Annotated in this window: 38 protein-coding genes and 3 pseudogenes (1 of these 41 running past the window's edge); 30 read left to right on the top strand and 11 right to left on the bottom strand. The window is 46.7% G+C overall.

The genetic code is table 11. The features are described from left to right. The first annotated feature begins 89 nt into the window (after positions 1 to 89). The gene (locus tag ABWH99_RS14960) at positions 90 to 1,049 is read left to right on the top strand and encodes a ketopantoate reductase family protein (protein WP_375582653.1); all 960 of its coding nucleotides are present in this window, start codon (positions 90 to 92) and stop codon (positions 1,047 to 1,049) included. A gap of 130 nt (positions 1,050 to 1,179) precedes the next feature. Further along, the gene (locus ABWH99_RS14955) at positions 1,180 to 2,730 is read left to right on the top strand and encodes an amidohydrolase family protein (protein WP_375582652.1); all 1,551 of its coding nucleotides are present in this window, start codon (positions 1,180 to 1,182) and stop codon (positions 2,728 to 2,730) included. A gap of 57 nt (positions 2,731 to 2,787) precedes the next feature. Here ABWH99_RS14955 and ABWH99_RS14950 read toward each other — a convergent pair. The 11 genes and pseudogenes from ABWH99_RS14950 to ABWH99_RS14900 form a co-directional block, all read right to left on the bottom strand. Continuing rightward, positions 2,788 to 4,488, bottom strand: a pseudogene (locus ABWH99_RS14950) (DEAD/DEAH box helicase). A 261-nt stretch (positions 4,489 to 4,749) separates the two neighbouring features. Continuing rightward, positions 4,750 to 6,037: pseudogene (locus ABWH99_RS14945) on the bottom strand (citrate synthase). A gap of 295 nt (positions 6,038 to 6,332) precedes the next feature. Continuing rightward, on the bottom strand, positions 6,333 to 6,749 hold the full coding sequence (locus ABWH99_RS14940) for a BrxA/BrxB family bacilliredoxin (RefSeq protein WP_375582651.1): 417 nt from the start codon (positions 6,747 to 6,749) through the stop codon (positions 6,333 to 6,335). A gap of 27 nt (positions 6,750 to 6,776) precedes the next feature. After that, entirely contained in the window at positions 6,777 to 7,112 is a 336-nt protein-coding gene (locus ABWH99_RS14935) for a DUF59 domain-containing protein (RefSeq protein ID WP_375582650.1), read from the bottom strand. A 7-nt stretch (positions 7,113 to 7,119) separates the two neighbouring features. Continuing rightward, the gene (locus ABWH99_RS14930) at positions 7,120 to 7,551 is read right to left on the bottom strand and encodes a SufE family protein (protein ID WP_375582649.1); all 432 of its coding nucleotides are present in this window, start codon (positions 7,549 to 7,551) and stop codon (positions 7,120 to 7,122) included. Next, on the bottom strand, positions 7,551 to 8,807 hold the full coding sequence (locus ABWH99_RS14925) for a SufS family cysteine desulfurase (protein WP_375582648.1): 1,257 nt from the start codon (positions 8,805 to 8,807) through the stop codon (positions 7,551 to 7,553). The genes ABWH99_RS14930 and ABWH99_RS14925 overlap by 1 nt, the downstream gene beginning before the upstream one ends. Further along, positions 8,782 to 10,092, bottom strand: coding sequence for a Fe-S cluster assembly protein SufD (sufD, locus tag ABWH99_RS14920; protein ID WP_375582647.1), 1,311 nt, complete (start codon positions 10,090 to 10,092; stop codon positions 8,782 to 8,784). The genes ABWH99_RS14925 and sufD overlap by 26 nt, the downstream gene beginning before the upstream one ends. Positions 10,093 to 10,114: 22 nt before the next feature. Further along, a pseudogene (gene sufC, locus ABWH99_RS14915) lies at positions 10,115 to 10,877 on the bottom strand (Fe-S cluster assembly ATPase SufC). A gap of 14 nt (positions 10,878 to 10,891) precedes the next feature. Beyond that, complete coding sequence (gene sufB, locus ABWH99_RS14910) at positions 10,892 to 12,337, bottom strand: Fe-S cluster assembly protein SufB (RefSeq protein WP_375582646.1); 1,446 nt, start codon at positions 12,335 to 12,337, stop codon at positions 10,892 to 10,894. Positions 12,338 to 12,589: 252 nt separating this feature from the next. Continuing rightward, complete coding sequence (locus ABWH99_RS14905; RefSeq protein WP_375582645.1) at positions 12,590 to 13,063, bottom strand: Lrp/AsnC ligand binding domain-containing protein; 474 nt, start codon at positions 13,061 to 13,063, stop codon at positions 12,590 to 12,592. 314 nt (positions 13,064 to 13,377) lie between these two features. Then, a complete protein-coding gene (locus ABWH99_RS14900) occupies positions 13,378 to 14,415 on the bottom strand; it encodes a LacI family DNA-binding transcriptional regulator (protein ID WP_375582644.1) in 1,038 nt (345 codons plus the stop codon). A gap of 357 nt (positions 14,416 to 14,772) precedes the next feature. Here ABWH99_RS14900 and ABWH99_RS14895 point away from each other — a divergent pair, with 357 nt between their 5' ends. The 28 genes from ABWH99_RS14895 to ABWH99_RS14760 form a co-directional block, all read left to right on the top strand. Further along, the gene (locus ABWH99_RS14895) at positions 14,773 to 16,023 is read left to right on the top strand and encodes a PmoA family protein (protein ID WP_375582643.1); all 1,251 of its coding nucleotides are present in this window, start codon (positions 14,773 to 14,775) and stop codon (positions 16,021 to 16,023) included. A 103-nt stretch (positions 16,024 to 16,126) separates the two neighbouring features. Continuing rightward, complete coding sequence (locus tag ABWH99_RS14890) at positions 16,127 to 17,548, top strand: Gfo/Idh/MocA family protein (RefSeq protein ID WP_375582642.1); 1,422 nt, start codon at positions 16,127 to 16,129, stop codon at positions 17,546 to 17,548. 34 nt (positions 17,549 to 17,582) lie between these two features. Next, complete coding sequence (gene uxuA / locus ABWH99_RS14885) at positions 17,583 to 18,803, top strand: mannonate dehydratase (protein WP_375582641.1); 1,221 nt, start codon at positions 17,583 to 17,585, stop codon at positions 18,801 to 18,803. A 22-nt stretch (positions 18,804 to 18,825) separates the two neighbouring features. Next, complete coding sequence (locus ABWH99_RS14880) at positions 18,826 to 19,653, top strand: glycerophosphodiester phosphodiesterase (protein ID WP_375582640.1); 828 nt, start codon at positions 18,826 to 18,828, stop codon at positions 19,651 to 19,653. Positions 19,654 to 19,854: 201 nt separating this feature from the next. Next, complete coding sequence (locus ABWH99_RS14875) at positions 19,855 to 20,583, top strand: porin (protein WP_375582639.1); 729 nt, start codon at positions 19,855 to 19,857, stop codon at positions 20,581 to 20,583. Continuing rightward, the gene (locus ABWH99_RS14870) at positions 20,580 to 21,053 is read left to right on the top strand and encodes a hypothetical protein (protein WP_375582638.1); all 474 of its coding nucleotides are present in this window, start codon (positions 20,580 to 20,582) and stop codon (positions 21,051 to 21,053) included. The genes ABWH99_RS14875 and ABWH99_RS14870 overlap by 4 nt, the downstream gene beginning before the upstream one ends. A gap of 219 nt (positions 21,054 to 21,272) precedes the next feature. Continuing rightward, complete coding sequence (locus tag ABWH99_RS14865) at positions 21,273 to 21,860, top strand: RNA polymerase sigma-70 factor (RefSeq protein ID WP_375582637.1); 588 nt, start codon at positions 21,273 to 21,275, stop codon at positions 21,858 to 21,860. Between the two features lie 149 nt (positions 21,861 to 22,009). Next, a complete protein-coding gene (locus ABWH99_RS14860; protein ID WP_375582636.1) occupies positions 22,010 to 22,975 on the top strand; it encodes a FecR family protein in 966 nt (321 codons plus the stop codon). Positions 22,976 to 23,107: 132 nt separating this feature from the next. Next, a complete protein-coding gene (locus ABWH99_RS14855) occupies positions 23,108 to 26,395 on the top strand; it encodes a SusC/RagA family TonB-linked outer membrane protein (RefSeq protein ID WP_375582635.1) in 3,288 nt (1,095 codons plus the stop codon). A 22-nt stretch (positions 26,396 to 26,417) separates the two neighbouring features. Beyond that, entirely contained in the window at positions 26,418 to 28,109 is a 1,692-nt protein-coding gene (locus tag ABWH99_RS14850; RefSeq protein WP_375582634.1) for a RagB/SusD family nutrient uptake outer membrane protein, read from the top strand. Between the two features lie 1,157 nt (positions 28,110 to 29,266). Then, complete coding sequence (locus ABWH99_RS14845; RefSeq protein WP_375582633.1) at positions 29,267 to 30,796, top strand: alkaline phosphatase D family protein; 1,530 nt, start codon at positions 29,267 to 29,269, stop codon at positions 30,794 to 30,796. 92 nt (positions 30,797 to 30,888) lie between these two features. After that, on the top strand, positions 30,889 to 31,503 hold the full coding sequence (locus tag ABWH99_RS14840) for an RNA polymerase sigma factor (protein ID WP_375582632.1): 615 nt from the start codon (positions 30,889 to 30,891) through the stop codon (positions 31,501 to 31,503). Positions 31,504 to 31,700: 197 nt separating this feature from the next. Next, complete coding sequence (locus ABWH99_RS14835) at positions 31,701 to 32,807, top strand: FecR family protein (protein WP_375582631.1); 1,107 nt, start codon at positions 31,701 to 31,703, stop codon at positions 32,805 to 32,807. A gap of 157 nt (positions 32,808 to 32,964) precedes the next feature. Continuing rightward, positions 32,965 to 33,912, top strand: a complete 948-nt coding sequence (locus ABWH99_RS14830; RefSeq protein WP_375582630.1) for a carboxypeptidase-like regulatory domain-containing protein — start codon at positions 32,965 to 32,967, stop codon at positions 33,910 to 33,912. Continuing rightward, positions 33,906 to 36,299 (top strand): SusC/RagA family TonB-linked outer membrane protein, encoded by a 2,394-nt coding sequence (locus ABWH99_RS14825; protein ID WP_375582629.1) that lies wholly within the window; start codon positions 33,906 to 33,908, stop codon positions 36,297 to 36,299. The genes ABWH99_RS14830 and ABWH99_RS14825 overlap by 7 nt, the downstream gene beginning before the upstream one ends. Positions 36,300 to 36,311: 12 nt before the next feature. Then, a complete protein-coding gene (locus ABWH99_RS14820) occupies positions 36,312 to 37,805 on the top strand; it encodes a RagB/SusD family nutrient uptake outer membrane protein (RefSeq protein WP_375582628.1) in 1,494 nt (497 codons plus the stop codon). A gap of 174 nt (positions 37,806 to 37,979) precedes the next feature. Then, on the top strand, positions 37,980 to 39,422 hold the full coding sequence (locus ABWH99_RS14815; RefSeq protein ID WP_375582627.1) for a sulfatase: 1,443 nt from the start codon (positions 37,980 to 37,982) through the stop codon (positions 39,420 to 39,422). A 259-nt stretch (positions 39,423 to 39,681) separates the two neighbouring features. Continuing rightward, complete coding sequence (locus ABWH99_RS14810; protein WP_375582626.1) at positions 39,682 to 41,058, top strand: arylsulfatase; 1,377 nt, start codon at positions 39,682 to 39,684, stop codon at positions 41,056 to 41,058. Between the two features lie 84 nt (positions 41,059 to 41,142). Continuing rightward, on the top strand, positions 41,143 to 42,585 hold the full coding sequence (locus tag ABWH99_RS14805; RefSeq protein ID WP_375582625.1) for a sulfatase: 1,443 nt from the start codon (positions 41,143 to 41,145) through the stop codon (positions 42,583 to 42,585). Beyond that, the gene (locus ABWH99_RS14800) at positions 42,575 to 44,620 is read left to right on the top strand and encodes a sulfatase-like hydrolase/transferase (protein WP_375582624.1); all 2,046 of its coding nucleotides are present in this window, start codon (positions 42,575 to 42,577) and stop codon (positions 44,618 to 44,620) included. The genes ABWH99_RS14805 and ABWH99_RS14800 overlap by 11 nt, the downstream gene beginning before the upstream one ends. A gap of 297 nt (positions 44,621 to 44,917) precedes the next feature. Beyond that, entirely contained in the window at positions 44,918 to 46,267 is a 1,350-nt protein-coding gene (locus tag ABWH99_RS14795) for a sulfatase (RefSeq protein WP_375582623.1), read from the top strand. Positions 46,268 to 46,831: 564 nt separating this feature from the next. Next, the gene (locus ABWH99_RS14790; protein ID WP_375582227.1) at positions 46,832 to 47,902 is read left to right on the top strand and encodes an IS110 family transposase; all 1,071 of its coding nucleotides are present in this window, start codon (positions 46,832 to 46,834) and stop codon (positions 47,900 to 47,902) included. 695 nt (positions 47,903 to 48,597) lie between these two features. Beyond that, complete coding sequence (locus tag ABWH99_RS14785; protein WP_375582622.1) at positions 48,598 to 51,672, top strand: SusC/RagA family TonB-linked outer membrane protein; 3,075 nt, start codon at positions 48,598 to 48,600, stop codon at positions 51,670 to 51,672. A 12-nt stretch (positions 51,673 to 51,684) separates the two neighbouring features. After that, positions 51,685 to 53,322 (top strand): RagB/SusD family nutrient uptake outer membrane protein, encoded by a 1,638-nt coding sequence (locus ABWH99_RS14780; protein ID WP_375582621.1) that lies wholly within the window; start codon positions 51,685 to 51,687, stop codon positions 53,320 to 53,322. A gap of 2 nt (positions 53,323 to 53,324) precedes the next feature. After that, complete coding sequence (locus tag ABWH99_RS14775) at positions 53,325 to 55,037, top strand: arylsulfatase (RefSeq protein WP_375582620.1); 1,713 nt, start codon at positions 53,325 to 53,327, stop codon at positions 55,035 to 55,037. Positions 55,038 to 55,305: 268 nt separating this feature from the next. Continuing rightward, a complete protein-coding gene (locus ABWH99_RS14770; RefSeq protein WP_375582619.1) occupies positions 55,306 to 56,778 on the top strand; it encodes an alkaline phosphatase D family protein in 1,473 nt (490 codons plus the stop codon). Between the two features lie 111 nt (positions 56,779 to 56,889). Continuing rightward, positions 56,890 to 57,492 carry an RNA polymerase sigma-70 factor gene (locus ABWH99_RS14765; protein WP_375582618.1) on the top strand — a complete coding sequence of 201 codons (603 nt, stop codon included), beginning with the start codon at positions 56,890 to 56,892 and terminating at the stop codon, positions 57,490 to 57,492. Positions 57,493 to 57,577: 85 nt separating this feature from the next. Further along, on the top strand, positions 57,578 to 57,671 hold the start of the coding sequence (locus ABWH99_RS14760; protein ID WP_375582617.1) for a FecR family protein. Its footprint extends 914 nt past the window's final position; the window shows 94 of its 1,008 coding nt (coding positions 1-94); it begins with the start codon at positions 57,578 to 57,580; its stop codon lies off the right edge, out of view.

Below are 57,671 nucleotides of genomic sequence, written 5' to 3'. Positions count from 1 at the left end.
AAGTTGAAAATACTGAATGCTTTTGTCGGAATTAATCGGGTAAAGTTCCCCGGGGAACGGTATTTTTGACGAGCAAAAAACTAACGAGTATGGCAGGAGAAACAAACGCGAAACGAGTAGCGATTTTAGGCATGGGAGGCGTGGGAGGCTTTTTGGGTGCACGGCTGCTTTCCGGGGACCGAAGTCCCGGCACAGAAATCATTTTCGTTGCCCGTGGCGAGACCTACAAAGCGCTGTCGGAGGGGGGATTGGTTTTCGAATCAGGAGGTACGAGAACAGTTGTACGTCCCGATCAGCTGATAGAAAGCGGTGCGGTCACGGAAGCGGCAGACCTGGTACTGCTAGCGACGAAGTCCACGGGATTACGTTCGGCAGTTTCCGAAAATCAGACCCTTTTTTCAGAAAAAACGCTGGTCCTTCCGCTGCAGAACATGGTGGATGCCGCGAGTCGGATACGTCCTATCGTCAATGGGGCCCAGGTAATCGATACCTGTATTTATTTGATTTCCAATGTAAAAAGGCCAGGCCAGGTGCGCCACCTCGGCGGACCAGGTAAAATCGTCGCTGGCTTTCCGGAAAAAGAGCGGCATACCTGGTTTTTTTCTCTACTGGAGAAAACGGGTTTGGAAATACGTCTACGCGAGGATATCGAAGTACAGCTTTGGACCAAGTTCTTGTTTATCTCCAGTTTGGGAGCGTTGACGGCAGCCTATGGACTGGACTTTGGATCCCTTCTGCGATCGCAGCTTCACTGGGCCCGATGGCAGCGTTTGATGGAAGAATTGCTCCAATTGGCACAAGCATCGGGTGTGCCGCTCCGCTCATCGGCAATCCTGGAGGCCCGGGAAGTGGTTCGGAATTTTCCTGCCAATTCTCGCTCTTCGTTTCAACTCGACGTAGCAGAGGGTCGTGAGGGTGAAAAAGAGGTGTTAATCGATGAGGTCATTGCAAAATCCCGTTTGCTGGGTCTGTCCCCGGTTACTTATGATTTGATGGAAGAACTGATCCGAGCGAATATTCGAACGAGTAGAAAAGAGACCGATGGGTGAAGTACCCAGACGTAAAAAAATAAGTATCTGCGTGAAATATCGAATGATTTTCAATCAAAAAAGATGGAATTGACATAAAATCCTGCTTTATAGGTTATATTTCGAACCCAATTTAAATATATCACGGACGATGATTTTTCAAACGTATTTACGACCTGTAGGTTTACTACTCTGCCTGGGGCTTAGTTTTGCTTGTGGAGAAGAAACAGACGATACCTTGTATGATTTGGTCATTCGAAACGGCTGGGTTCACGACGGCACGGGTGCGCCTCCCTACTACGGGCAGCTGCTCATAAATGGGGAGAAAATTGCAAAAATAGATCGAGATACCGCCAGAATGTATAGGGCCACGAAAGTGATTGATGCGAACGGAAAGGTAGTTTCTCCGGGATTTATTGATAGCCATGCGCATGGAGATCCGCTAAAGACACCGGAATTTAAAAATTTTCTGGCCATGGGGGTTACTACGATCTTTCTGGGCCAGGATGGATCCAGCCCGAATACCCCAGCAATTCGTCCCTGGATGGATACGGTGGACCGGCTTCACCCCGGTGTCAATATCGGAATGTCGGTGGGCCACGGCACCTTACGGATGATTTCCGGTGTCGCCTACGATCGGCAGCCAACTGAAGAGGGCTTGTCCCGAATGGAAAGCTTGCTCGCGGATGCGTTGGAGGAGGGCTGTTTTGGGCTCTCCACGGGTTTGGAATACAACCCCGGCTACCTGGCCGGCGAGGTAGAATTGCGGCGACTTGCGCAGGTAGTCGGAAAAAAGGGAGGCATGATCATGAGTCACGTGAGGAACGAAGATGACGATCAGATCGAATCCTCCCTGCAAGAGCTGTTGGCACAAGGAGAATATTGCCCCGTGCATGTCAGCCATATTAAAATCGTGTATGCCAAGGGCTCCGATCGTGCCCGGGATATTCTTTCGATTTTGAATCGTGCAAGGGCAGCTGGAATGAAGGTCAGCGCTGACTTGTATCCCTACGAGGCAAGCTATACGGGGATCGGACTTCTTTTCCCGGAATGGGCAAAGCCTCCTGCTACTTATGAGACCGTCGTTCGGGAAAGAAAATCCGAGCTGGAAGAGCACCTTAGAAATCGGGTAAATGCCCGAAATGGACCCGAGGCAACTTTGCTTGGGTCCGGACCTTATAAGGGAAAAACCCTGGCCGAAGTGGCTGAGGAACTAAGAAAGCCCTTCGAAAGGGTGCTTGTTGAGGATATTGGACCTTCCGGCGCAAGTGCTGCTTATTTTGTAATGGATGAAACCGTGATGAAGGAGTTTTTGAAAGACGATTACGTAAATGTCTGTTCGGACGGGAGCCCCACCTCCAACCACCCCAGGGGTCATGGTACCTTTGCCAAGATCATAGAAGCGTATGTGGTGAAGGATACGCTGTTGAGTTTACCCCAGGCCATTCACAAAATGACTGCTCTTGCCGCGTCCAATCTTGGAATTAGGGATAGGGGTCAGATCAAAGTCGGTTATTTTGCGGATCTTTTGGTATTTGATCCAACGAAAGTCAAAGCCAATGCTAGCTATGAGGAAGCGGCGCAGCTTGCCTCTGGGTTTGATTGGGTCGTAATAAATGGCAGGGTTGCGAAAGAGGCCGAGGAATTTACCAGTCCGGGACAGGGTCGGATCCTCCGAAAATCTGTGCCCACCGAAAAATAATAGAGCCATCCCCGGGAAGGGGATGGCTCCGTTTGATGGTTCCGTGTTCGGGAACGATCAGGGTTTTGAAATTTCAAAATTGACTTGCTTTCCCTTAATGGTATTTGTATTCATCACTTTGATCACGTGCGTAACGTCTTTTTTCGGGATATCGACAAAGGAGAAGCTATCGTAAATATCGATTTCTCCAATGCTTCCGCCAGATAAGCCGGTTTCTCCGGCAATGGCTCCCACAATGTCGTTGGGACGAATGCGGTCTTTTTTGCCCAGGTTAAGGAAGAGTCGGGCCATGTTGGGCTCTCTTTCTTTTTTTCCTTTTCTGCCGCCTCTTTCGCTTCCACGATGTGCTTTGCCTGGCCGGTCGCGTTCCGATCGATCCCTTCTGGGTCGTTTATCGTCTCTTCCAAAACTCCTGTCTTTCTCTGGCGTAAAATTCATTTCCTTGAACTTATCCACCGCGTCTCCCAGGTGAAGTTTTACCAATCCCATGGCAACTTGCTCCAGTGACAATCCTTCGGCCATCAGGTTTCCGATGACTTCTTCGTATACCTGATCATCGCCGGTTTTGGCCAATTGTCGGTGAAGGTCTTTGATCAACTGTTCTTTTTTCATGTGGATCAATTGATCCACGGAAGGTGGGGCTGCTTTATCGATGGAGGTTTTGATAAACCTTTCCAAATCCCTTATTTTTCCTGCATCCCTGCGCCCGGAAACGAAGCTGATCGCCGTTCCAAATTTGCCGGCCCGGCCAGTCCGCCCGATTCGGTGGACGTAATTTTCCTCGTCCAGGGGAAGATCAAAATTAAATACCGCTTCCACATTTTCTACATCGATACCCCTGGCGGCCACATCGGTCGCTACCAGTACCGCACAATGACCCTTTTCCGAAACTTATTCATCACTTTGGTACGCTGTGCCTGAGAAAGGTCTCCATGCAAGGCCTCTGCGGGAACCCCTTTTGCGGTGAGTTCTTCTGTAACCTCGTCGGTCACCCGTTTGGTATTGCAGAAAATCACGCTGAGTTTGTATTGGTGCAAATTTATGAGCCTACTGATCAGGTCGGTTTTCAGTCCGGAGCGAACCTCGTAATATACTTGCGTAATGTTTTCTACGGTAAGCTCTTTTCCGAAGTACCTTGATGATTTCCGGATCGGTCTGGTATTTTCTGGTAAGCTCCAAAATGGGTTTTGGCATGGTAGCCGAGAAGAAAACCGTTTGCCGTTCGGCCGGCATGCTGCTCAGGATTTTCTCGATGTCCTCCCGAAATCCCATATCGAGCATCTCGTCTGCTTCGTCGAGAACGATCACGTCGACTTCGCTTAAATCCAGCGTCCTTCGATCCATGTGATCCATTATTCGGCCGGGAGTACCAACCACGATTTGCACTCCTTTTTTCAGACTTCTGATTTGTCTATCGATGGATTCCCCACCGTAAATGCAGGTGGAGGAAATTCGCTTTTTGTATTTGGTAAGTTTTACAATCTCACCCTCTACCTGCACCGCTAATTCCCGAGTAGGGCAGAGTATCAGCGCTTGAGGCTTGTTTTTGCTGCTGTCAATCCGGTCAATGATCGGAATGCCAAAGGCTGCAGTCTTGCCGGTGCCTGTTTGGGCTTGCCCAATGACATCCGAGCCTTGCAGCAATAACGGAATGGTTTGAGATTGGATGGGGGAAGGTTGGGTATAGCCCATGTCTTCCACTGCCCTCAGGATTTCTTCCGAAACCCCAAGGTCTGAAAATGCTATTTCTTTTTCCATGAAATGTTCCTTACTTCTCGAAGCCACGGTATTCCAAAATATCCCAGTGTCGATCAACAATAAGGAACCCCACGGCGTAGGAGAAAAATAGTAAATGTTAATAAGTTGCAAAGGTAGGTAAATTTTTTTCATTTACCAACGTTTGTAACGAGGATTAAAAAATAAACGATTATAAAGTGTAAATTTTACTAAATTATATTTTGAACTAAACAAAAAAAAGGGCTGAATTGCCCTTTTTTCTTTGGTTGTGCTGTGAAATGGTTACCGGTTTTCCATGGAAACGTAGGCCCGCTCAGTAGAGCCCACGTACACCTGACGTGGCCTGCCAATGGGTTCGTTATTTTCCCGCATCTCTTTCCATTGGGCAATCCAGCCGGGAAGGCGACCAAGTGCAAACATGACCGTAAACATGTCGGTAGGTATGCCTAATGCGCGGTAAATAATACCGGAATAAAAGTCCACGTTTGGATACAACTTCCTTTCCACAAAATAGGGGTCATTCAGAGCTGCAGTCTCCAATTCTTTGGCGATATCCAGAACGGGATCATCAATTCCAAGTTTTCCCAATACGTCGTCTGCTGCTTTTTTGATGATTTTGGCACGTGGATCAAAGTTCTTGTAAACTCGGTGCCCGAATCCCATGAGTCGGAACGGATCGTTTTTGTCTTTGGCTTTTTCCAGGTACTTTTTGGAATCGCCTCCGTCTTTTTTGATAGCCTCAAGCATTTCGATCACGGATTGGTTGGCTCCTCCATGCAGCGGACCCCATAGGGCATTGATCCCGGCTGAAATAGAAGCATAGATGCTTGCCTGAGAGGAGCCCACAATGCGGACCGTGGAAGTAGAGCAATTTTGCTCGTGGTCTGCATGTAGAATGAGCAATTTATCCAGCGCTTTGGAAATCACCGGATCGACCTCGTATGTTTCGGAAGGTAAAGCAAACATCATCTTCATAAAATTACCGCAGTAATCCAGGTTATTATCGGGGTAATTGACCGGATGCCCCATTTTATTCTTGTATGCCCAGGCCGCAAACGTTGGCATTTTAGCCAGAAGTCGTACGATGCTCAGTTGAATTTCCTCGTCCGTATTGTTTGGATCAAGCGAATTTGGATAAAATGCGGTAAGTGAGCATATTAGGGATGACAACACACCCATCGGATGCGCCACGGAAGGAAAGCCATCCAGAATCTTTTTTATGTCTTCGTGAACCAGCGTATGTTTGGTAATTCGATTGGAAAAATTCTCGTACTGACTCGCCGTAGGCAATTCCCCGTTGATAAGTAGGTAGGAAACCTCTAAAAAATTTGAATTCGATGCTAAATCCTCAATATTGTATCCCCTGTAGCGAAGAATTCCTTCCTCTCCATCCAAAAAGGTAATGGCACTTTTTGTAGACCCGGTATTTTTGTAACCGGGATCTATGGTGATCAAACCGGATTGTCCACGGAGTTTGGCAATGTCGATGGCCTGTTCGTTTTCTGTACCTTCTGATGACTGGCAGGTCATATTCATTTCCTTTATAGGATAGTTTAGCAATATCGGACATATTTATCTAATTAAGTGTATTATAAATTCCAAACTGAAACAAATCGAAATAAAATTTGGTGCTAATGTACTAAAATTTGGGCAAATTCCTTTCATTAAATTTTTTGAATGCCTTTCAAATCAGTCGTCAAATGTAGAATCTTATTCTGTAAAATGGTAAGTCTACTTTTTTACAGGAATAAAATAATCTGGACTTGATTTTTAAAAGACAGAAAAAACTATTTTCTGCCAAATTTTAGATAAACCCGGCTAAGCGCTGGTCATGGGATGAAAAAAAAGCCCCTGAAGGGCTTTTTTCAGCAAAAGTGTTCGAACACCTCGACTAAATGATCTCCGATCATCTGGGCGTTGCGCCCTTCAATATGGTGCCGTTCAATAAAATGAACCAATTCTCCATCTTTAAACAATGCCATGGCTGGAGAAGAAGGGGGATAGGGGAGTACCTTTTCCCGAAATTTAGCGACGGCATCGGTATCGTTGCCGGCAAAAACAGTCGCCAATACAGTGGGTTGCTTTCCTGCTTTCTCCAAAGCATACCGTACCCCTGGCCGGGCGGCTCCTGCCGCACAACCACATACGGAATTGACTACCACAAAAGTGGTTCCTTTATGGTCCTTCAAGTGCGATTCCACGTCTTCTGAAGACCGGAATTCAGTAAAGCCTGCGTCGGTTAGCTCCGCTCTCATTGGAGCAATTAGTTCCTCTGGATACATATTTTCTACGTTAGTTAATTGTATTATTTATAAAAACCCCAATTCTAATTTCGCTACTTCAGACATCATGTCTTGTGAGTAAGGCGGATCGAAAGTTAATTCCACCTCTACGTTATTGATTCCCTCAATCTCGCCTACCCGGGTTTTTACCTCCGAAGGGATCGACTCGGCCGCCGGACAGTTGGGGGAAGTTAAGGTCATAAGGATGTATACGTTATTAACTGGATAAACGGTAATCTCATAGATCAATCCCAATTCATACACGTCCACCGGAATCTCCGGATCGTACACATCCTTGATCGCGTTGACCACTTTACGTTTGATATCTTCCTGCGCTTCAATGTGTTGATCTTGCTTTTCCATACGTTATTTAGGCATCTATTTTTGATTGGTAGGCAAGGGCAAAAAGCTTCATTTGTTTGATCATGGCAGCCAGACCGTTCGAGCGCTGGGAACCAATAATATTGCCCATTCCGATTTTATCGATAAAATAAAGCTCGGTAGCCAATATTTCGCTCGGTTTTTTGCCCGATAGTACCCGTATCAGCAAGCTTATAAGCCCTTTCGTGATATCCGTGTTGGAGTCGGCCAGGTAGTGTACCCGCTCGTCTCGGTAGTCAGTCGTCAACCAAACTTTCGATTGACAGCCTTTGATGATGTTTTCCTCCGTCCGTTCTTTTTCGGGAAATTCCGGCAATTGGTCTCCAAGTTCCATGATGTAATAAATCGTAGACTCTTTGTCTTCCCCCAAAATCTCAAATTCACTAATAATTTCCTCTTGTACAGCGTCGGTGCTTGGCATTAGTTTTTTCTTTTTGCGATGCGTACCAGACTTTCATAAAGCCTGTCGATTTCTTCTACGGTATTGTAAACAGCGAAGGAAGCCCGGACGGTTCCCTCTAATCCCAAACGGTCCATCAGAGGCTGAGTACAATGGTGCCCGGTGCGTACGGCAATACCGGAGGCATCCAGCATCATGCCCACATCGAATGGATGCATGTTTCGAATGGTGAAACTCATTACGCTGACCTTATCTTTAGCGGTCCCTACCGGTACAAAACCCTTGATTTCGGAACAGCGTTCCATTGCGTGGGCCAATAATTGGCTTTCCAGTCGCTGAATCCATTTTTTACCGATCGATTGGATAAAGGACAAAGCAGCATCGAAAGCAACCACATCCGCAATATTGGGTGTACCGGCTTCGAATTTATACGGAAGATCGTTGTACGTAGTTTTTGCAAAGGTAACCTCCCGGATCATTTCTCCCCCTCCCTGGTAAGGAGGCATGGCTTCCAATAATTCCCGCTTGCCGTACAGGACTCCTACACCGGTAGGACCATATAGCTTATGAGCCGAGAAGGCCAGGAAATCGCAATCCAACTCTTGTACATCCACCTCCAGGTGTGCCAGACTTTGCGCCCCATCTACCAAAAATCGAGCACCATGCTGATGCGCCAATTGGATCATTTTTTTGATGGGGTTAATGGTTCCCAACGCATTTGAGGCATGTACGACTGCTACCAACCTGGTCTTTTCCGACAGCAATTCCTCGTAGGCCTGTAGATCCAACTCCCCGTTTTCCGTTACAGGGATGATTTTCAATACGGCATTGGTCGCCTCACAGAGCATTTGCCAGGGAACAATATTCGAGTGATGCTCCATGGTGGAGATGATCACCTCATCCCCTTGCTGGATGAAGGCTTTACCAAAAGTGGCGGCCACTAAATTGATGCTGTCGGTCGTACCCTTGGTGAAAATTACTTCTTCCACATCGCGGGCGTTGATAAATGCCCGTACCGAACTCCTTGTCCTTTCAAATAAGTCGGTGGCGCGCGCCGCCAACGTATGGGCACCGCGGTGAATGTTGGAATGGTGGTGCTCGTAGTATTCCTTAAGTGCAGAAATTACCTCCACAGGCTTTTGCGTGCTGGCTGCATTGTCGAAATAAGCAAGCGGTTTCCCATTGACCTCTTGGTCTAGCACAGGAAATCTGCTCCGTATTTTCGCTACGTCGGGTTCCTTACTATTTCGATCAATAATTTCCGCCAAGTCGTGCATGTACCAGGGTTTCACAATATTCTTTAAATGATTCTTCTTTTATCTGATCCAGCACCTCTCCGGCAAAGGCATGCAGCAGCAAGGCTTTGGCAGCGTCTTTGGCGATCCCTCTCGCTCGTAAATAAAACAACGCCTCTTCGTCCAACTGCCCGGTCGTACAACCGTGGGAGCACTTGACATCATCAGCCCAGATTTCTAATTGTGGTTTGGTGTTTACCGTAGCTTCCTCGGATAGGAGAATGTTATTGTTCTGCTGAAAAGCATTCGTTTTCTGCGCATCCTGCCGTACAAAAATCTTACCGTTGAATACGCCTCTAGACTGATCGGTAAGAATGCCTTTGTACAATTCATTCGATTCGGCATGCGCCTGCATGTGGTCAACGTTCGTATGATTATCTACATGTGTTTTTCCATTCAGTAGGTACAAACCATACATGTTCCCCTCGCAGTTACTGGCCCTCAAATCCAGGCTCAGATTGTTACGAATCATTTCCCCTTCCAGGCTCATTACAATGGATGTGAAGGTAGCGTCCTTCTGAACATCTGCGCGGTTATTGGTGACGGCCAGGTCGTTTTTTCTACCATCCTGGAGCGTATAATGTCGCGCGTGTGCATTCTGCCCTATTGCCCATTCGCAAACCGAGTTGACAAAGACAGGCTCTTCGCCCAGGGAAATGGTCCGTTCAATCAACGTAACCTCCGCGTTTTTTCCGACTTCAATGAAGGTCCGAGGATGCACGCAGGACCCATTTTCCGTCGATTTCACAAAATTTAGCAACAAAATCGGTTTCGATACGATTTTGCCATCCGGAACGCGAATGTGAATTCCATTCTTAAAAAAGAGGGAATTCAGAGCCGTGAAGGAGTCGAACTCGCTTTTTTCAATTTGACCGATTCGGGCGGCCGCTTTTGATTCAAGGTCTTCCAGCGCAGTTAGCTCAAACAGGTCTCGATCCATTGAGGATAGCTGGGGTTCGAATCTACCATTGTTGCATACGATCGTGTATCCAGCGGCAGCGCCGACAAGCACATCTTGGGTGCGTAGCTCTTTTTCGATATCGGGTATCGATTCGGCAGTACCGAAGCCATTCAACTTGTCCAAAAGACGTTTACTGATGGCCGTATATTTGTATTCCTCGTCCTTTATCGTCGGAAAGCCAACCCGGTCGAGTACCTCTCTTGCCTGTTGCTTCAGGTCTGAAAATACGGAGGACGAAGGGGCAGGTTCCGAAGCGAGAAGGAATGCTTCTTTTAATTCTTTATGGTTCTTAGTTGATACTGTCATTCGTAGTGAAGTCTAGATATGATCAAACAGCTGTTCCCGAGACCTCTTCCTTGATCCAGTCATACCCTTTTTCTTCCAACTCAAGCGCCAATTCTTTGGAACCTGACTTTACAATGCGTCCGTTGTATAGGACATGAACAAAATCGGGGACGATGTAATCAAGCAGGCGTTGGTAATGTGTAACCACGATCGTTGCATTTTCCTTCGTTTTGAGTTGATTCACTCCATTAGCCACCACTTTTAAGGCATCAATGTCCAATCCCGAGTCAGTCTCGTCCAGAATGGAAAGCGAAGGTTCCAGTACCGCCATTTGAAAGATTTCGTTTTTTTTCTTTTCACCTCCGGAGAATCCCTCGTTCAGCGCTCTGCTGAGCAATTTTTGATCGATTTCGACCAATTTCATCTTTTCCTTCATTAAGGAGAGAAATTTAACCGCGTCAAGTGGCTCTTGTCCCCGGTATTCACGAACCTGATTGACTGCAGTTCGCAGGAAGTTTGTAGAACTCACACCGGGAATTTCTACCGGATATTGGAAAGCGAGAAAAACCCCTTCCCTTGCCCGGTCCTCCGGACTAAGCTCCAGAAGGTCCTTTCCTTTAAACATCACTTCTCCCTCGGTGACCTCGTATTCTTCCCTTCCTGCCAAAACAGATGCGAGCGTGGATTTACCAGAGCCATTGGGCCCCATGATGGCATGGACTTCTCCAGGATTTATTTCAAGACTGATTCCTTTCAATATAGGAGTGCCTTCTGATAGAGGCGTGCAAATTTTTTATTGATAGCATGGTTTTTAGTATTTTTATCCTACGCTTCCTTCCAATGTCAGGGCGAGAAGTTTTTGCGCTTCCACGGCGAATTCCATTGGCAATTGGTTTAACACTTCTTTTGCATACCCGTTTACGATCAGGGCTACCGCATCTTCCGAATCAATTCCCCGCTGGTTGCAGTAAAAGATCTGATCTTCTCCGATTTTCGAGGTAGTTGCCTCGTGTTCCACTTTTGCGGTAGAATTGTGAATATCGATATAGGGAAAGGTATGTGCGCCACATTTGTCTCCCATGAGCAACGAATCGCACTGAGAGAAATTCCGGGAGTTGGTAGCGCGCTTCATTACCTGTACCTGGCCCCGGTAAGAATTTTGAGAAAAACCCGCAGAAATGCCCTTGGAAACGATTCGGGACCGCGTATTCTTTCCTATGTGGATCATTTTGGTTCCCGTGTCTGCCTGCTGGTAATTATTGGTAACGGCGACCGAGTAAAATTCACCAACGGAATGATCCCCTTTCAGGATGCAAGAGGGATATTTCCAGGTGACAGCCGAACCCGTTTCTACCTGAGTCCAGGATATTTTGGAATGATCCCCCGCACAAATGCCGCGTTTGGTAACGAAATTGTAAATTCCACCTTTACCGTTCTTGTCTCCTGGAAACCAGTTTTGAACGGTGGAGTATTTTACCTCGGCGTTTTTCGCCGCGTATATTTCTACTACTGCTGCGTGTAGCTGATTTTCATCGCGTTGCGGAGCCGTACACCCTTCCAGGTAGGAGACATAGGACTGATCCTCTGCAATAATAAGCGTGCGTTCAAATTGCCCGGTATTTGCTGCATTGATTCTGAAATAGGTGGACAATTCCATGGGACAGCGAACGCCTTTGGGAATGTAGCAAAATGAACCATCCGAAAAAACGGCTGAGTTTAGCGCTGCAAAATAATTGTCAGTCGCTGGCACGACCGAACCCAGGTATTTTTTTACCAATTCCGGGTGTTCTTTTACCGCCTCACTAAACGAACAAAAAATAACACCGAGTTTGGACAGCGTATCTTTAAATGTGGTACCTACCGAAACGGAATCGAGAACCGCGTCGACAGCAATTCCTTGCAGCCGCTTCTGCTCGTTGAGTGAAATTCCGAGTCGGTCATAGATCTTGAGCAACTCCGGATCTACCTCGTTTATATTGGCAGGTTTCTTTTTTTGCTTGGGCGCGGAATAATACCGAAGGGATTGATACTCGATCTTGGGATACCTGACATTCGGCCATGACGGCTTTTCCATTGTCTCCCAATGCCGGTAGGCTTTCAGTCGCCAGTCAAGCAACCATTGAGGTTCTTCCTTTTTGGAAGAAATCCATCGAATGATATCTTCGTTTAACCCGATGGGAGCTTCATCCGCCTCGTAATTAACCGACCAGCCGTGTTCGTATTCCTTCGAAGTGAACTCTTCTAAAATTTCATTGTCCTTGCTCATAAAAAGAGTTATTTAGACTAATTATATTTTGATGCACAAATATATAACATTAATCTATTTTTTATTGTTCGAGTCTACTTCGAATTAAGAAAAAAAAGTAGGTTTTTTTACGGTAATCACCTAAATGACTGCAAGTTAAAATTTAAAAAATCGCCTTTGCCAGCAAACCGCCTTGTAAAAAAAGCCATACCCATTATTGGAAAAACCAAATAAAAAATTTATTTAGATTTAATCTTAATAATTAACTAATACCTATTTTTTAGACTCCAATAATTGGATGGGGCGGTTGATACTTTCTTCCAACACGATCAAGGTTTCGGTACGGTCGATGCCTTCTACTTTTTGAATTTTATTCAATACATCGCGAAGGTGGTTGGTATCTTTGCAAATAATCTTGGCAAAGATGCTGTAATTACCCGTGGTATAGTAGGCATTGATGACTTCGGCTATTTCCTTTAGCCGTTCGATGACGTTGTCGTACAGGGAGCTTTTCTCCAGATAGATGCCTAGAAATGCAGATATGTCGTAACCGAGTTTGGAAAAATCAATATTGAGTGTGGCACTTTTCACAATGCCCATGTCTTCCAACTTTCGCATCCGTACGTGAACGGTACCGGAGGAGACGAATACTTTTTTGGCAATTTCCGTGTAGGGAGTTTTCGCATCCTCGTTAAGTAACGAAATGATTTTTAGGTCTATATTATCAATATCTAAAATCTTATCCATTTTATTTGGGGTTAATTGTTGATTTCAGAATAAATATCATTCTAAATTAGTAACTTGTCAAAGTATTTCGAAAGTTTTTTGATTTTTTGTACAAATAGATCAAAAAAGGTGGCTTCACTCGATTGGGCTATTTCCGTTCTTCTTCAGATGCACCCGATAAAAATATCCTTTCCCGCCGAAAACACGGGTAATTTTCAGAACAGTCGTGCCTGAATCGGATAGGATCCATTCGGGCGAGGAAATTGACCCTTTCCTCGCGGGAAGAAGTTGCTGCTTGTTGCCCTATGAATGCCAAAAGTGCAGCGCTGCCGGTATTATCCGGAATCCCCGTATCTTTTTGAGGAATCCCGGATGATTAATTCAGATCGAAGGGTGATGGTGTTGGTTTTTTGGAGGATTTCTTCGTGCTCGTCGTCCAGGTGGTTGATTAGATTTTTCATAGCGACTTCTCCCATGTGGTAACTGGGATAATTCACGGTGCTCAAGTGGGGTTCAACCATGCGGGAGATCAGGTCATTATTGAAACCAACGATGGCGACATCCTGAGGAACACGGATGCCTCTTTTTTTAAGTGCCATCAAGCAGCTTGCGGCACTGGTATCGTTGGATACCAATAGTCCGTTGGGTCGAGGATGCATTTTCAGGATTTTTTTGGTGATACGTTCTCCCGCTTCCTCGTCCAGCTCTATGCTAATTACATTTTCTGCATCGAAAACAAATCCGTGGTCCATCAGTGCGTATTTGTAGCCCTTCAGACGGTCTGCGTACACGTTTATCTGAAGGTTTCCAAGAGCATGGACGATCCGTTTGCATCCTTGCTTGATTAAGTGTTCGGTTGCGTCGTAGATTGCCTGGGTATTGTTGATGACCACTCCGGTACAATTATTTTTTTCGGGTGTCCGGTCGAAAAATAAGACAGGTATTTCCTTTTTGAAAAAGGGAAGAAAATGATCAATATCGTCGGTGGTCCCGGCCTTGGATACCAATAATCCGTCCACCCTGCTATTGTACATGATCTCGGTATTGGATATTTCCTTCTCCAGGGATTCCATGGATTGGCTGATTACCAGGTTGTACCCAGACTGGGTAGCGATTTTTTCCATTCCAGCCAGTACAGAGGATTGGAAGGGACTATTCAGTCGGGGAACAATGACTCCGATGCTTTTGGATTTCCGTTTGCGCAGGCTGGAAGCAAAAATATTGGATTGGTAACCCAGGGATTTTGCTGCGTCTACGATCTTTTTGCGGGTGGTTTCCTGTACTCTGGGGTGATTACTAAGCGCTCGACTAACGGTGGTAGGCGATAAGCCTACATTTTCAGCAATATCGTAAATGGTAATTTCCTTTTTCATTTATTCGGTGTTTCACGAATTGAAAGCTAATAATAAATAAAATTTTAGATGGATGCAACCGATTTCAGACTAATAAAAATGTTTGGATTCATCAATTTGCCCTATTTACTTTTTGTACGTAGAAATTTATTGAATGGTTTATCGATTTTTACATACAATTTTTGCTTGAATCCGGACTTAATTGCGGGCAACCCGGGGTGTAGTAGCCAGCAAGTTTTCCATGGCATCCATGTTCCCGAGCCACTTTTTCGCTTTGTTGCTGCTCCAGGGTAAATTTATATGAAATCGGTTGTATCAAATTAAATATATTAATAAGTTTACAGGCACTGGGCAATTTTAATTACGTACACCAAGTGAATGATGAAAGTTAAACTACTCGTAAGTTTTTTCCTAGGGATTTCGTTGCCATTGTGCGGATTTTCTCAAAAGATTGCAAGCCTGGCGGTAGAATTACCCGCCGTCTCCAATTTTGCTCAGCCGGCTTCTGTGGCCCTGAATGGGCTTACGGATCTTCCCGATTCGGTACTTCGATTGGTGGAGATTTCGGGGGGGCGGCAACAGGAGGTTCCCTACCAGATCGACGCGTTGAACGGGAGGAGTCTGCACTGGTTGATTCCACCTTCGGCTGAAAAAGGGAAATTGCGTACCTATGAATTGCACCGGGCGAAGCCCAAAAGCGCAGGGGGAGCCTTGCAGCTTTATCAAACGGAGGAAGCCCTGATTGTACGGAAAAAAGGTAGAGACCTGTGGCAGTACAATTTTGCCACCGTATATCCTCCGGAAGGGGTCGATTCCGCCTATGCGCGAAGTGGTTTTGTACATCCGATGTGGTCTCCGGGTGGGAAATCATTGACGCGTATTCAGCCTGAGGATCATTACCATCATTATGGACTTTGGAACCCCTGGACCCGTGCGGAATTCAAGGGAGAAACGATCGATTTCTGGAACCTGGCGGAGAAGCAGGGTACGGTGCGCTTCGCCAATTTTTTAACCAAATCGGAGGGCCCGGTTTTTGCCGGGTACAGGGTAGTGCACGAGCACCTCGTGTTGCAAAACCGGTCCAGTCCGGAAGCAGCGATGAGAGAAGTGCAGGGAGCCCGAATTTACGCGTTGGATGACAACGAAACGTATTATCTGGCGGATATCAGCATTCTCCTCAACCCCGCAGCAGAGGAGCCGGTAACCTTGAAAGAGTACCGATACGGAAGTCTGGGATGGAGGACCACCGAAAAATGGAACAATAAGAATAGTGAAGTAATTACTTCCGAAGGACTCAGCAGAAAAATGGCCGATGGGAGTCTGGCCAGATGGTGTATCGTTCAGGGCGAAATCGACGAGGCCTATGCCTCGGTAGTGATGATGTCTGCCCCCACAAATTACAACCATCCGGAACCCCTGCGTATCTGGCCCGAGGACATGTACGGCAGGGGCGATATGTATGCCAATTTTGCGCCCACGAAAAACATGGATTGGCGGCTGGAACCAGGAAAAAGTTACGCGTTGAATTACCGCTTTCTGGTTTCAGCCAAGAAGATCAGTCCACAAGAGGCGGAAGCCGCCTGGAAACAGTTTGGGGTCTTACCGACAATAACGATCAAAAAAGAATAAATCCGTCCGCAAGGCATCGGTCTTTTTACCGGTGGACGACTACAAATGCAGAACGAATACCGAAACAATTACCAAATAAGGATAACCTATAAAGCATGCTTTCATGAAAAAAGAAAACAAATCCGGTCTTTCGAGAAGGAATTTTATGAAATCCAGTACCAAAGGAGCCCTGGCAGCCTCTTTTGCAGTTACTGGCTTTCCGACCATCGTACCTGCTTCGGTTTTAGGGAAAAACGCGCCAAGCAACAAAATCAACATCGGACAAGTAGGTTTTGGTCGCATTGCCATGACCCACGATTTACCCGAGACCATGAAAAACGATATTGCACGGGTAGTGGCGGTAGCCGACGTGGACCGGGACCGCGGAGCTCAGGGCAAAACCTGGGTGGAAAAATACTATGCCGACAAAACAGGTCAACGAAATTATGTAGACGTTCAGGTATTTGAGGATTACAAAGAGATGATTCGTCACAAAGACGTGGATGCAGTCATCATCAGTACCCCCGATCATTGGCACGCACAGCCAGCAATGGAAGCGGCGCTTGCCGGTAAGGATATTTACCTGCAGAAGCCTACCTCCCTGACCATAGAAGAAGGGCGCATGATGAGCGATACCATTCACCGGACAGGTGCAGTGTTTCAAATCGGTAGTCAGCAGCGATCCCTGAACCCCTGGCCTCAGTTTAAGCGGGCTTGCGAACTTGTGCGAAATGGTCGGATAGGAAAGGTTGAGCGGATTTTAATAGGATTGCCGGGCGATCCTGCCGGAGGAAATCCACAGGAAATGCCGATTCCGGCAAATCTGAATTACGATATGTGGCTGGGTTCTACCCCATGGGTACCGTATACCCTTGACCGCGTGCATTCTCAATCCGATATTCGTTCCCGACCAGGGTGGCTCCGTTGCGAGCAGTTTGGTGCGGGAATGATTACCGGCTGGGGAGCTCACCACCTGGATATTGCACATTGGGCAATGGGAAAAGAGTACTCCGGTCCCGTTGAGTTGGAAGCAATTGCTGATTTTCCGACCGAGGGTCTGTGGACCGTTCATGGAGATTTCAAAGTTACGGCCAAATACGACAATGATGTGATCATGGAAGTGAGTGGCGCCTATCCGAATGGCGTGCGTTTCGAAGGTACCGACGGCTGGATTTTTGTTGCCCGAGGCAACGTGGGGGTAACAGACAGTGATCCTGTACCGGGCGGAAAACCAAGCGAAGCCTTTAAAGCAAGCGACCAGAAAATCCTTACCTCGGTTATCGGTCCGGAGGAAATTCACTTGTATGAAAGCGAGGAGCACCACAAAAACTGGTTGGATTGCATCGTTTCCCGTGAGCAGACAATCGCACCGGTAGAAGTAGCGCACCGGTCTTGCAGTGCCTGCCTGCTCTCCCATATTGCCATGAAGTTGCCAAGGAAACTGTATTGGGATCCCATGAGAGAACGCTTCAAAAACGACGATGAAGCAAACTCCATGCTTTCCCGTCCGAACCGATTTCCATACGGTACCGAATACGTCCTTTGATTTAGCCCATTCATTCAGCATTTTGCGATAGCGTATGTCTTTGATCCAAAGTTGGCGCTGGTTTGGTCCGAATGATCCCGTCTCTTTACAGGACATTCGCCAGGCCGGCGCCACCACGGTGGTATCGGCTTTGCACCACATTCCACACGGAGAAATCTGGCCCCTGCAAGAGATTCTTGCACGAAAAAAAATCATTGAAGATGCCAGTCTTAGCTGGTCGGTCGTTGAGTCCGTTCCGGTTCACGAATCCATAAAGACGCGGTCGCATGATTGCGAGCCTTACCTCGAAAATTACCGGAAGACGCTGATGCACCTCGCACAGGCGGGTATACGCCTGGTCTGCTACAATTTTATGCCCGTTTTGGATTGGACCCGGACGGATTTGTCTCTGCATCTGGCCAACGGAGCAAAAGCCCTGAGTTTCGATTGGACCGATTTGGCGGCTTTTGACTTGTTTGCGTTACATCGGCCCGGTGCCAGCAGTGAATATTCGTTGGAAATCCGTGAAAATGCGCGGTTGCGTTGGACGGAAATGACTCCGGAAAGAAAGCAGGAACTATCCGATATCGTATTGATGGGGGTACCTACCGAAAAAAGCATGACGCTTGAGACCCTTTCCGAAAGTATTTCCCGCTACCAAAGTATAGGAAAATCCGGTTTGCGGGAAAACCTGGTTTATTTTCTGCGCAGTGTACAGTCTACTTGCGAAAGCTTGGACATTACCTTAACGATACACCCGGACGACCCACCTTACGACATTCTTGGCTTGCCCCGTATTGCTTCGAACTTGGAGGACTTGCGATTCATTACCGATTCGGTAAACGCGTCCTTTAATGGAATCTGTCTGTGTACCGGATCATTGGGTGCCGGGAAAGCAAACAACCTTCCCGAAATCATTCAAGCCTTAGCTGAGCGAATTCATTTTGTGCACTTGAGAAATGTGAAGAAAGATTTGATGGGAAATTTCCACGAATCGGATCATTTGTACGGAGATGTGGACATGTACGAAGTAATGAAGCTTCTTGTGCAGATCAATCGAGGTAGGGAAAAGGCCATTCCCTTCCGTCCCGATCATGGGCATCAAATGCTCGACGATTTGAAGAAGGATACCATACCCGGGTATTCGGGCATAGGCAGGCTAAAGGGATTAGCGGAGCTGCGTGGTCTGGAAGTGGCTTTGCAACGATACGCCGGGAAGCGGATCGAGACAGAAGAGAACAAGTCCCCGATAGCGGGAGCATCGGGACCAAGGTAAGCGCATGCCTTATACAAATCGCATGATAGAAAAAAAAGCCATCCTCGGAGGCTTCTGCCTGATGTTGATAGCGTCCTGTCTATCGGCTCAGGAATTGGATATGCCAAATCGAGGGTTTTGTGCCCACAGGGGTGCCATGGCCACGCACCCGGAGAATACCCTTCCGGCATTGCTGGCAGCCGTTCGTATGGGTGCCCAGATGATTGAGTTTGATGTTCAATTCAGCAAAGATTCGGCCCTGGTGCTCATGCACGACGCAACGGTGGATCGTACCTCGGACGGAACGGGAGCCGTGGCCGAATTAACCCTATCTGAACTGAAAGAGCTAGATGCCGGAAGTTGGATGGATCCTGCATTTGCCGGAACCCGAATTCCGACGCTGGAGGAAGTACTCGCGGTCATGCCGCGAAATACCTGGTTGAACATTCACATAAAAGGGGGGCATGAAATAGGTAAACGGGTAGCCCGCTTACTGGTAGCTAAAGGCAGAACGCAGCAGGCATTCCTCGCAGTATCAGCCGAGGCACGTGCTGGGGCTCGTAGCGTGCTTGAATCGATCAAGATCTGCAATATGGAACGTCAAACGGGTGGGGCCGATTATGTCTCAAGTACGATTGCCATGGAAGCAGATTTTATTCAACTGCGGGGGCCGGTTCGGCGCGCGTTTAAACGGTACGTTCGTATCTTACATGAGAACGGGATAAAGGTAAATTATTTCGGAACAGACGACCCGGAGACCCTCCAACGGCTCTTTGCCTGGGGAATTGATTTTCCGCTCGTGAATGACATATCAGCCGCCGCGCAACAGACGGAAAAATTGGGCCTGCAACGGGTGATTCCCATCTACTAGGATTGCAAGGCGGAGGAGGCTGAACCAGCGTAAGAGCTAAATGCATATATAGGGTTAATTTGAAAATTATTTACCTGCTTTTAGGTTCTTCCTCGTTCGGACAATGGGATTAATTCCTATTTTTGCAAGCCATTAGGTCGTACACGAATGATCCAATCCCTTTTCTCATTGAAGCCGTTTACTGGCTGTTTACTCGTTTTTATGGCTTATTTGCCGCTTAGGGCTCAGGATACGCTGCCCGCAGACAGTGTGCAGGCCATGATAGATGCCCCTACACAGTTTACCCAAGTGCCCTATTTTACCTTCGGAAAGGGAGTGGGGCTTACCTCTCCTGATAGCGTTTTTTCGTTAAATATCCGGTTCAGGATGCAAAACCGGGCATTATTTAATTTTTACGACGGTGATCCGACCAAAATAGAGGGAAAGGTACGGCGCCTTCGGCTTCGCTTCGATGGCTTTGTGTACCATCCACGGGTAACCTATGTTATTCAGCTTTCCTTTACTCCCGAGGATATGGACTGGGAGCGCACGCAGTTTCCCAATATTCTGAGAGACGCGATGATTTTCTACAAAGTGAATCCACACCTGACGCTGGGACTCGGACAGACCAAGCTGCCCGGCAATCGGCAGCGGGTGAATAGCTCCGGTGACCTGCAATTTGTAGATCGGAGCATTGTCAACGCGACGCTAAACGTGGACCGGGACTTTGGCATTCAAGCAAAATACAGCCGGCAATTTAGGGGTAATTTTTACTACGTCCTTCTGGGTGCAATCAGTACGGGAAAAGGGAGGAATTTTTTCGAAGAAGTATCCGAATTGTCCTACACAGGAAGGATCGAACTGTTGCCTTTCGGCCGCTTTGAAGCCTTCGGTGATTACTTTGAGGGGGATTTGATGCGTGAAAAAACACCAAATTGTCCATTGGCATGACCCTGAATCAAAATTACAACACGCTACGTACCGGTGGTCAGATCGGCGTTTTGTTGCATCAGCCAACCGACATGAATACCTACATGAGTGATTGGTTATTTAAATACCGGGGTTTTGCTTTTGCCAGCGAATTTTTATACCGAACCTCTGTGAATCCATTGACTTTTAACGAGGAAAATGAGGTACGGTATGTCTACAACGGCTTGGGGCAAAACTTCCAGGCCAGCTATCTTTTACCCAGCAACTTCGAGTTTGCCGGAAGGTATACCCGCCTCAATCCGGGCAGGCAAATACGACTTTATGAACTGGAAGTTCAGCATTTCACGGCAGGATTGACCAGGTACCTTCGCGGTCATCGATTTAAGCTGCAAAGCGATGTAACCTACGAACTCATGGGGGCCTATGGCGAAGGCACCCACCCAGCCCGAAATAATGTTATTTGGCGCTTCCAGGTAGAATTGGGTATTTAATCGTTGGGAAAGCATCCCAGCTTGTGGCCCGGTGCTTCATTGCCTCTCCTCCATTACTTCTTTTTTCTATTGCTTAGAATGGGGGGCGGATGCGGGTGAAATTCTGTTCACTCCGCATCCCCTTTTGCGATTTAGAGAAATAGGTTCCTGACAATTATTTTTAAACGCTACCATTTTTTGATTGGTAAAAAACTTCTAAATTGTTACGATTTGTAACCCATGGACCCATCCAACATAACCGATAAAGCACTTTGCGCGGCCTTATACCGTAACGAATTAAAAGCCTTCGATAAGGTCTACGAACGGTACTGGAAGCGGTTGTATAGGTATGCCTACGCTATTTTTGAAGACCAGGGTGTCTGTGAAGACCTGGTTCAGGAGGTTTTTGTGGACTTGTGGGAGCGGGCAGGTCATAAAAAGATCGAGCATCTGGAGGCTTATTTGTTCCGCGCAGTAAAATATCAGGTGTTCAACGTGATTCGGGATTTGAAAAAGACCACGGATTTGGAAGCCGTTTTTGCCCATCTGCCCGAGCAGCTTATGGCGGATCATTTATTGGAATTTGAAGAGGTAGACCAGATCGTAAAGCAAAGCGTGGGTTCTTTACCGGATAAGTGCAAACAGGCCTTTCAGTTGAGCCGCGAAGCCGATTTGCCCAATTCAGAAATCGCCCGTCAGATGAACATCTCGGTACGGACGGTGGAAGCCCATTTGTACAAAGCATTGAAATCCATAAAAAAAAACCTCGGCCAAATTTATTTATACCTGCCTCCATTTATACTCCACCTAATCAGATTTATATTCTGAAAAATTAATTTTTTAAGCATTAAATTAGGTTTTTTTTCGCGTAAGCCATTGATTCTAATTCGTTTTCGGGGTTCCGTCGTTATTTTTTTTTATAAGGACTAAGTAGTAGCGCCCCAATCGGGTACTGTCTATCAGCTACTCAGTAAAAAATGACTAAACGAACGTTTCTGCAACTATTACAAAAGAAGGAAACCGGGCGCTTATCTGCCCGAGAAAAAGCATTGCTGCATCAGGTATTGGATCAGCTTCAACGGAGGGAGTTGTCCTGGGACTTGGACAGGGAGGAGGAGGCAGAAATTCAGCAACGGATCAAAGGGAAAATTGACCGTCGGATTCAAAGGTCCCGCAAACAAGCCTATTTTTCAGGGCCGGTACGGATGGTAGCCTCGATTGCCCTGCTTATTGGCTTGGGTTTCCTTGTTTTTCGGATGTTGCAGGCACCTACCGAGGTAGTATGGGAGAAGCGAAGCACCAACGAGCGCCAGAAAGCAACGATCACCTTACCCGACGGCAGTATGGCCTATTTGAATACCAACACTACTCTTTGGTTTCCCCGGCAATTCGAATCAGGAAAACGGCTGGTAAAATTGGATGGAGAGGCCTTTTTCGAGGTGGTAGCAAATGAAGCAGCGGTTTTTGAGGTACGGAGCCATGGCGTCCGAACCCAGGTATTGGGTACCCGTTTCAATGTAAAGGCACACCGGGAATCAGCGGTCATAGTAGCCGTCGACCACGGTAGTGTGGCCGTCTGCCAGCAGGGTAGGGAAGAGGAAACCCGGGTAAAACTACATCCAAACCAAATGGCGACGGTTTACCCCGAACACGAAGAGATAGTGGTGGCGCCAGTTGACAAGCAAAATTTTCTCGCCTGGAAGGCCCAGTCCGTGTCCTTCGATCTGGTGACCTTTGATGAGATCATTCCCCGCTTGGCGGCAATTTATAACTATTCGATCGATGTAGAGGGAGAAGGGATGGACCGTTGCCAGATAAAAGCAACGTATCGAAATGGTAATTTATATGCCGTGTTGCACGGGCTAAAAAATCTGGCAGATTTTGATATCAAAAAAACGGGAGAGCGAAAGTTAACCCTTTATTTCAAAGGATGTAATCATTAAACCAACGTATGCCTATGAAAATTAGTTGATCATTGCGAAAGATCTTTTAGAAAAGGATCCGGAACTGCTGCAACAGTCCCGGATCGGATTGGGTGGCAAACCACCGTTGTTTAACAATAAACATTTAAAATTATGAAAAATAATTTACTGAGGCTAATTGTGCTTTATTCCAAACAAACCCTAAAGTATTTTTTGCTTCAATTACTTGTCATGCAGGTAATTATCGCAGCACCTGGATCCAGTCAAAGTATGGAGGATTACCAGGTAAACGTGCAGGCGAAGAATCAGAAACTGGTAACCGTCCTGGCGGAACTGGAGCGGCAGACCGATTTTGTTTTTGCCTACAACCAGGAAGTGTCAAACGACAAAACCCGCATCACGCTTGCGGTAAGCTCCGACTTAAAAACGGTGCTCAAACGCATCACCGAGCAAGTAAATTACGATTTCAAACGGGTTAATGAGCAGATTTATGTAGTAAAGAGTGAGGTTGGACTGGAATCTGCAGCGGCCGCTCGAGTGCGGGTGGATTCGAAAAACTGGCTGGATGTCAAAATATCCGGAACGGTGACTGATCAAAACGGTGATCCCATTCCGGGTGCCACGATCTCTATTCCGGGTACTTCCGTGGGAACTGTTACCGACCTGGACGGAAACTACTCATTAAATGTCCCTGAAGGGGCCGCTGTAGTTTTTTCGTTCATCGGGTACGAATCGAAGCGCATAGAAATTGCCGGTCAAAGTATACTCAATGTGACGCTGACGCCGGATGTTACCTCGCTTGAGGAAATTGTAGTGGTTGGTTACGGAACGCAGGAGAAAAAGGACATCACCGGGTCGGTCGCTTCTGTGAAAAGCGATGACTTTAACAAAGGAATCATGAACTCGCCCGGACAGCTCTTGCAAGGTAAAGTAGCTGGTGTCAATGTCACGTCTTCCAGCGGAGCTCCCGGTAGCGGGCAGCGGATCGTCATCCGGGGCCAGGGAAGCATCCGGCAGGGTACCGGCCCCTTATTTGTAGTTGATGGTTTTCCTTTGGGACTTGCGGGTACGGGCGGTGCAGACAGTCCGTTGAATTTCTTAAATCCTGAAGACATAGAGTCGATCGACGTGTTGAAAGACGCTTCTGCAACTGCCATATACGGGGCTCGCGGTGCCAATGGTGTGGTCATTATCACCACCAAAAAAGGTGCAGCAGGTGTGTCTAAAGTTTCCGTGAATAGTAATTTCGGTGTATCCAACATGGCTAGAGAGATACCCGTTTTTTCTGCAGACGAGTTTCGTCAACAGGTGAATGCCGTGGAAGGGATACTCGAAGATCGGGGTGGCAATACATACTGGCAGGATGAATTGACACGAACAGCCTTTACCAACGACCATAACATGGTGTTTCAGGGAGGGAGTCAGAATTTTAATTACCGGGCATCGCTTGGGTACCTCGACCAGCAGGGTATTGTCCTGAATACCGGGTTCAAACGATACAGTGGAAGGATCGGTGCCACGCAGAAATTGTGGGACGGCCGGCTAAGTATTGATTTTAATCTTGGGTCAAGCATTGAAAAGGGCGAAAATGCACCACAAGGTCGACTGGTTTCCGAGATGCTGGAATTCAATCCTACCTATCCGGCTCGCGACGCGAACGGCAATCCGGTTAGATATCCCGACCTGATGAATCCGCTGTATACCGCCGAATTGTATACCAACTTCAGAGAAACGAGGAGGACGCTTTTGAGTATTTCACCTTCCCTGGAGATAATGGAGGGTCTGGTATACAAGGTGAATTTAGGCTATGACACCCGGTCAAGTGCTTCCGATAATCAAAACATGCCCAACCAAGACCCGTTTGAAGAAGGACGTTTGGAGCAGGGTTTCTCGGACGGTGAAAATACGCTGATCGAAAACTATTTGACATATAATTTTGGCATTGGAACCGATCATGGGTTTACCGTACTGGCCGGACACTCCTATCAGCGGATTTATAACCGGTCTCGATTCTGGAGTGTGGATCTTTTCTCTGACAACGGCATAGAGCCACGTTATAACCCCGGTCTTGGGCAGCGGCTGAACCTCGTGGACAATCCTCCGGGGGGATCGGCTAATATCAACGAACTGCAGTCGTTTTTCGGAAGAGCCAATTACGATTTCCGGGACAAATACATAGTAACGGCAACCATTCGGGCAGATGGTTCTTCCAAGTTCGGAGCCAACAATAAGTACGGTACGTTCCCGTCATTTGCTGCAGGTTGGCGATTGTCTGAGGAAGCATTTTTGCAATCTTCGCCATTCAGCGAGTTGAAACTCCGGGCAGGATGGGGGCAGACGGGTAACCAGGAAATTCCCAATAAGATTACCCAGGCATCGTACACCACGCGGATTTCTAACCGGGACAGCTACCCACTGGGTGGACAGGAACCTCCGTATACAGCCGGAACGGCATTTGTGCGACTGGCCAATCCCGATTTGCAGTGGGAGGTCTCAACGCAGACGAACGTGGGTGTTGACTTTGAGTTGTTCGAGGGTGCGCTCTCCGGAACCGTGGATTATTTCAATAAAGTGTCCAACAATATTTTGCTTGAAGTAAAGCCGCCAGATCCAATACAGCCCGCAACCGATTACTGGACCAATGTGGAAGACATGCGGATCATCAACAAGGGCCTGGAGATTGCATTGAATTACCAACGACGTATTGAGGGTGGTTTTTCTTACAGCATAGGGGGTAATGCGACGTTCATCAATAATGAGGTGCAGGATTCGCCCTTTACCATTGTCACAACTGGAAGTGCGGAGGGTTCGGGACTTACCGGTGCCACGATCAATGGTTTGATCAATGGTCATCCGATCGGCACATTCTACATGCAAAGGTTCATGGGTATCGGCCCGGATGGCTTATCGGTATTTGAAGATTCCGAAGACGGTGGGCGTATGGTCGTAGGGAGTGCTCTGCCGGATATGACGTATAATTTCTTCCTAAATTTCAACTACAAGAATTTTGACCTCGGAATGAATTTCAACGGTGTGTCCGGTAATATGATTTACAACAACACCGCCATGAACAAATTCTACAAGGCAAAATTGGCCAACTCCCTCAACACTACCGACAAAGCGATAGAGTTTCCCGAAGAGAGCCCCATCAATTCCTCCTCCGTTTCCACAAGGTATTTGGAGAATGGAGCCTTCTTTCGCCTGAACAATACCACTTTGGGGTACAACTTCAACACGAATGCTCTCGGAATTTCAAGTTGGGCGAAGGAATTGCGCTTGTCGTTGACCGGACAGAATCTGTTCCTCATTACCGAATACACCGGCTTTGATCCCGAAGTGAATCAGGACCGCTCCGTAGACGGGATTCAATCGGCAGGGATTGACCTGAATGGTTACCCACGAGCCCGGACATTTGTCATGTCGCTCAACGTATCGTTTTAATTAACCAAAAGTGAATCGTACCATGAAAAATACTATAAAACCAATCTTGTTGGCAATCGCGGTTTTGATTGGCAGTTGTACGGACCTGCAAGAACAGATCCTGGATGAATCGTTAAGCGGTGGAGGACAAGAAAGTGATCTTGTGCGGGGGGTGGTAGCACCCGCCTACGGCATGTTGCCGGAGTTCTACCGGCATACACGGTATTTTGCCGTTCAGGAAATATCTACCGATGAGGCGATCCTGCCCTACCGAGGTGGCAGGGATTGGGGTGACAATGGCATTTACCTCGAGTTGCATCAGCACACCTGGGGTCCTGTGCACAGCAATATCCAACAGTGCTGGGACTTTCTGACGGTAATGATCTCCAGAACCGTGACGGCAATCAATGTATTAACACCCATCGCTGATGCAGACACCGAAGCCAGGGTATTTCTGGCGGAAGTAAGAGGTCTGAGGGCATTTTATAACATGATTGTTCTCGACCTTTGGGGCATCGCATTTAAGAAAGATGATCCGGGAGAGCTCTCTGAGATTCTACGCGGAGATGAAGCGGTGGAATACATTCGGACCGAATTTGAAGCAGTAATACCGGAGCTGAGAACAGATGTTGGCCCCGGAAGACTCACCAAGGGCGGAGTATATGGATTATTGGCCCGTTTGCACCTGAATGCTGCGGTATGGCGCGACCCCTACGCTGCCAGTTTTAACTTCACCGAAGCGGATATGAACAAGGTTATTGACTACAGTAACAGGGTTATTAACGATGGTCAATACAGCCTGTCCCCGGAGTTCTTTGCCAATTTTAATAATGACAATCATGACAATCCGGAATTGGTATTTGCGGTGGATCAGCGTCCCGATTTAAACGGGCACAACCGGATGTCCTATTTCTCCATGTCGGACAATTTCTACGGTAATCCATTGTTTCCCAGAGGTAATGGTACCGATGGTCCGGGCATCACCTCGGACTGGTATCGGTCCTGGGTGCAGGCGTATGGCGAAACGGATCCTGCCGAGGCAGATGCAAGATTCTATTGGGAGAGAATGATTATCCCCGCCGATTCTGCGATCGCAGCCGAGGATTTTGAAGTGAATCGAGGCATATATCGTGGATTGCAGTATGGATTGCAAAATACGGGAAGAAGGTTGCCGTTTATTCAAACACCGGATGGCAGGTACAAGATCGGACCCTTACGCGACTGGCGGAGGGCGGAAGAGAATGCTTTTGTGGATTTTATCGAGGACATCAACTTTACTGCGGAAGGCAGCGACTACAACACGGGATTCAGGGTGGAAAAATATCAGTGGAGCAAGTCCTCAGATGACGGCCGGAACAAAGGAGAAGCTGACTTGGTGATTGTCCGTCTCGCCGATTGCTACATGATGCGTGCCGAAGCCAAACTGCGAATGGGCGATACCGGTGGAGCACTTTCGGATGTCAATCTGGTACGGGCTTCAAGAACTGCAAGGCCTGCAGTCACTCCTCCGCCGCTTGCGTCAATGGACCTGGATATCCTCTTCCGGGAGCGAGGCTTTGAGTTTTACTGGGAGCATCAGCGCCGTACGGACATGATCCGTTTCGGAAAATACGAAGATACCTGGACCGAGAAAACGGACAGCGACGTGCAGAAGCGAGTATTCCCGATTCCGCAGTCAGCTATAGACGGAGCTTCTGCTGCTGAAGGATACCTGGTGCAGAACCCAGGCTATTAAAAGAAGTCGGCATTCCCATGAAATGCAGCAAAAACGAAAAGGCAGACGGATTACCGTCTGCCTTTTTTATGCCAGGTACGCCAACCCGCAAGGCTGCTTAATGCAAAATAGTACTGCTTTCGCGAAGAGAAGACAGTACGATGTTACCTGCTTTTCTGGTAGCGGACGGGTACAAAAAAATACCTGAGAACGTATCGTGATCCTACGAACAGTGAACCCAACAGGGCAGACGGATGGGATCCGTCCGATCCCACCGAGAAGGTGTTTCCAGTAGGCCTGATCCAGCCCCATTTTTCACAAATAGTTTTCCTGTCCGGTTTGACCAATAAATGAATACCCAGGGGAGGTGTAATCCGGGCTGAATCGTCGGCAATGCCGATACCGTTTCCTTATTTGTTGTGCAGGCGATGCAGTCATGGCCCATCCTACTTCCAGGAAGGGCTTCAACTTGTTGAAAAACAATAGAAAATCCCTCTGCCGGGTTTGAATAGTGGGAATGTGTCCGTACCCAACAGTGAAAGTGATGACAAGGAAGTACATATTTTCATATCTTTACCCTGACCGAATCATCGCACCGATTTACCTCGGCGTGGAATAAGAAATGTATTGTTTTTGCAGGAATGGTGCCGATTCTTGTGTAAATCATGCAGATGCCCACAAACCAATACCCGGAAACCAAATGGGATAGCCTTACCAATAGGCTATTCGAGCAGGAAGGCAATTGGTTGAGGAAATTTCCAGCTGCAAAAACGGGAGTCTTTGTAGGTAATGGAGACAGGCATTGATACTATTTTTCTATCGGTCAGGAAAATGGTTTGAGGAATTCGGGGCAGGTCTTGTATCCGATGTCCAATCCAGAGGCTGGTCTACGAATGATGTACGGCCGGAGCGCCGATTTTTGGGGGTGAAGGGCGGCTTTCCAAGCAGTAGCGTTTACCTTGGTACTGATATTCCAAAAATTGATTTCGGACAGTAGGATGTAAAACGAAAATCTAATGAATCAGGATCTGTTTGAAAGCTGAGCGCAATCGCAGGTATGGCAATGTGGGATCGTGGGCAGACGAAAAATGCACGAGCCATTGGCGTTCAGATTGGCATTGTGAATGACAGCGGCGTTTTTTCCCGCCGCTAGGTGTCGATCAAAACAGCGTACAATCATGAAAGAAGAACCGAGAAAGAATGTTCAAAATGAGAGGTGTCGAATCCACCTAAACGCAGGTCGAATTTTTACCTGGTTACACCTTATTGTTCTGCCTTTTCAGGGCTATACGCAGGATTTTGGGGAGCCAGGGCATCCGATGAACAAGAATACCGATAACCTTGAGATTTTGAAGTATTGGGGCACAACTTCCGATGCGGACTTGATGCTCTACGAATCCGCGTATCGTATATTATCTGCTGAAAAAAGCAGCTCCTATGCGGACCTGATGAAATGCCGTTCATTCAGCGAACGGATCCAAAAACACGGAAGAAAAATGCTAGCGGGGCCCATGCTTGGTCAAATCGAATCGGACAAAGCCACGGTATGGATCAGAACCCTGAAGCCGGCGAAAGTTGAGGTAGAAGTTCAAACGGAGGGTGGAAAGGTTGTTTTTGGCCCGGTATATTCCTCCGAGGCAACTGATTTGGAGGTAGAGGTAGTCGTTGAAGGCCTTAAACCGTCCTCTACGTATCCTTATCAATTGAAAATTAACGACGAAATCATCTTTGCTACCATCGATCAAAAGATCACAACGCTGCCGGAATCAGGAGCCAACGAAGCGGTCAGAATTGCCTTTGGTTCCTGTTCTCACCGCTGGGGCCTGGGAAATCATCGGCTATTGGAGCAGATCAGGGCTCGGGGAAACCATGCCATGTTATTGTTGGGCGATATTGCCGTGCAGGATCGAAACGATCATTTGGGTTTGCATCGGGCTGATTACCTGCTCAGGGATTTTTTACCTGCCTGGAAACAATTCGCTTCAACCGTCCCCGTTTATGCTTCCTGGGATGATCACGATTATTTTGATAACGATAAAGCCGGAATTCCGGAGGGATATTCCGAAAAAGACCGGGATGGAGTTAGAAAAGTTTTCCAGGAATCCTGGGTGAATCCATCTTATGGTGATAAATCTTTAAATCAAGGAATTTTCACCCGGGATAGGATAGGACCATTTGATATTATCATGACGGACAACCGATTTTTCAGGACCGGAGAAAAGGGGTCCTTTTTGGGAAAAAGCCAGATGGATTGGTTAAAGGAACAGTTATTGGACTGTAAAGGACCCTTTATTATTTTATCCTGCGGCACGATGTGGAGTGATTACGTATCCGGCGGTAAGGATTCCTGGGGAGTAAATGATCCCGAGGGAAGAGAGGAAATTTTTAGGTTTATTGAAGAAAACAACATCGGTGGGGTGCTTTTGATATCCGGTGATCGACACGGTGCCCGGGGATTTACCATTCCCAGAAAATCTGATTTTGGGTTTTATGAGTTTGAGGCGGCTAGCCTGGGAGGAAGAGTTGGCCCACCTGCCAACGATCCCCGTTGGGATACGCAGCTATATGGGATTGATGGAAAATTTGCTTTTGGTGAGTTTACCTACCTACCTTCCGGAGACGAGCCCACTGTTATTTTTCGACTGGTAGGACAAGACGGCAGCCATCTTTTTGAAAAAACCATAAAAAAAAGTGAGCTAATGCCTTGATAGGCATGGGGTAGTTGTATGAAAGTGGTTAACTTCTTTGCTTTTTAAGATAAATTAGAGAAATTCAAAAAACTAAACCCAAATAGCCTGGCATGCAAAAAGAGCCCAAGTTTACTACCCTATCACAGGAAACTAGCGACGAAAGGCTTTGGCTTTTGCTAAAATCCGGAGATAAATACGCTTTTGAGCGATTGTACAGACAGTATGTCAAGTTACTTTTTCAACTGGGCACTTCCATAACGGGGGATGCGGAATTCGTGGAGGATTGCATTCAGGAGCTCTTCATAGACCTTTGGAAGTACAAGGATACTATCAAACCCACAGACAATGTACGGTTATACTTGTTTCGGTCACTTTCCAATAGGATCAATAAAGAGAAGAAAAAGGCCAACAAGGGCTATGAAAAGCGAAAGCAAGCGGCCGCGAACTACCCCAGTCGGCTAGAAAGTGTGGAAGTAAAAATTGTAAATGTACAACGCGAACAGGCACTGCAAAAGAAGTTGGCAAATAGCCTTAAAGAACTTCCCACACGGCAAAGCGAAGTCATTCAGTATTTATTTTTTGAAAACCTTTCTTACGAGGCCACGGCGAAGCTAATGGGGATTAACCTTCGTTCGGTGTATACCTTGGCTTGGAAAGCAATTTCCTCTCTCAAAAAAGCCATTTTAGCTTTACTGATGCCATTGCTTTTTTTTGTCGTTTCTTGAGTAAGGATCGGGTTTGAGGGTATCGGCTAAGCTACGGCCACTAACCTAATATTGGCGACATTAACGGTTGTATGATTGGTATTTGTCCAATCGGCCGGGGTCATTCGGATAAGAAGGTATAAAATTCTAAAAAATTTATTTTTTTGAAAGGATAACTTTTACAGGATCGGAACTTAAATAAGTGAAAGCCTACTCTTATGAGCAAGACCGATTATACAGTTGAAGATTTCATGCTGGACCCGGAGTTCCGAAAATGGGTTCTTGCACCCGATGAGGAAACCAAAGTCTTCTGGGAAACTTTTTTGAAAAAACATCCTGAAAAGTATGCGGAGTTGGAATTGGCTCGGAAGGCCTTGACTAACCTTTCCAGAGAGATAACTGACATAAGCGAATCCCGCATTGAGGACATCTGGTCCAATATCAAAGCCATCGTCGACAACCCAACGGAAAAGCAGCCGGAAAGAAGAATTATTGCTATCAGTTCTGATAGTACCCTCAAACGCTTCGCCGATAAGCAGGATCGGATATCTTATCATGCTAGTCATCAGATATACCGAATAGCAGGCATACTTGTATCCGTATTTGTGCTTGGGATTCTATACAGTTTGACACACCAGCATCCTGAACAAGAACCTGTAGCTGTGCCTTTGATCTTTGAAGAGCATAATGCTCCTCCTGGAGTAAAATCCATCCTTACCCTACAGGATGGATCCAAGGTAGTACTTAATTCCGGCAGTAACCTACGGTATGTCAAGAATTTCGCAGCCGATAAACGCGAATTATTTTTGATGGGAGAGGCTTTTTTTGAGGTTGCCAAAGATAGCTTACGACCCTTTATCGTAAAGACAGGGCCGGTATCTACCAGGGCCTTGGGTACTTCCTTTAATATCACCGCTTATGACAATGAACCACTAGACGTGTCCTTACTTACCGGAAAGGTGAATGTGGTATTGGATTTTGAGAAGCCTCAGGAGATTATGCTAAAGCCAGGGGAAGGACTGAATGTCAGCATAAGTAAGCAATTGCATAACAAGCACCGGGTCGAGGAGGAAAAAGTGCTGGCCTGGACCAGGAAAACCATTCTTTTTGAACAAACGCCCATTGGAGAAGCCATTAGAGTGTTGGAAAACTGGTACGGGGTGAAAATAAAGGTACGCAATCGTCCGGAGAAGGGTGTGCTCCTATCGGGAAAATTTGTAGATCAAACGCTCGAAGGGGTCTTGGAAGGATTAAGTTATTCTGCCCGATTTGAGTTTCAGGTGAATAAGGATCGGGTCACCTTAAAATTTGATGAATCACCTTAAACTTCAAACTGCCTATGTAAAACTTCTTAAAATTAAAAAAAGCCATGGATGGTGGCGCATCCATGGCGGGTAAATTCCAGTCGAAGAGACGGCAATCTCTTTCCTGGTAAAAGTTTGTTTAAACATTTGGCATAGCCCAAACAAACCATTCAAAGATATGAAAAAAACCATACGTAAGCATGTAACGCACATGACCAAGTTATTCTCCATCGCTTTTCTCTTCCAATGCTTGACCATGAGTTTTCTCATGGCAAGGAACGGGAATGCCCAAGTCAAGAACATAGAGGAGGTGATTGTATCGCTTAATCTGGAGGATGTGAAGATCGAGCGTGTTTTTCGGGAACTGGAAAAAAGTACCGGATATAATTTTGTATTCACCAACAAGGAGATACGGGATATCCCCAGTGTTGGCGTTTCATCGGACAACAACTCTCTCTACAATGTTCTGTTGAGCCTGGCAAAACAGACCAACCTCACATTCAAGCAAGTAGATTATAATATTCATGTAAAGCGGTCGAGAAACGTCGCCACCGGAGTCATAGAAATACAGTCAGCAGACATTACCGTGACAGGTACGGTCACCGATGAGAATGGAGAAGCGCTGCCGGGAGTAACAGTGTTCATACCTGGAACATCCTTTGGTACGGTTACGGATGTAGACGGGAAATATTCTTTGTCGGTACCAGAAGGTTCGAGGTTGCTGTTTTCATTTATCGGATATGCATCAAAGGAAATCGAAGTTGGAAATTCCGCCATTCTAGATATCATATTGCAAGCGGATGTCACGGCTCTTGACGAGGTTGTTGTTGTTGGGTATGGAACATTTCGGAAAAGGGACATGACAGGTTCTGTATCAAGTGTGAGTTCAGAGAGCGTTTCAAAAGTTCCTACACCTAATGTAGACCAGGCGCTTCAGGGTATGGCTTCTGGAGTTTTTGTTACATCTGTGAATGGGAGCCCTGGCGCTCAGAGTACTATTCGGGTTCGTGGCGGCAACTCCATAAACGCAGGTAATGAACCATTATGGGTAGTTGATGGATTTATAAGTGACAGGTCCATAGTAACTGCACTGGATCGGCCGATGTACAGTCAATTGAGGTGTTAAAAGATGCCTCAGCAACGGCCATTTATGGTGCCAGGGGTTCTAATGGTGTTATACTGGTTACTACCAAAAGGGGTGAGGAAGGTCAATCTGTAATTGAAGTCTCAACTTCATATGGCATGCAAAGTATAGCAAGGTTTCTACCCATGATGGGAGCACAGGATTATATTACATTTGCCAACCAGGGAGAAGCGTATTTAAATAATGCACTTCCTTTTGATGACAATGATCGGCAAAGAATTGGAGCTGGTACTGATTGGCAAAGGGAAATGTCAAGGACGGCACCTATTTTTCAATCGAAAGTATCATTTTCAGGCGGTACAGAAAAGACAAGGTTTTATTTAAGTGGTAATTATTTTAATCAGGATGGAATTCTTAAAGGGAATAATTATCAAAGGGGAATTTACAGAATAAATCTGGATCATAAAGTTTCAAAGAATCTGGAGGTCGGTACTCAGTTGAATGTTTCCAGTATAAATGATCAGCCTAGTGTTTTTAGTTGGAGTGGGGCCAGCCAGGCACAGCCGACATTACCAATCAGAAATCCTGATGGTAGTTATTCTTATTTGCAAGACATAAATGATAGAAATTTCAACAACCCGGTTGCTCAAATCGAATTCGTTGAAAATAAAATAGGTATCAATCAAATCATTGGGAATACCTACGCTCAGATAAGTTTTTTAAAAAACTTTCGATTTCGTTCCAGTCTTGGTTTTATGCGTTCAGAAATGAGACAAAACCAATTTACTTCATCGCAACTACCCATTCTGATGAGGGGAAATTTGCCTGGGTCAGGTAGTGTTTCAGCCAATTCAAGAAATAATTTTCTCATTGAAAATACATTAAATTATGATCTGGAATTTGCAGGCCAACATCGTTTGGGAGTTTTAGCTGGCATTACCACACAGCAGGAAAAATTACAAGGTAATACATCCTCTTCAATAGCAACTCTTACCGATTTGTTATCTGTCTATGGGATAGATTTATCTTCACCGGAATTTACCAATGTTAGTACAGTTTATGAAGATTTCCGATTATTATCCCTTATTGGAAGAGTAAATTATTCATATGACGGCCGTTATTTACTTACCCTTACTGCCCGTCGTGATGGTTCTTCAAAATTTGGTTCAGCCAACAGACATGCATTCTTTCCTGCACTTGCATTTGGTTGGGTATTGTCTGAAGAATCTTTTATAAAAGAGTTGAATGCTTTCGATTTTCTGAAAATGCGGTTAAGCTATGGGCAAACGGGGAATTCCGATGGAATAGGAGCTTTTCAACGGTATCAGGCCATGAATACTTTGTTTGCTTCTTTAGGCAGAGGGGGTATGGATGTTGGAGTGACAAATGCCATTCTTGCCAATGATCAGCTTAGATGGGAAACTACAGGCCAATACGATTTAGGTCTTGAAATTGGCTTATTCGAGGGCCGTTTGAACATAGAAACAGATTTTTATTATAGTAAGACCAGAGATTTGCTTTTTACCCGAGAAATCTCAAGCCAATCTGGATTCGGTAACAGACTTGAAAATGTCGGTTCTATGGAAAATAAGGGCATTGATATTGGAATTAACTCTAAGATAATTAACAAGAACAACTTTAGCTGGGATTTTAATTTTAATATATCAACCTATCGCAATAAAGTTTTGAGTTTAGGGTCTGATGTTCCTATCACTACATATGCAATACGCTCAGACCCCGTTAGTCAATTAATTGTTGGTAAACCCTTAGGAATTTTCACTGGGTATCAAACCAATGGAATTTATCAAACACAAGAGCAGGTTAATGCCGATGGTTTTGCGAATAATTATAAACCAGGTGAGTTTATATATATAGATCAAAATGGGGATGGTGCCATAAGTATTGATGGTGATTTAACTATCATTGGCGATTCTAATCCAGATTTTTTTGGAGGATTTCAACATGTTTTTCTTTATAAAAATTTCCAGCTATCTGCCTTTTTTCAATATACTTACGGCAATGATGTCTACAATATCCAAAAAGCCTCAATGGTTAGATCTCAGGATGGAAATGCATATTTGCGTTTCACACAGGCCTGGACTCCGGAGAATACAAATACCAATGTTCCTGCGGCACAAGCTCAAAATCCACAATCTCCAAATGACACGAATGTTGAAGATGGGTCTTTTCTCAGATTGAGGACATTAGAACTTGCTTATAATTTACCGGTTAAGATCTTGAAACTTCCTTTAAGCTCATCAAGAATTTACCTGCAGGGTACCAATGTCTTTCAAATGATTTCCAATTCATTTAATGGAGATGATCCTGAAAGCAATTCTTTCGGTACAAATGAGAGGTTAAGAGGCTTCTATAATATAACTTATCCTTACCCCAGAACTTTTGTATTAGGTATTGACCTTAGATTCTAAATCGATAAAGACATGAAAAAAATTAGAATAATATATGCTTTTTCCCTTCTGATTGTGGTTGGATCCTGTGAATCCTTCCTTGATGTGGAACCCAAAAATCTTATTGATCCCGACCGTTTTTACAATACAGAAGCGGATGGTGTCGCTGCATTGGCTGGTGTCTATCAGCATTTAATGAGTCCGGAATGTTTAGGTCGTGATATGGAGAGGTTTTTTAACTTTAACCATGATCTTACGTCTCCTACCAGAATATTGGGTGCAGGAAGAACAGATGTGGCCTTCCGCTGGGACCAAAATAACGAACTGATTCGTGCTCTTTGGCGTACCTTGTATCAGGCCATTAACGATGCCAATGTTTTGATTTACAGAATGACTAATTCACCATTGCCCGAAGGCATCAGAAAAGAAATTATTGCAGAAGGTATATTTCTCAGATCATTAATTTATTATTACATGGTCGTTATGTTTAAGGATGTTCCATTTATAGTAGAGCCTACCATTAATGCAGAAACTTTTTTCAAAAACTCAACGATGGCAAGAACCCCATCCGATGTATTATTAAATTCCTTGATTGATGATTTGACAAAAGTTGAAAATGATTTGCCAGCCAATATGAGACCAGATTACAAGGCAAGGGCGACCCGCTGGGCGTTGAAATCACTTAAGCTTAAAATCTATTCCTGGCAAAAAAATCATGCAGGGGTTATTTCTACTGCTTCCGATATAATTAATAATTCCCCTCACAAACTTCTGGCTAATTATGCTGACATATTCAAACCTGATAATGAATTCAATGATGAAATGATTTTTCAGTTAGATTACGTGAGCAATCAAATATCAACAAACCGGCATACTACCCACACCCCCAGGCCTCAGGATGAAAGGGTGGGAAGTCCTCTGCCATTATGGTTTGATGGTGCCGGTGGATACACTATCTATAAAAGTGTGGTTAGTTCATTTGATCCAAATGATTTAAGGCGCGAGGTCAATATTATGGATGCTTTGGACAATGGAGTAAGACTAAACTTTGCATATATCCGAAAAATGTTACGACCAGAGGATCCAAGAGGCAATGGTGGGCTTAACTTGCATTTAATCAGACTTTCAGACATTTACCTGGAACTGGCTGAAGCTGAAAATGAACTCAATGGACCGACTACGCTTGCACTAAATTCAATAAATGTCATAAGAGAAAGAGCAGGATTATTACCTCATTCAGGCTTAAATAAAGATGAGCTTAGACAGGCCATACGGGATGAAAGGGTTTGGGAATTAATAGGCGAAGGACTTATCAGGAATACTGATTTAAAGAGGTGGGGTATTGTACGTGAAGCTATTGAGCAAAGAAGAATACTGGAAGAAGCAACTCCTGCCACCAGACCGGGGCTTATTGCAACTCTCAATCAAAAATTGAATAACCTTACACCTGGCAAAGAATGGTTACCTATTCCTATCCAGGAAATTATTTTAAACGAAAATCTCACGCAAAACGAAGGCTATTTCTAAATTGATAATTTAAATAAGTTTGCTTCGGTTTTTGACATATTAAATTCAGAAGTAAAGTTATCGGTATACTTTTGGTGATTTTAAAATATAATATTTCTAAGGCATCTTATTATTTAAATAATTTCTAGTAGTATTAATTCTGCTAATCCACCACTTAATGTGAAAGTTTGTTTTATGAATCATGGAAAAAATTACTTATTAATTTCTCAGATATTTCTTTTATCAGCCCTTAGTATTTCTTGTATTTCAAAGGGCTCACAAAGATTGAAAACCCCTAATATCATCGTTATATTGACTGACGACCTCGGCTGGGCAGATACCGGGTATCAGGGTAACAGGTATTTCGAAACTCCAAACATTGATAAGATGGCATCCGAAGGACTTATAATGAACCGGTTTTATCCTTCGGCCGCTAATTGCGCCCCTTCCAGAGCCTGCCTGCTAACAGGTATGTATGGTCCAAGACATGGTGTGTATATTCCACAAGGATATGCCAGAGGGGGTAATGTAGAACACATGCGTTTTAAAGTTCCTGTACAGGGAAAGGATTCTTCCTTTTTCAATTTTCACGTAAGTGTAAACCATGTCGAACCTGGATTTACTTCACTTGCTGAACTCCTCAAACCGGCTGGTTATGTTTCTTCACGCCTTGGAAAATGGCACATTGGAGATGATAATCAGGGTTTTGATGAGAATTCAGCCAATGGCGTACCGGGTTATATTACAAACATTAACGGTACAGAAGATCGTTTTTATGACGACACATCGGTTGCTGAAAAACTAACTGATTCGGCCATTGATTTTATCAAAAGAAACAAGGATAAGCCCTTCTTTTTGTATCTTTCACATTGGGAAGTACATACTCCAATGGCGGCTCAACAAGACCGGATTGAGTATTACCGAGGGAAAGCGGAACGCCTAGGACTTAAAAATGCCAACGATGTATATGCCGCAGAGGTAGAAGTATTGGATGTAAGTCTTGGTCGTATGTTAAGGGCTTTGGGGGACTTTGGTTTGGAGGATAATACTATAGTCATTTTTACTTCAGATAATGGCGGTTTGTCAAGCCAGACAGAAAATGCTCCTTTAAGGGGAGGAAAAGGTTCGTATTATGAAGGAGGTATCCGAGTGCCATTTGTGGTACGATGGCCTGCGTCTATTCCTGCAGGAAAACGTTCAGAAGTTGCGGCTATCGGGGTTGATTTTATGCCTACATTCGCAGAAATTACCGGGGCCAGTTTGCCGGAAACTCAACCGATAGATGGCCATAGTTTATTGGATGTGTGGAAAAACCCTGGAAGCAGTCTTGAACGCCCGATATTTTTTCATTTTCCTTTGTACCTTGGTGGGGATGAAAGGACCGCGGTGTTGCCTAAATTTGGAGGCAGCGAGCCATATTGGCGAGCCGTGCCTTCGAGTATTATTATGAAAGGCCCCTGGAAGCTCATATACTACTATGAGTATGAAAGCTACGAAATTTACAACCTCGAGGAAGATATATCCGAATCGGTAAACCTTGCAGGGTCTTTGCCTGACCTTGAAAACGAATTACTAATGACACTGCGAAAATGGGTGGAAGAGACAGATGCGCCAGTGCCAAAAGTATTAAATAAGTGATTCAAATTTCAACTATATATATTACCGGAAAAATGAACTTAATCGCTCAATTGTCCAAAGTCTTGAATCCCTTGGAAACAATGTGCGTTATTCATTTTATTATCTCGAGAAGAATTATTAGTCTGCTGCCTCAGGCATATAAGTAACTCTGGTATTTGAAATGTAAGACAGTAATGATATGTGTACAGACAAGCGGATCAAAGATTTTTTAGAGATTATTTCTAAAATGAAAATTCTACTTTTATAAAATCAGCAATTTATGCATTTTATCAACAGATCAATCTACATTATCTTATCCATTCTTATTTGCCTTGGTTTTACCGCCTGTGAGGAAAAAAGTCCAACATTGAAGATAAAAAATACGGACAGACCCAATATCATTGTGATCTTACCTGATGACCTGGGCTGGGCCGATGTGGGTTATCATGGCTCTGAAATTAAAACCCCAAACATTGATAAGCTGGCAAAGACGGGGAAAATTTTACAGCAACAATATGTAATGGCCACCTGTACCCCCACCCGCGTCGCTTTGATGACGGGTAAATACCCAAGTCGTTATGGTGTGCTATCTCCTGCCTATGGTGAAGTGATTACCCTAGGACATCCTACCCTGGCCTCAGTTTTAAGTAAAATGGGATATTTTACCGCCATAGTGGGTAAATGGCATATGGGTTCTCCTCCGTATACCCCACTGAAATATGGTTTTCAAACTTCTTATGGCTATTTCGATGGGCAGATTGATCCATATACCCATGAATATAAAACGGCTACAGAGCTTACTGAGGCCCGGTCATGGCATAGAAATGATGAATACCTGAATGAAAGCGGACGGCATGTGACAGACCTTATAACCGACGAAGCCATTCGTGTGATTGAAACTGAGCGGGAGGAGCCTTTCTTTCTCTATATCACCCACCATGTACCCCATTTCCCCTTAGATGAGCCTGAAGAATGGATGCGTATCTACAATGACAGGCCTTTGATGCACCCTTCACGTAAGCTCTTTGCAGCCAGTGTTACCCATCTTGATGAAGGCATAGGCAAAATTGTAGATGCCCTGGAGCGCACTGGAAAACGGGAAAATACAATTATTGTATTTAGTAGCGATAATGGCGGACAATTCAATTGGTACAGCGACACACAATACAAGGGGCGTTATGCAGACAAACCCCATGCCGTGCTGGGCAACAATTATCCCTTAAGAGGATGGAAAGGAGATTTATACGAAGGAGGTGTTCGCGTGCCTGCCTTTTTCAACTGGCCGGGTGTACTCAAACCAGGTACCATCGATCACCCTGTCCATATCGCTGACTGGATGCCTACCCTGGCAAATGTAGCAGGCAAAAAACCACCACTGGCACAAAATCTTGATGGAGAAAATATCTGGCCGATTGTGAAAGGTGATGAGGTAAGAAATGAAGCCCATCCCTTCTACTGGAAAACCCCACATGCCCAGGCGGTGAGGCAACAGGATTGGAAGCTTATTCTGCACCGAAACGGAGACCAAGAACTCTTTAACTTGAAAGATGATTTCAGAGAAACTGAAAACTTATTGGATGAAAGAGTTGATAAAGCTGATGAGTTACTAAAGCTGCTTAGAGAAATGGAGCAGGCAGACAAGCCGAGGAAATATTAATAGGGCACTGTATATGACTAGCAATTTTGATAGGTTGTAAATGCAGGTTTTTGTTTTTGATTTTGCCAAGCTGGTGTAGGAAAAATGAATGGTTTCTTAGGTTTTGTTTGCTTTTTAGTATTGGCTTTCCTGACGCTTTTTTCTTGTGTGGAAAAAAGAAATCCCAATATCGTCCTAATCAACGTCGACGACCTGGGCTGGAAGGACCTGGGGTTCATGGGAAGTACTTATTACGAAACGCCGAATTTGGATAAATTGGCAGGGCAAGGCATGGTTTTTTACGATGCCTACGCGGCTGCTGCCAATTGCGCTCCCAGCCGGGCCTGCATGATGAGTGGTAGAAATACGCCCAGACACGGGGTCTATACCGTCGATAATTCAGCGCGAGGCGATGCCAAAACACGTCAACTCATCCCAACACCCAACCGGAAGTTTTTACCCGACTCAATCTACACCCTGGCGATGATGCTGCGGGATCATGGGTATGTGAACGGAACCTTCGGAAAATGGCACATCAACGAAGATCCGCTGAAACATGGCTTTCATGTAAACGTGGGAGGTAGCCATCGCGGAAATCCAGGTGGCGGAGGGTATGTTAGTCCCTACAAGATTGATTTTATCGAGAATGGGCCGGAAGGGGAATACCTCACCGACCGGTTGACCGATGAGGCAATTCGATTTATAGAAGCAAACAAAGAAACCCCTTTTTTCCTGTATCTGCCTTTTTACTCGGTGCATACGCCCATCATGGGAAAGCAGGAGCTGGTAGAAGCATTTGCCGAAAAGCCCGGAACCGAGGGTCAGGACCGGGCCGATTATGCGGCCATGGTGGCCTCTGTGGATCAGAATGTGGGTAGGTTGATGGCGGTTTTGGATGGCCTTAATCTGGCAGCAAACACCTTGGTGATTTTCACTTCTGATAACGGTGGCATCCGCGATATTTCCTACCAAACTCCCCTGCGGGCAGGAAAGGGCTCCTACTACGAAGGAGGTATTCGTGTGCCCCTGTTGATGCGTTGGCCGGGTACCATTCAGGCGGGAAGTACCACGGATGTTCCGGTGACAAACATGGACTTTTACCCCACAATAAAAACCATCATTGGCGCGGAAGACCGTCCGCATATCCAGCTTGAGGGAAGGAACCTTGCACCCCTTTTTCGTAACCAGGATTTGGAGGAACGAGCTCTTTTTTGGCATTTCCCCATTTATCTACAAGCGTACAATCCCAAAGAAGATGGAGGTAGGGATCCCTTATTCCGAACCCGCCCCGGTTCTGTTATGAGAAAAGGAAAGTGGAAATTACACCATTATTTCGAGCAAAATGAATACGAACTCTACGACCTGGAAAAAGACCCCGGGGAAATACGGAACCTGGCTAAAAGTAAACCGGCAATTCGCGATCAACTGATTCAATTGCTCGAGGACTGGAGAAAGGAGGTACATGCACCTGTACCAAACCAGGCTAATCCCCTTTACGATAGGGAATTTGAAACAAACCTGATAAAATCAATAGTGAATGAAAATTAAACGGATAGTATTTTCTTTCCTGGCACTGAACTTCCTGTGTCAGCCGGACCCTCTATTTGGGTTTAACCAAGCCGAGAAAAAACCCAATATCATTTTTATCCTGACCGATGACCTGGGATACGGTGACCTGGGTGTATTGTTCCAGAATCAACGACAAGTCGCTGGGAAACCACATCACCGTACACCAAATCTGGATGAAATGGCCAGGGAGGGAATGATCCTGACAAGACATTATGTTCCTGCTCCTGTTTGCGCGCCTTCCCGGGCAACGCTGTTGCTGGGATTGCATCAGGGGCATGCCGCTATCAGAAACAACCAGTTTGATAAAGCGCTTCCCCTTAACCATAACCTCGCAAGCGTGTTGAAAGAGGCGGGGTACGCGACGGCTTTGATCGGTAAGTACGGCCTGCAAGGGCAGGAGGGAGACAGCCCGACGAGCTGGGAAGCCTATCCTACGAAGCGAGGATTTGACTATTTTTTCGGATATGTCCGGCACCGGGACGGACATAATCACTATCCGGCACACGACGTAGCAAACCGCGGGCCAATGGAATTGTACGATGGCAACCGGGAGATATCCGCCGCCCTCGCGGGTTGTTATACCACTGATCTATTTACCGCACGGGCCAAAAGATACATTCAGGATCATAAAAAAGGTAACCCGGATCAACCGTTTTTTATGTATTTGGCCTATGATACGCCACATGCTGGTCTGGAGATACCCAGCATGCCCTATCCTTCCGGCGGAGGGACGAACGGAGGCGTGCAGTATCTGGGAGAAAACGGTAAGTATATCAATACCGCCACCGGAGAAATTAATAGTTTTATCCATCCCGAATACCGTCGGGAAGAATGGCCGGAAGTGCAACGCCGCTTTGCCAGCATGGTTCGTCGAATTGACGATGCTATCGGAGACTTGATTCATTTGTTGAAGGACCTGCAAATCGACAACGAGACACTGATTGTATTCACCTCAGACAACGGTCCGCACCACGAGTCGTACGGCTACGGAACGTACGATCCCATTTTTTTTGAGAGCTTCGGAAATTTGGACGGCACCAAACGGGATACCTGGGAGGGGGGGATTCGGGTTCCTGCCCTGGTGCGTTGGCCCGGGAAAATTCCAGCAGGGATGAGAAACGACGCCCCCTCCGGTTTTCACGATTGGTTACCAACCTTTGCGGAGATCAGTGGATTGCGGCCCCCCGCAAATACAGATGGGCGGTCGCTTTGGCCAATCCTTTCGGGAATTTCCGAGGAACATGACGGAAAGGTATACATTGAATATCAGGTAAATAATGAGACAAAAAGCTACCCCGCTTTTCTTGAATCCAAACGGGGAAAGAAGCGGGGAGAAATGCAGGTCCTGTACCTGAATGGGTACAAAGGCATTCGGTACAATATAGGTTCGCATCAAGATGATTTTAGCATTTTTGATACCAAAAGTGACCCGGGAGAAAGTCAGGACCTGGCGGGTACAAACGGGGAGTTTGTAGCGCTTCAACGGGAGATGAAGAAAAGTGTGTTGCGCTGGAGAATGCCCAATAGCTCCGCCGAACGCCCCTACGACAACGAGCCGATACCAGCGATAGAACCCGAACGAGAGCTGGCTAAAGGAATCAAGGTATCCAAATACCAATTAGACGCCCCCTGGGTGCCTTTTGTAAATACGCGTTTGGAACCCGCAATGGAAACCCTGGTAGTACCTGCTATGCAAGCCCTTCCAGCCGAATCATCTTTCAATACCTTGGTTTACGAGGGTTTTATCGAGGTGGAAAATACGGGTGAATATGAGCTTAGCCTGAGCTGCAGTGCAGAACTGGTCATGCATCTTCACGAGGCACTGCTTGTAGATCAGGGTCATCCAGCGATCGCCAGTGGAAATGGGAAAGCCAGGGTGGTATTGCAGAAAGGCCTTCACCCGATCCGGCTGACCACCCTTTACGCGAATAGCCGTGTAGCTCCACACCTGGAATTAAAATGGACGGGTCCGGAAGTTTCCCATGCTGACTTGGAGGTGTATCATTATAAATAAACCTAGCCAATCATGTCGTTCCCATTGCATAATCAGCGGCGCCCGATTCGGTAGACGGCGGGGCGCCAAATCGGAAGTACCTTTTATAACCGTGATGAGTCCTAGGAAAAGCATGCAATAGCCACCTTTGCATGTCCAGCGGCATCTTTTCCTACCCTGCGGTTAACCAGGTGTTGATTGCACCAAAAATCCGAAATGCCTGCCAAGAAAAAAGGATCGATTACTAATTTTCATCAAAAAATCTCTTAAATTCGTTCGTTTTCAAGTTTTGAACCAACCCAAATTATAACCCCTCGCATGATTATCTCTCGTTGTATTAGAAAGACGTTACTTCTGTCGGTCTTGTTTACGCTGCTTTTTCTTTCCGCAGCTCCACTGCTCTTCGCCCAGTCGGAAAAGCCCAATATCATTTATATATTATCCGACGATCAAGCCTGGTCCGATTATGGGTTTATGGGGCACCCGCATATCGAGACCCCAAACATCGATCAATTGGCTGCGGATGGGTTAACCTTCACCAGGGGATACGTGACGGCTCCGCTTTGCAGCCCCTCGCTGGCATCGATCATCACCGGGTTGTATCCTTACCAGCACGGGATCACCGGAAACGATCCGGAATTCAGCTCTGAGAAACCGCGTTATCAAACCGACTGGCAGGAAGCCCGATCGCGACTCTACAAGGACTACCTCGATGAGTTTCAAAAACATCCAACCATCCCGCAGTTACTGCAAAAACTGGGGTACGTGTCGTTTCAGTCTGGAAAATGGTGGGGCGGACACTGGAGTGAGGGTGGATTCACCGATGGCATGACCCACGGTGACCCCAGCCGAGGCGGCAGACACGGGGACGAAGGGCTGAAAATTGGAAGAGAAGGGATGGAGCCCATTTTTAAGTTTATGGACAAAGCCATTGCAGATAATGATCCCTTTTTTGTCTGGTACGCACCTTTTCTGCCCCACTCGCCACATACCCCCCCGGATTCATTGTTGAACAAATACCTGCCAAAAGCGCCCACCAAAGCCGTGGCAGCTTATTGGGCCATGTGTGAATGGCTGGATATTACCGTGGGGCAGCTGCTTGACAAAGTGGAAGAGCAAGGGCTGACTGAAAATACATTGGTGGTCTTTGTCACAGATAATGGCTGGATTCAGGATCCGGAGCGGCCCAACCGGTACGCGCCGGGTTCCAAACAAGATCCGCAGGACATGGGTATTCGAACACCCATTATCTACAAATGGCCGGCTAAAATCAAGCCACGTATGGAAACCGAGTACCTGACAAGTAGCATCGATATGGTCCCGACTACACTTGCCGCGGTGGGGATGGATCCCCTTCCGGAGATGCAGGGGGTCAATGTAATGGACCAAAAAGCACTGGCTAGCCGCAAACGGATTTACAGCATGGATTTTTCGCACGACATGGTGGCGGTGGACCAACCGGAGAAAACCCTGGAGAGCCGCATGATCATCAGTGGTACCTGGAAGCTGATTGCTCCCGGACCGGCAAATGCTGCTACGAATGAAATACAGCTTTACGACATTCTGCAGGACCCAATGGAACGGCAGAATCTGGCGGATGCGCACCCAAAAGTAGTCAAAAAGCTACTGGCTAGTCTGAATGACTGGTGGCCAGGTAAAGACAGGTGACAGTACGCAATCAAAATAGCGAATGACGAAAAAGAAAAAAGGCGGGACATTGATTCCCGCTTTTTTTCTTTTTTACACCTACCCTCACTTGCCTTGGTTTACCTGATAGTTCCCGAAAGTGCCCGCGCGTTTTCACCGGTCGCTCCCGCAGCGCCGGACTCATGAGCGATTCCAGCGGGAATCGCACATTTTCAGGTCCGCCTTCTCGATGGATGGGATTGATCCCGGTGCGTTTGGGCTCATTTTAACGAAGGCTTCCGCAAAGGAAATGGTCTCGGCATCTGGGCATATGTGGGATAGTTTCCCTTGGTCTGTTCGGGGAAAAAAAAGAGACAACCGTGAGGAGACGAATTACCGCTGACTGCGATCACCTAAATACTGGTTTTTTTTGCCGACATCTCAGTTTCGTCTAAATGACGGACACGCTCAGCAAGCATGAGCCGACCACTACGCATAGAACCATCCCACTTCCTCGAAGGCCATATGTTTGCAAGAGCAATAGCATAAGTTTCAGGAAATCATTAGATTAAGTTTTCTAGAACCATGCTATAACCTCCGAAACTTATGCAAACACAAGTTAACAAAAACGATTTTTCCGGCCAAAACATTTATGTGGGTATTGATGCCCACCTCAAAAGCTGGAAAGTTACAGTGATGATGGATAATCTTCATAAACGCACGTTTTCACAGGATCCCTGTGCAGAGACTTTGTACAATTATCTTGTCCGGAACTATCCGGGTGCTACCTACTTCAGTGCCTATGAGGCTGGATTCTCGGGATACTGGACTCATTACAAGCTTTGCGCTCTTGGGTTCAATTCCATTGTGGTCAATCCTGCTGATATTCCGACAACCGGCAAGGAAAAAGTACAGAAAGAGGATGCCAGGGACAGCCAAAAAATTGCCCGGTCCCTAAGAAACGGGGAACTGGTCCCTATCTACATACCCTCTTTGGCCTCTCTTGGTGACAGGGGGCTTATGAGGTTAAGAAAAACTGTCGTCAATGATACCACCAGGATCAAAAACAGGATCAAGGCCAGCCTCCATTTTAACGGCATAAGTATTCCCGGGGAAATAAACAGCCCAAAATGGAACAAAAAGCTTCTTAGATGGCTGGATGGACTTGAACTCGGTATGGTGGAAAAACAAATAATGGACAGTCATCTGTCCATTTTGTACCATATGCGGAAAACCACCCTAAATGTCACCAACCAAATACGAACCCTTTCCAAAACAGAAAAGTATGAGCAGGAAATCAAGTTATTGATGACCATTCCAGGAATCGGGCTCTTGACGGCAATGACCCTATTGACCGAGCTGGAAAGGCTGGACAGGTTCAACTCCCTCGACAAACTATGCTCTTTTATCGGCCTTGTACCGTCAACCAACTCATCCGGGGATACCGAAAGAACGGGTAATATCACCCCCAGGGGGCATAAGGTGCTGAGAGCTGCTCTAATAGAATGTGCCTGGGTCGCTGCAAGGACTGATCCGGCATTGGCAAAAAGCTATAACCAATATTGCAAAAGGATGAAAGCCAATCAAGCCATAACCAGAATAGCAAAGAAACTTTTAAGCAGGATCAGATACGTATTGAAAAACAAACAGCCCTATGTGCTTGGAGTCGTCAAATAAAACCGCACAAACATATTATTCTGTAAAACAATCCCCAACCTTTATTGGGACCGTTAAAAAACCTTGCAGCAACTAAGTTGACTGTTATCTCGAAGGCTACGGCCCAATATTCAATAAATTAAAATGTGGCAATGCAGCTCATTGAGTCTGTTAATAGAAGGTTGTTTTATGGAGTAAGTTGCTGTTTTTGATAGTAGTAAAACGAGTTTTTTAAGCTATCAAAAGACAAAGAATTCAAAGATAAAAAAAGCCCCTAACTAAAGGGGCCTGGGAGTATATTCTCCGTCATGAACCCTATTGCTGGTGGGTTGCTCTCCAGCAGAGCCCACTTCCTCTTCAGATTCATGTTTTAAAGATAAAATGTATCTTTCTCAAGAAAAAATATCCCCGCAAATTAGGAAAGCAACATAGAAGGTTTTCTCCGTCATTTTTATAGGAGAGCCATCCACGAACGACCGTTGTTTTCGTAGGTTATAGTTTATTTTCACACGGTCAAAAAAGATACGTTGCAAATGGATGAAAAAATACCTACTTTTTGAAACATTAACAGCAGCGGAAACAAACCTCCTACTTACTAAGGACCAGCGGAAAATCAATCCCGGATAGTGGATTTTTTTTAGTGTACGCATCGCCGGTGCATTAATGCCTGTACCTTTTTATTGCAACGCATTCAATTACACCAAAACAATAAATCCATGAAAAGTAAACCTAAAAAAAGAAAACTAGCGAGGGCCTCTCTGATTTCGGGCTTTCTGCTGTATTTTGGATTTTCCGCGGAAGCGATACCCGATTTCGGGACCATCACACCCGCGTTTGCTGCAATCAAATCGCTTGACCTGGGAGAGGCTGGCGATTTTGCTACGATCACGGGTACCGTCACCGATCAAAACGGAATTCCCATCCCGGGAGCCACAGTCGTTATTGAGGGCACGACTACCGGTACGGTTACCGATATACAGGGACAGTTTTCCATAGAAGCGAATCCGGGAGACGTGCTTCAGATTTCCTTTATCGGCTACCAGACGCAGCGTATGCCCCTCGAAAACCAGACCCAGGTATCGGTGGTGTTGCAGGAAGACCAAACCTCGCTCGATGAAGTCGTGGTGGTTGGGTACGGAACGCAGCGAAAAAGTGACCTTACCGGAGCCATATCGTCCATCAGCAGCAAGGATCTGCAGGAAACTCCTGCGGGGAATTTTCTGGAGCAATCCCAGGGAAGGCTTGCGGGGGTGGACATCGTGCGGGCAAACGGTTCGCCCGGCGCACCGGTCCAGATTCGGATACGTGGAAATCGCTCCATTAACGCTTCCAACGAACCGCTTTACGTGATTGATGGAATACCTACAAGTGCCAATATCAATGATTTTAATCCCAACGATATTGAGTCCATGGAAGTGTTAAAAGATGCCAGTGCTGTAGCGATCTACGGTTCTCGGGGTGCAAACGGAGTGGTGCTGATCACCACCAAGCGAGGAAAAACCGGCAAAGCGGTGGTCAGCTATGACGGGTACTATGGTGTCAAACAACCCGTGCAAGACCTCAACCTGATGGACGGTCGGGAGTTTGCTGCCTATTCCCGCATATCCCGGGGACACGACGGAGACGATCCCAGCTTCGATGCCAATTTTTTTGCACCCTTGGAAATCGAAAACCTTCAGGCAGGACGATTTACGGATTGGCTGGATCTGGCCATTCAATCGGGAAGCCAACAAGATCATCAGGTATCGGTAAGTGGTGGAACCGATAAAATCAATTATTATGTGTCCGGATCTTTCTTTAGCGAAGACGGGTACATTCCGGGTACCGACTTTGAGCGAACGGCCGTGCGGGTAAATCTGGAATCTCAGCTGACCGAGAAACTAAAGCTAGGGGTGAGCGCCACGGTCAGTGTCAGCGAACGCAACCAGATGTCCAATGCCCCCTACAACAATTCTCTCGGGTATTCACCTTTGGTGGGTCCTACCGATGAAGAGGGGAATTTTCTGGCTTTCCCCAATCCCCGGGAAGGACTTCTGGCCAATCCCTTGCTGAATTATCAACCCTACCAGTACATAGACGAAACCCGCAGGCACCGGATATTTGCCAATATATACGGTGAGTACCAATTCAACGAGTACTTAAAACTCCGGGTGAACTACGGTCCGGACTTTAACCTTTCCCGAAGAGGTACCTACACGGGATTACTTGAGGGAAACATCAACCGGGGCTCGGTTCGAAACGATATGGACTTTTCCTATACCCAGGAAAATATTCTCTCTTACGACCGCAGCTTTGGCAAACATGCGTTGAATCTGGTCGGATTGTTTTCCATTCAGACCAGCCGATTTGAAGAATCCTCGCTATCGGGCCAGGACATCCCCATCGAGAAATCACTTTTTTACGATTTGGGAAGCTCTTCCACCATCACAGGCATTGGGAGCTCTCTTGGTGAATGGGGCCTAATGTCCTATATGGGACGAGCGAATTACCGCTACGATGATAAATTTCTGTTTACCCTGACCGGTAGGGCAGATGGCTCTTCCCGATTGGCCGAAGGGAACAAATGGGCCTTTTTCCCGGCATTTTCTGCAGGCTATATTTTGACCGAGGAAGAATTCTTACAGGGCGGACAGGTTTCATTCCTGAAGGTACGGGCCGGCTACGGCGAGGTGGGTAATACGGCCATTGCGCCATTTCAAACCCTCGGTGGGTTGGCACGGTCTACCTATATTTTTGGAACAAACGCCGGTTTCGGCTACCAAAATAGCCTGATCCCCAATCCGGATTTACGCTGGGAGATTTCAAAAACGGTAAATGTTGGGCTGGATTACGGTTTTTTTGAAGACCGGATTAACGGTTCCCTGGAATATTATGTAACGAATACCAGCGATTTGTTGCTCAATCGCCTGCTCCCAATCACCTCCGGTTATAATTCCGTGCTACAGAATATCGGAAGCACTCGCAACTCTGGATGGGAGCTTACGGCCAATGCCAATGTAGTAAACCGTCCTTCGGGATTTCGCTGGGACGTAAACCTAAATCTGTTTTCCAACCGCGAGCAAATAACCGAATTATTTGAAGGAGAGCGCGATGATGTGGGCAATGGTTGGTTTATCGGGGAGCCCATCAATGTTTTCTACAGTTTTGACCAGGCAGGAATTTGGCAGACCAGCGAGGCTGACATGGCTGCAGACCTGGGGCAGGCCCCCGGCGACATCCGCATTCGGGATGTAAACGGCCGGGGTACCGATGGGGAATTGACCGATCAGCCGGATGGAACAATCAACGCCGATGACCGGCGCGTGTTGGGCTCAACCGTGCCCAATTGGTCTGGTGGACTAACCAACCGGGTTAGCTTCAAAGGCTTTGATCTCTCCGTTTTGGTACACGCCCGTATGGGTCAAATGCTTCGAAGCGATTACCACAATCTTGGCGGAAACAACTGGCAGGGCCGGTACAACTCCATCAATTTGGATTACTGGACACCTGAAAATCCCACCAATGCCTTTCCCCGGCCCAATGCGGGAGAGGCACCCTTGTACGCCGATGCGGTGCGTTATTTTGATGGATCGTTCATCAAAATCCGAAACATAGCGCTTGGGTACAATTTTCAGTCCCGCTGGATAAGTAAATTGGGGATGAGTTCTGCAAGGATTTACTCCACGGTAAACAATGCTTTTATTTTCTCACCCTATACGACTGTGGATCCTGAGACCTCGAACGGAATCGTTGGTGCAGGAAGCCCGCTTACCACAGCCACGTATATTTTTGGATTAAACCTAAAATTTTAAATTGTAGCAACCATGAAAAATACATGCATAATTATCGGACTTGCCTTTACCCTCGGGTTGGGCGCTTGCGAGGAAATATTGGTTGAAGATCCAGTGAGTCTCGCCACGGCTGAAGGGTACTACGTTACCCCTGGCGGAATAGAAGATGGGCTAAAAGCTTCGTATACCACCCTGCGTAGCTTTTACGGACAGCAAAACGGGTTTTTCCTGACCGTGACGGGTACGGATATATTTACCAATGGCTTTGGAGGCATTGCCAATAATCCCCATATCAACAATTATTCCCCAAATTTCCTGGGTACCAGCGGCACCGTTACCGCCATTTGGAACGCGTTGTATGTAGGCGTAAACCAATGCAACACAGTGGTGAACCGGGTACAAGATGTCACCGGCATATCTAGCCAGCGCAGGGCAGAAATCGAAGCGGAAGCTCGCTTTCTTCGCGGCCTGTACTATTTCCATTTGGTGCAACAGTGGGGGGATGTACATTTTTCCCTGGACGAGACCCAGGGGGTGGAGACCGAGGCGAATCGAACACCAGTGAATACCATCTATCAGACCGGGATCTTGCCGGATTTGGAATTTGCCGTGGCCAACCTGCCGGTGGTTGCTTCCGAACCGGGTCGTGCCTATAAGGCTGCTGCGGAAGGGCTACTGGCACGCGTGCAACTGACCATCGGCAACTGGGCGGAAGCAGAACGGCTGGCGGCCAACGTGATCAATAATTACAATTTTGAACTGGTGAAGCCCTATGCAGATCTCTGGGACATAAATAACGAAGACAACAGCGAGTTTGTATGGACGGTTCAATTCACCGATGATCCCCTGCTGAATGGACCGGGCAATTCTGGCCACCTGTATTTTATTTTTGACTATACCTTCAATCCGGCCATGGTGCGGGACACGGAAAATGGCCGACCTTTCCAGCGGTTTCTTCCCACCAATTATTTATTCAGCCTGTACGATCGGGAAAAGGACGCTCGTTGGAACGGCTCTTTTAAGACCGTTTGGTATGCCAACATTTCCGCAGAAATCAACGGGCATCCGGTGAATCCAGGAGATACCGCCATTCACATTGTGATGGAACCGGTGCCCGACGAAGTAAAACAAGCAGCACCTTACTGGATCATCGACTACAAGGGCAATTGGATCGGAGACGTCGATGGTTACCAGGAAATTGGCACCAATCGCCGCCGAAATTACCCTTCTCTGCTGAAATTTCTGGATCCGCTTCGACCAAGTATCAACGAAACGGCAGGAAGACGCGATTTTCCGGTAATACGCCTGGCTGAAATGTACCTGATCGCCGGGGAGGCTGCTTGGAGACAAAACAAAAACGACGTAGCGGCAAACTACATCAATGTCCTTCGTACGCGCGCAGCAATAGACGGCATGGAAGCCGATATGCAAGTGGCACCGGGCGATATCGACCTGGATTTTATTTTGGAAGAGAGGGCCCGGGAGTTGATAGGAGAGAAGCACCGATGGTACGACCTCAAGCGTACCGGTACGCTACTGGAGCGGGTACGGCAACATAACCTGGACGCCGCACCGAATATCAAAGAAATGCACCTGGTTCGACCCATACCGCAAACCCAGATCGACCGTGCGAGTAATCCGGCTGAGTTTCAACAAAATCCCGGATACTAATCATGCAAACCAACAGGGTGGCTCCTGGCACATTCGCCAGGAGCCATGTACTGAATGAGTCCGAGGAAACGGAAAGCCGCTCTGTGGTGGCAGGACTGGCTGCTTGCTGTGCAGGGATCGATCGCTTACCGCGTTGGGTGAAAACGCATGTCATCCACCTTGATTTATTACTCGTCCTGCTTGCCGTGGCAGGCTGTAGTCAGGACCATTCAAAGAGACGTTCGGAGCGGCCCAATATTGTGATCGTCCTGGCAGATGATTTGGGCTATTCGGATCTGGGCTGTTATGGGTCCGAAATTGCAACGCCAACCCTGGATGCCCTGGCAAAAAATGGCTTGCAATTTCAGCGGTTTTACAACGCGGCCCGTTGTTGTCCCACGAGGGCCTCCCTGCTTACCGGCTTGTATCCACATGAGGCAGGTATGGGAGGGATGGTAAGTTCAATTTCCAGCGAGCCTGATCCGGGTCCCTACCAGGGCTTTTTGAGCAAGGAATCTGCCACGGTTGCCGAGCTTCTTCGGGATGCAGGTTATGCCACCTACATGTCAGGAAAATGGCATGTAGGGGAGAAACGAGAGCATTGGCCACGAATGCGTGGTTTTGACAGGTATTTTGGGTTGATCAGCGGCGGGAGCAGTTATTTCGAGTTGGACAAAGACCCTGCACGTTTGCGACTGATGGCGCTCGATGACGATCTTTGGGAGCCTCCCAAAGATAATTTTTACATGACGGATGCATTTTCAGACCATGCGGTAGACTTTGTTCGGGACCACGCAGCGCAGTCGCCGGAAAAGCCATTCCTGCTCTATCTTTCCTATACCGCCCCGCATTGGCCCCTGCACGCATTGCCGGAAGACATTCGGAAATACCGTGGGCGTTATGCCATTGGCTGGGATTCCCTGCGGGAAGAGCGGTACCAGCGACAGTTAGAGATAGGCTTGCTACCCACTGGTTTTCGCCTTTCTCCGAGGGAATCGGGAGTACCTGCGTGGGAAGAGGTGGCAGATAAAGCCGACTGGGAGAAGCGAATGGAAGTACATGCGGCCATGGTGGACCGAATGGACCAGGGAATCGGGCGTCTCATCAGCGAATTGAAGGTCAATGGGATGCTTGAAAACACCCTGGTACTCTTCCTCTCTGATAATGGAGCATCTCCCGAAGATATTTCTGGACGGAACCTGCACAAACCCGGTTCAGAGATAGGTTATCCGGGTTCCTATGTAGCTTTCAAAAAACCCTGGGCAATAGCAGCAACCACCCCATTCCGTAGGTACAAACGCTGGCTGGAAGAAGGGGGAATTGTCACACCCTTAGTCGTACATTGGCCCGCCGGTCTTCGGGCAAAAGGGATCACCCGGGAAACGGGGCACGTGGTGGATATCATGGCCACCTGCCTGGATTTGGCGAATGTGCCTTACCCGGAGACCTATCGGGGAACCCCGCTACGCCCCCTTCGTGGCAAAAGCCTTCGGCCCGTTTTTGAAGGGGGTATCATGGATAAAAACAGGGAATGGTATTGGGAGCATTTTGGCCATCGGGCCATGCGTAAAGGAAAATGGAAGACTATCTCCAAAGCCCCTGAATTTCACTGGGAACTATTTGACCTGGACGCGGACCCTACAGAACTCCGGGAAGTCGGCCTGCAAAACCCACAGGTACTTGAAGCGATGATCCGGGATTATGCAGGCTGGGCGAAACAGGTGGGGGTCCGGTAGCAAGATCAAATCGGCTGGTTTGCCGCCTGTCTGGTGTCCATTCAGCTTCAAAATTGAAAAATCAGTAAGTAAAACTAAAAAAAAATATAGCCAGTCAGTTGAATTTTTCATTACTTTATGGCGGTAGAAGACGCTTGCACGTCTTCCGAACCTGCCGTTTTAGGAATCGATTGCCGATTCCGGGTAATGGAAAAAGGCAATGGCTATGGGCGTGGGCCTTACGGGCCAGCGATAGCGGCTGAATACGGTGACCAAAATCGTAGCATTTATGAGTAAATCGAACCGAAGAAAATTCGTAAAAAAATCCGGATTGGGTGTGTTATCGGTGCTTACGGCCCCCAGGTTGTTGGCAGCTCCCTTTGGTGGCCCCCAAAATACGGCATTGCAACCAAGTAAGGGCGTATTCTTCACCAATGGATTTAAAACCGCTGAGGTAGGAAAGGATTCCGTTGTACTTTGGACCCGGCTCTGTGGTCAGGAATTTCCCCAGCCGGTACGCCATCAGCGTCAGGAGAAAGTATTCCGGCATCCCATCGATTTTGACGAGGAACAGCCCGTGAGCGAAATGGACGGAGCGGTGTCCGGGGCTACCGGCCTGGTGAGGGTCCGAATACTGGATAGCGCGGACCAAACCGTCTGGTCATCGGACTGGCAACAGGCACTGCCCCAGGACGACTACACCGTGAAAATTCCGGTGACGGGACTCCAGCCCGCTACAATGTACCGGGTCTATTGGGAGGCAAAGCCAATAGAGGGAGGACTGATCCGAAAGGAGGAAGGGAGCTTTTCTACCGCTCCTCCGGAACAGCAGCCGGTGCCGGTACGTTTTACCACTTCCACATGCCAGTATTTCTGGAGTTTTGATGACGAGCGAAGGGGCTTTCAGACGTACGATAGCATGCGAAGACTGGAGCCCGATTTCTTCGTTCAGACGGGAGATTACATCTACTACGACAAGCCCGGGCCCCTGGCAAAAAACCTCGAAAAAGCTCGCCATAAATGGCATGCCATGGACGGATGGCTGTCCTTGAGGGATTTCTACAGGCAGGTTCCCCTATACATGGTCAAGGACGACCACGACCTACTCAAAGACGATATGTATCGTGGCAAAGGGCCCTATGGTGACTTGACTTTTGATGACGGGTTGAAACTCTGGTACGAGAACGTACCGATCCAGGGAAAGCCCTACCGAACCCTTCGTTGGGGCAAGGATTTGCAGGTTTGGATGGTAGAAGGAAGGGAATACCGCTCTGAAAATACCATGGAGGACGGGCCGGAGAAGACCATTTGGGGTGAGGAGCAGAAATTGTGGTTTCGCGAAACGGTGAATGCTTCCGACGCTACCTTTAAGATTTTGATCACAGCCACCCCGGTAGTGGGGCCGGACCGGGATAATAAAACGGACAATCATGCGAATAAAAGTTTTCAGCATGAAGGAAATTGGCTGCGAAAGTATCTATCCGCACAAAAAAATATGTTTGTCGTCAACGGCGACCGCCACTGGCAATACGTTTCCAAAGATATAGAGACCGGACTGATGGAATTTGGTTCCGGGCCTGTGAGCGATTGCCACTCGCAGGGCTGGAAGGAGGGAGACCTGCGGCCGGAGCACCGGTTTTTGAGGCTTAAAGGAGGGTTTTTGAGTATCAGCGTATCGCGGGCATCCGGGAAACCCAACATCCGATTCGAGCACCGGGATGTATTGGGCGAGGTGGTTCATGAGGAAGTATTTGAAGCTTGACAAGGATTAAAATTTGTGGATGAATTTTAACGACTGTACGCTGGAAATCCTAAAGAAATTGTCTTAACTTAACCTTGGATGCAGTTTTAAGTACCTAGTTACCAGCTCCCTTTGAGACCACTCCTACACCATAACGATTCGACGATCGTTCGCCTTATCCGGCAAGGCGACAAAAAGGCCTTCGATGAATTGTATCACCGGTATGTGGACCGTCTGCTAGGCTTTTCGGATGCTTTTTTGGGGGATACTGACGAAGCCGAAGAAGTGGTGCAGGTACTATTTGTTGCCATTTGGGAGAAACGAACGCAATTAAATCCCTCCAAAAAAATCGAGTCCTACCTATTTACTGCTGTCAAAAACGCAATACTGAATCGCATCCGGGACACCAAAAAACGCTGTGATTTGACCTCCATACCCCATACAACACAGGCCAGTCAGGAGGATATTTTACAACACATTTGCCAGAAGGAATTGACCGAACAGGTCATGGGAAGCATTCAGGAAATGCCGGAGGTACAACAGAAGGTTTTTCTACTCAGCAGAATAGAAGGGCTATCAAACAGCGAAATCGCCAAAAAACTGCAAGTTTCCAAGAGAACTATTGAACACCATCTTTATTTAGGAAATAAGTTTTTTAAGAATAAAAATTTCGACAAAGTGTTTGTTAGTGGTTTATTTTTCACAATTATTTCGTTGTGGTGGACGATGAGCTAAATCTTTTTTTTGACTGCATCATTTTTCTCCAATAGGACTAAGTAAAATTTCAAAGCGCGGTGTACTCTAGGAAAGGACAAGTACATTGGATAAAGCGATCATAGCGCGGTTTTTAAACGGTACGGCCACTGAGGAAGAGGTGGAGCGGGTCATGCAATGGCTGGAACAAGCCGGAGGGC

The sequence above is a fragment of the Cyclobacterium xiamenense genome (assembly GCF_042140265.1).
GTDB lineage: Bacteria > Bacteroidota > Bacteroidia > Cytophagales > Cyclobacteriaceae > Cyclobacterium > Cyclobacterium xiamenense_A.
This window is presented reverse-complemented; position numbering and strand designations above follow the sequence as displayed.

Coding starts and splice junctions, on each gene's coding strand:
- ABWH99_RS14960 (WP_375582653.1), top strand. CDS start 90: ATGGCAGGAGAAACAAACGCGAAACGAGTAGCGATTTTAGGCATGGGA.
- ABWH99_RS14955 (WP_375582652.1), top strand. CDS start 1,180: ATGATTTTTCAAACGTATTTACGACCTGTAGGTTTACTACTCTGCCTG.
- ABWH99_RS14940 (WP_375582651.1), bottom strand. CDS start 6,749: ATGTATCCAGAGGAACTAATTGCTCCAATGAGAGCGGAGCTAACCGAC.
- ABWH99_RS14935 (WP_375582650.1), bottom strand. CDS start 7,112: ATGGAAAAGCAAGATCAACACATTGAAGCGCAGGAAGATATCAAACGT.
- ABWH99_RS14930 (WP_375582649.1), bottom strand. CDS start 7,551: ATGCCAAGCACCGACGCTGTACAAGAGGAAATTATTAGTGAATTTGAG.
- ABWH99_RS14925 (WP_375582648.1), bottom strand. CDS start 8,807: ATGCACGACTTGGCGGAAATTATTGATCGAAATAGTAAGGAACCCGAC.
- sufD (WP_375582647.1), bottom strand. CDS start 10,092: ATGACAGTATCAACTAAGAACCATAAAGAATTAAAAGAAGCATTCCTT.
- sufB (WP_375582646.1), bottom strand. CDS start 12,337: ATGAGCAAGGACAATGAAATTTTAGAAGAGTTCACTTCGAAGGAATAC.
- ABWH99_RS14905 (WP_375582645.1), bottom strand. CDS start 13,063: ATGGATAAGATTTTAGATATTGATAATATAGACCTAAAAATCATTTCG.
- ABWH99_RS14900 (WP_375582644.1), bottom strand. CDS start 14,415: ATGAAAAAGGAAATTACCATTTACGATATTGCTGAAAATGTAGGCTTA.
- ABWH99_RS14895 (WP_375582643.1), top strand. CDS start 14,773: ATGATGAAAGTTAAACTACTCGTAAGTTTTTTCCTAGGGATTTCGTTG.
- ABWH99_RS14890 (WP_375582642.1), top strand. CDS start 16,127: ATGAAAAAAGAAAACAAATCCGGTCTTTCGAGAAGGAATTTTATGAAA.
- uxuA (WP_375582641.1), top strand. CDS start 17,583: ATGTCTTTGATCCAAAGTTGGCGCTGGTTTGGTCCGAATGATCCCGTC.
- ABWH99_RS14880 (WP_375582640.1), top strand. CDS start 18,826: ATGATAGAAAAAAAAGCCATCCTCGGAGGCTTCTGCCTGATGTTGATA.
- ABWH99_RS14875 (WP_375582639.1), top strand. CDS start 19,855: ATGGCTTATTTGCCGCTTAGGGCTCAGGATACGCTGCCCGCAGACAGT.
- ABWH99_RS14870 (WP_375582638.1), top strand. CDS start 20,580: ATGACCCTGAATCAAAATTACAACACGCTACGTACCGGTGGTCAGATC.
- ABWH99_RS14865 (WP_375582637.1), top strand. CDS start 21,273: ATGGACCCATCCAACATAACCGATAAAGCACTTTGCGCGGCCTTATAC.
- ABWH99_RS14860 (WP_375582636.1), top strand. CDS start 22,010: ATGACTAAACGAACGTTTCTGCAACTATTACAAAAGAAGGAAACCGGG.
- ABWH99_RS14855 (WP_375582635.1), top strand. CDS start 23,108: ATGAAAAATAATTTACTGAGGCTAATTGTGCTTTATTCCAAACAAACC.
- ABWH99_RS14850 (WP_375582634.1), top strand. CDS start 26,418: ATGAAAAATACTATAAAACCAATCTTGTTGGCAATCGCGGTTTTGATT.
- ABWH99_RS14845 (WP_375582633.1), top strand. CDS start 29,267: ATGAAAGAAGAACCGAGAAAGAATGTTCAAAATGAGAGGTGTCGAATC.
- ABWH99_RS14840 (WP_375582632.1), top strand. CDS start 30,889: ATGCAAAAAGAGCCCAAGTTTACTACCCTATCACAGGAAACTAGCGAC.
- ABWH99_RS14835 (WP_375582631.1), top strand. CDS start 31,701: ATGAGCAAGACCGATTATACAGTTGAAGATTTCATGCTGGACCCGGAG.
- ABWH99_RS14830 (WP_375582630.1), top strand. CDS start 32,965: ATGAAAAAAACCATACGTAAGCATGTAACGCACATGACCAAGTTATTC.
- ABWH99_RS14820 (WP_375582628.1), top strand. CDS start 36,312: ATGAAAAAAATTAGAATAATATATGCTTTTTCCCTTCTGATTGTGGTT.
- ABWH99_RS14815 (WP_375582627.1), top strand. CDS start 37,980: ATGAATCATGGAAAAAATTACTTATTAATTTCTCAGATATTTCTTTTA.
- ABWH99_RS14810 (WP_375582626.1), top strand. CDS start 39,682: ATGCATTTTATCAACAGATCAATCTACATTATCTTATCCATTCTTATT.
- ABWH99_RS14805 (WP_375582625.1), top strand. CDS start 41,143: ATGAATGGTTTCTTAGGTTTTGTTTGCTTTTTAGTATTGGCTTTCCTG.
- ABWH99_RS14800 (WP_375582624.1), top strand. CDS start 42,575: ATGAAAATTAAACGGATAGTATTTTCTTTCCTGGCACTGAACTTCCTG.
- ABWH99_RS14795 (WP_375582623.1), top strand. CDS start 44,918: ATGATTATCTCTCGTTGTATTAGAAAGACGTTACTTCTGTCGGTCTTG.
- ABWH99_RS14790 (WP_375582227.1), top strand. CDS start 46,832: ATGCAAACACAAGTTAACAAAAACGATTTTTCCGGCCAAAACATTTAT.
- ABWH99_RS14785 (WP_375582622.1), top strand. CDS start 48,598: ATGAAAAGTAAACCTAAAAAAAGAAAACTAGCGAGGGCCTCTCTGATT.
- ABWH99_RS14780 (WP_375582621.1), top strand. CDS start 51,685: ATGAAAAATACATGCATAATTATCGGACTTGCCTTTACCCTCGGGTTG.
- ABWH99_RS14775 (WP_375582620.1), top strand. CDS start 53,325: ATGCAAACCAACAGGGTGGCTCCTGGCACATTCGCCAGGAGCCATGTA.
- ABWH99_RS14770 (WP_375582619.1), top strand. CDS start 55,306: ATGAGTAAATCGAACCGAAGAAAATTCGTAAAAAAATCCGGATTGGGT.